This window comes from Streptomyces sp. V2I9 (assembly GCF_030817475.1).
In the GTDB taxonomy this organism is placed as follows: Bacteria; Actinomycetota; Actinomycetes; order Streptomycetales; family Streptomycetaceae; genus Streptomyces.
In genome coordinates this window covers 6,553,236-6,608,450 of the sequence record NZ_JAUSZJ010000002.1, presented here as the reverse complement: position 1 = coordinate 6,608,450, position 55,215 = coordinate 6,553,236, and the positions used below count along the sequence as shown (strand labels likewise).

Genomic DNA, 55,215 nt, shown 5'->3' with positions numbered 1-55,215 from the left:
GTCCGCGCCGATGCCGTCCAGCCAGGCGACCTGGCCGTCGTCCTTCCAGTGGCTCGTCTCCTCGTCCCGGTGGGCGAGGACGGCCCCGGTCTCCAGGGGCCCCTGCACCGCGCCGCTCAGCCCCGGAACCCGCCGGGCGTCCGCCCGCGCGACGACGGGGCGCAGGAGCGCCTTGCTCGGCATGCACGCCCAGTAGGAGCATTCGCCCCCGACCAGTTCCGACTCCACGACCGCCGTGGTGAGCCCGGCGGCGCGGGCCCGGTCCGCCACGTTCTCCCCGACCGGGCCGGCCCCGACGACCACGACGTCGTACACCGGGTCCGCGCCCGCCTCCCCCGCACCAGCCTCGAAATCCGTCATGGAAACAGTGTCCTCGCCGGTGTGCGCCCCGGCCACATGGGCAGGCGGAATAGCTCCAGTGCAGTCACCGTTGTGCCGGAAAGGACCGTCAGGCCCCCGGCAGAGGAAGAGGTACCCCGCATGAGCACCGTCGAGCTCACCAAGGAAAACTTCGATCAGGTCGTCACGGACAACGATTTCGTCCTGATCGACTTCTGGGCTTCCTGGTGCGGCCCCTGCCGGCAGTTCGCACCGGTCTACGACTCGGCGTCCGAGCGCCACCCGGACCTGGTCTTCGCCAAGGTCGACACCGAGGCGCAGCAGGAGCTGGCGGCGGCGTTCGAGATCCGCTCCATCCCGACGCTGATGATCGTCCGCGACAACGTGGCGGTGTTCTCGCAGCCCGGCGCGCTGCCCGAGGCGGCTCTGGAGGACGTCATCGGACAGGCTCGGAACCTGGACATGGACGAGGTCCGCAAGTCCGTCGAGGAGCAGAAGCGCGCGGCCGAGGCGGGCCAGGGGCAGCCGGAGACCCCGTAGCCGACCCGCGCGGAGCAACCCGGAGGCCCTGACCGGCGCCACGGGCACGGTGGACGACACCGTGGACCCGGTGCGTGGTCGGGGCCTTCGTTGATGTCCGGGTGCCGCCTGGCGGCCTTCGTCATGTCCAGGTGCCGCCCGGCGCGCGCCCCACGGCCTCCGCCTCCGTCGGTCCGTGCGGCGGGCGGCGGGGCCCGCCGCACGGAGTCAGCGTTCGCGGGCGGCGGGTCGTTCGCCGTCCGCTCCGGCGACCTGGACCGACATGCCGTAGTCCAGCTCCTCGCCGTCGATGAGCACGGCCTCCACCGTGCGGGTCGCCGGATCGACGTCCGCCTCCATGCCCCCGCCCGCGTACCGGGGGTACCCCGAAGCCCCGGTCTCGCCGGTGGCGGCGACGACCGCGGACCGGATCGGCCGGCCGGGGGCCCCGGACCGCGTCCGGCTGTGGTCGGGGATCAGGAGCAGCTCGTAACTCTGCGGATGGCTCATGCCTCCGACGCTAGACATCCGCACCGGGCGGCGCATGTCGTCGCACCGCGGGCGGTCAGCTGGACTCCCGGTGGACGGCGCTGGTGCGCAGCAGGTCGTGGTGGACCGGGGGCCCTCCGGGGTCCTGGACCATGCGGTCGATCGTCTCGGCCAGGGGCTGCGGCATGGCGAGCTCCATACGGACGGTGCTCAGCCGGGGGCGCAGCAGCTTCCCGATGAGGGAGTCGTCCGCACCGATCATCGCCGTATCGTCGGGCACGGCCACCCCCGCGTCCTGGAGGGCCCGCATCAGCAGCATGGCGTACTCGTCGTTGTACGCGAACACCGCGTCGAGCCCCAGCTCCGGCCAGCGGGCGGCCAGCCGCTGTGCGGACTCCTCCTCGTAGCGCAGCGGGAGCGGGCATACGCGGGCCCCCGCCGCTTCGGCGGCGCGGCGCGCACCGGCGAGGCGGGTCCGGGAGAAGTTCTCCCGGCACGCTTGTTCGGGCATGACCACGCCGATGTGGCGGCGGCCGCGGGCCAGCAGGTGTTCCACCGCGCTGCTCCCGACCCGGCGTTGGTCCATGACCAGGCCGTGCGCACCCGCCACCGGGTCGGGGCCCAGGGTGATCACCGCCTTGGCTCCGGAACGGGTCAGGATGCCCGTGCCGTGCGGGGTGAGGGCGATGTCCGGCGGTACGACGACGGCGACGGGCCGCAGTTCGGCCCAGGCCGTGGCCGCTTCGTCGGCGGTGAGGCCCACGCTGCCGTACTGGACGACGGTGTAGTCCAGTCGGCGCAACCCCGACTGGAGTTCCTCGAAGAAGTACTGGTGCGGTGGCCCCGCCGGTATCTGACCGGAGGGCAGCAGGACCATGCGGCTGTGTCCGGCGCGCAGGCTGCGGGCCGCGGCGTGCGGCACGTAACCGAGCTGGAGGGCGGCCTCCCTGACCCGGCGTCGGGTGGGATCGCTGATCCGGACGGTGGCGTTGTTGTTCAGCACGTACGACACGGTGGCCCTGGAGACTCCGGCGAGCCGCGCGACATCGGCGCTGGTCGGAACGGACACTTCGGTGGGCTGCTTGGGTAACTGGCTCATGGCTCGGGGCAGTCTTCCAGACCCGTGGGAGCGGGTTTCGGCCCGGGTGCGGCAGCTCCGGTCACGGTGGCCGGAACGCCGCCCCGCCGGCCCGGTCCGACGCCCCCCTCCCGGAGTCGGACGGCCGGGGTTCTACGGTGTTGCGATGACGTTCCACGACAGCGCCTACCGATCCGACAACCCCTTTGACGTGCCCGGAAGCAGCGGCCCGACCGCCACGGCGCAGGCCGATCCCGACGACGTGGGTTCCGTGCGCACGTCCTACGCCCCCGATCGCGACGGCGATCCCGACCCCGGTGAGATCGTCTGGACCTGGGTGCCCTACGAGGAGAACGACGGGCGCGGGAAGGACCGGCCGGTGCTCGTCGTGGCCCGCGAGGAGACGGGCACACTGCTCGCCGTCCAGCTCTCCAGCAGGCAGCACGACGAGGACCACGAGTGGGTGGCGCTGGGCGCCGGTCCCTGGGACAGCTCGGGGCGGCCGTCCTGGGTCGACCTGGACCGGATCCTGCGGGTCCACGAGGCCGGGATGCGCCGGGAGGCGTGCGCACTGGACCGGGAGCGTTTCGAGCGGGTCTCCGGACGGCTGCGCGAACGGTACGGCTGGAGCTGAGCACGAGCCGGCCGATCCCGGCTACGGCTACGGCTACGGCTACGGCTACGGCTACGGCTACGGCTACGGCTACGGCTACGGCTACGGCTACGGCTACGGCTACGGCTACGGCTACGGCTACGGCTACGGCTACGGCAGGAACGGCCTGGCGCGGGCGCGGGCACGCGATTCCGGCGCCCTTCTCCGATTCAGGCGAAGAGCCGGGTGAAGGCGGCCCGGACGGGCGAGTCGGGGTCGCGGTCCAGGATGCCGAAGACGATCTGCTCGAAGTGGCCGCCGAACCGGCCGCCCTCCCCGAGGAGCCCGTGGAAGGCCTCCGCCACCCGCGCCGGGTCGTTCCGGAAGACTCCGCAGCCCCAGGCCCCCAGGACGAGCCTGCGGTAGCCGCGTACGGCCGCGACCTCCAGCACCCGTTCGGCGCGGGTGGCCAGGACCGCCGGGACGCGGTGGGCCTCCTCGGGTGTCTGCCGCTGGATCACCCCGGCGTTGGGCGCGGGCGAGGTGAGGAACCCGACGGTGTACGGGGAGTCCAGGAAGTCGCCCCGGTCGTCGCGGAAGACCGGCACCGCCGGCGAGTGGATCACCCGGTCGGTGTAGAAGGCGCTGCGTTCGGCACGGTGGTGCGCGTAGAACCCGGGGGCGCGCAGCAGGGTCGCGTGGAGGGCCGAGCCCCGGCACAGGGCTTCTTCCTGGGCCTGCGCGCCGTTGAGGTAGCGGCCGCCGGGGTTGCGGGCCGAGGCGAAGGTGAGGACGGCGATCCGGCCGGGGGCCTCACCGGCCATCCGGCGGGCGGCGGCCAGGCTGCTCTCACCGGTGACCTCGAAGCGCGGGACGCGGTCGGTGTCCACGGCGGCGACCGGCACCGGGGCCGGGCCGTAGAGCCTGGTTCCGGACAGGGCGGCGGCCACGGCGCGCTCGATCGACACGTCCTGACCTGCCGCGTTGCGATACCGTCCGGCCGCGACGACCGCTTCCGTCCCGCGCGCGATGCCCCGCAGTCGCGCGCTCACGTGCGCTCCCCCGTGTGCTGCATACGGGGCATGCTCCGGGGGTACCCGGCCTCGGCGCAACCGCATTCTCGTGGCTCGGGGGCACCCTTGTGCGATCTCCGGGTACGGGTTTCGCTGGTAGGCAAGCAGCTGCGAAGGAGGCCCTGATGGCCGTGGACCATCCCGGCGCGACCGGCTCGCGCCCGGACGCCGCCCCCCTCGACGAGAGCGGGGCCGAGGATTTACTGCGCGGCATATGTTTCAAGACGGGTCCCCCTCGGACGGTCGGGGTGGAACTCGAATGGCTCATCCACGACCGGGAGCGTCCTGAGCTGCCGGTCGGGCGGGAGCGGCTGGACAGCGCCGTCGCGGCGGTACGGGCGCTGCCGCTGAGCGCGGCGCTGACGTTCGAGCCGGGCGGGCAGCTGGAGCTCAGTTCGCAGCCGGCCGGCTCGCTCATGGAATGCGTCGGGACCACCGCGGCCGATCTGGCGGCGGTCCGGGCCACGCTCGGCGCGGCCGGGCTCGCACCGGTCGGCCTCGGCGTGGACCCGTGGCGGCCACCGCGCCGGCTGCTGCGGGAGCGCCGCTACGACGCGATGGAGGCCGCGCTGGACCGCGTGGGACCGGCCGGCCGGGCGATGATGTGCACCTCCGCTTCGGTCCAGGTCTGTCTGGACGCGGGCGAGGAGGAGCCGGGGCCGCTGGGTCACGGGCGACGCTGGCAGCTCGTGCACCTCCTGGGCGCGGTGCTGGTGGCGGCGTTCGCGAACTCGCCGTACCAACGGGGCCGCCGCACCGGCTGGCGTTCCACCCGGCAGTCGCTCTGGGCCGATCTCGATCCGGGCCGTACCCTCGCGCCCCGCCCCGGCCGCACGCCCCGCGAGGAGTGGGCCGCGCATGTCCTGGACACGACCGTGCTCTGCGTCCGGCGCGACGACGGCCCGTGGGACGTCCCCGAAGGGCTCACCTTCCGCCGGTGGATCCGCACCGGGGCGCCCCGGCCTCCGACGCGGGCCGATCTCGACTACCACCTCACCACGCTGTTCCCTCCGGTCCGGCCGCGTGGCCATCTCGAACTGCGCATGATCGACGCCCAGCGCGGGCCCGACGGGTGGCTGGTGCCGCTCGCGGTCGCCACCGCTCTGTTCGACGACCCGGAGGCCGCCGAGGCCGTGTACCGCACCGTGAAACCGCTGGCGGAGACGGCGGGCTCGGCTGCCGCCCCGCGCAATCCGCTCTGGACGACGGCCGCCCGCGAGGGCCTCGCCGACCCGGAGTTGCGGGCTGCGGCCACCGCCTGCTTCGGGGCGGCGCTGCCGGCGCTGGAGCGGATGGGCGCGAGCGACGCCGTGCTCGGCACGGTGGCCGCCTTCACCGACCGCTATGTCGCGCGGGGCCGATGTCCGGCCGACGATCTGCCCGAGCCCGGCGCCCTCACCGACCCGGCCCTGCTGACCGAGCCGGCCCTGCTGAACGCACAGGTCCCGCCGCACCCCGGAAAGGCGGCCTCCGCATGACCGAGCACCGCGAGGACTCCGAGAGCCGTACGGCCACCGGACGCCGTGAGCGTTCCGACGGTTACGACCCGGCCCGCGCCGCCGCATCCGCGGGTTTCGCCGTCGCGCCGGGCATCGATCCGGAAGCCCTGAGACGGCGCGCCCTCGACGCGCTGGTGACGGCGCGGGAGCGCACCGCCCTGCTCACCGACAGCGTTGACGACAGTGAACTGACCGCCCAGCACTCCCCGTTGATGTCCCCACTGGTCTGGGACCTGGCGCACATCGGCAACCAGGAGGAGCAGTGGCTGCTGCGCGCGGTGGGCGGCCGAGAGGCGCTGCGCCCGGAGATCGACGGCCTGTACAACGCTTTCGAGCACGCGCGCGCCTCGCGCCCCTCCCTGCCGCTGCTGGCCCCCGCCGAGGCCCGGACGTACGCCTCGGACGTACGGGGCCGGGCGCTGGACCTGCTGGAGGCGGCGCCGCTCCACGAGGGGGGCCGCCCGCTGGAACGGGCCGGGTTCGCCTTCGGGATGATCGCCCAGCACGAACAGCAGCACGACGAAACCATGCTGATCACTCATCAGCTGCGTTCGGGGCCGGTCGCGCTGACCGCTCCCCCGCCGCCGGATCCCGTCGGCGCCGAACAGCTGCCCGACGAAGTCCTGATCCCCGGCGGCCCGTTCACCATGGGGACCTCCGCCGAACCGTGGGCCCTGGACAACGAACGCCCCGCGCACGTGCGTGAGGTGGCGGCCTTCCATCTGGACACCTCGCCGGTCACCTGTGGCGCGTACCTCCGCTTCATCGAGGACGGCGGATACCGGGACGAGCGCTGGTGGGCCGCCGAGGGCTGGGCCATGGTCCGCGAACACGACCTGGAAGCACCGCTGTTCTGGCGGCGCGAGGCGGGTCGGTGGCTGCGCCGACGGTTCGGGGTGACGGAGCCGGTGCCGGACGACGAGCCCGTGCTGCACGTCAGCTGGTACGAGGCCGACGCGTACGCCCGCTGGGCGGGGCGGCGGCTGCCCACGGAGAGCGAGTGGGAGAAGGCCGCCCGGCACGATCCGGTCTCCGGCCGGTCCCGGCGCTATCCGTGGGGCGACGAGGACCCGACGCCGGAGCACGCGAATCTGGGACAGCGCCATCTGCGTCCGGCACGGTCGGGGGCGTACCCGCAGGGCCGCTCGCCCTCGGGGGCGGGGCAGTTGATCGGTGACGTGTGGGAGTGGACCTCCAGCGACTTCCTCCCCTATCCGGGGTTCGTGGCGTTCCCCTACCGCGAGTACTCGGAAGTGTTCTTCGGGCCCGGACACAAGGTGCTGCGCGGTGGCTCCTTCGCCGTGGACCGGGTCGCGTGCCGGGGCACCTTCCGCAACTGGGACCTTCCCGTACGCCGCCAGATCTTCTCCGGCTTCCGCACCGCGCGGGTTGCCTGATGTGCCGTCACATCGCCTATGTGGGCGAGCCGGTCACGCTCGGCGAGGTTCTTTCGCTGCCCGAGCACGCGTTGGTGCGGCAGTCCTGGGAGCCGCGCCTGCAACGCCACGGCACGGTCAACGCGGACGGTTTCGGCGTGGGCTGGTACGCGGACGGCGACCCGGTGCCGGGGCGCTACCGCCGCCAGGGCCCCATCTGGGGCGACGAGACGTTCACCGATCTCGCCCGCGTGGTCCGCAGCCACGCGCTGCTCGCCGCCGTACGGGACGCCACCGAGGCGGGCGCGGACGGGGAGGCCGCGGCCGCGCCGTACGCCGCCGGGCGGCTGCTGTTCAGTCACAACGGGGCGGTGAGGGGCTGGCCAGGATCGCTCGCCGGTCCGGCTGCCGCCCTGCCCGCCGAGAGGCTCCTGTCCCTGGCGGCCCGCAACGACTCGGCGCTGATATGGGCGCTGATCCGCCACCGGACCGACGCCGGGGACGACGTACCGGACGCCGTCGCGGAGACCGTCCGCGAGGTCGCGGCCGCTGCGCCCGGCTCCCGGCTCAACCTCCTCGTCACCGACGGCGCCACGATCACGGCGACCGCCTGGGGCGACACCCTCTGGTACCGCACGACGCCGGGCCGCCGCACCGCGGTGGCCTCGGAGCCGTACGACGACGACCCGCTCTGGCGCGAGGTCCCCGACCGCACCCTGCTGGTCGCGACCCGCACGGACGTCCTGCTCACCCCGCTCAAGGAGCCCACCGCGTGAGTCCTTTCCTGCTGACCCGCACCCTGCCGGAGGACGCGACGGGCGCGGCGCTGCGCGCCGACGTCCTCACCGGCCTGACCCGGCACCCCAAGTCACTGCCGCCGAAGTGGTTCTACGACGCCCGCGGCAGCGAGCTGTTCGAGGAGATCACCCGGTTGCCGGAGTACTACCCGACCCGCGCGGAGCGGGAGATCCTGGAGACCCGCGCCGGGGAGATCGCCGCGGCTTCGGGGGCCCGGACCGTGATCGAGCTGGGCTCGGGGTCCTCGGAGAAGACCCGTCATCTGCTGGACGCGCTCCCCGAACTGCACAGCTACGTACCGGTGGACGTGAGCGAGAGCGCGCTGACGGGGGCGGCGGAGTCGCTGCTCGCCGAGCGTCCCGAGCTGTCGGTCCACGCGTTGATCGCCGACTTCACGGGCGGCCTGGCCCTGCCGGGCACGCCGGGGCCCCGGCTGGTGGTCTTCCTGGGCGGCACGATCGGCAATCTGCTGCCGGAGGAGCGGGCGGCGTTCCTGCGGTCGGTGCGCGCCCTGCTCTCCCCCGGCGACGCGCTGCTCCTCGGTACGGACCTGGTGAAGGACGAGGAGACGCTGGTGGCCGCGTACGACGACGCGGCCGGGGTGACGGCGGCGTTCAACAAGAACGTGCTGACCGTCGTCAACCGCGAGTTGGGGGCTGATTTCCCGCTCGCCGACTTCGATCACCGCGCGGTGTGGAATCCGGAGGACCGGTGGATCGAGATGCGGCTGCGGGCCCGGCGCGCGCTGAACGTCAAGATCCGGGAGCTGGACCTCGTGGTGCCGTTCGAGGCCGGTGAGGAACTGCGTACGGAGGTGTCGGCGAAGTTCCGGCAGGAGGACGTCCGCGCGGAGCTGGAAGCAGCCGGTATGCGGGCGGCTCGGTGGTGGACGGATGCGGCCGGCCGGTTCGCCCTGTCGCTGGCCACGGCGGTCTGAGGGGGCCGGGGGGTGTCGGGCCCCGATCCGCCGGACCTCCCCCGAAGGGGCCGCCGGGTTCGGGGACGGCCGCCCGCACTCGGTGGGCCAGGGCGCGCCGGTCCGCCTCCCGGCTCGCGGAGATCGGCGCGAGGACGTCCAGGCGGGCGGTGAGTCCGGCCGCCCGCACCACCCGCCAGAGGGAGGCGGGGAGCGGATCGGCCCCGACGAACGCGACGGCCCCGGCAGCCGGTCCTGAGGCGTCCGGCCCGGTGCGGTAGGCGATGCGGACGGGCCGGACCGTGGCGTCGGCGTCGATCGCCGCCTGGAACACGGCGGGCCGGAACGGGCCGCCGCCCCGGCCGCACCAGGTGCTCCCCTCGGGGAAGACCACGACCCGCGAGCCGGAGCGCAGGGCGGTGGCGATGTCCCGTACGGCGCCGGGCAGGGCGCGCAGCCGGTCACGGTCGATGAACAGGGTGCCGCCGAGCGCGGCGAGCGGGCCGAGCAGGGGCCAGCGCCGGACCTCGCTCTTGGCGACCATCCGGCCGGGCAGCACGGAGGCGACCAGCGGGACGTCGAGCCAGGAGATGTGGTTGGCGACGACGAGTTCGCCGCCCGTGACCGGGCCCGGCGCGTGGTGCCGGACCGTGACGCGTACGCCGAACGCGCGGGGGACGGCGCGCGCCCAGCGCCGGGTGAGCCGGCCGCGCGTACCGGCCGCGAGCAGCCGGACCAGGGGGAAGCAGGCCACCCCGAGTAGGACGAGCCCGCATCCGGACAGCAGACGGAGGGCGGCGGGCAGCGGGGCGCGGACGGCGCCGTCATGGCGGGCGCAGTGTTCCGGGGTGCACGGGGCGACGGGCAGCCAGACGCTCATCGCAGCGGGGCCAGCGAGAGGAAGTGGCGCAGGTAGCGCGGGTCGGTGCGGCGCATCGAGAGCAGCACGTAGAGGTCGGCGACGTTGAAGTCGGGGTCGTACGCGGGGGCTCCGCAGACCTGGGCGCCGAGCCGCAGGTAGCCGCGCAGCAAGGGCGGGAGGGCGGTCCGGGAGCCGGTCTCCGTACCGTGCGCGGAGGAGTCCCACAGGCGGTGCGGGGTGACCCAGTGCTCCGGGGGCGCGAGGTGGGACGCGCGTACGGTGTTCCAGGCGCGGGCGGCCGACGCGCCGCCGTCGGCCAGCGGCAGGGAGCAGCAGCCCGCGAGCCAGGTGTGGCCGGTGCGCTCCATGTAGCGGGCGAGTCCGGCCCAGATCAGGGCGATGACCGCGCCGTCCCGGTGTGCGGGGTGGACGCAGGAGCGGCCGACCTCGACGAGGTCGTCGCGGATCGGGGCCAGCCGGGTCAGGTCGAACTCACCCTCCGCGTAGAGGCGGCCGGCGATCCGGGCCCGGTCCGGAGGCAGCAGCCGGTAGGTGGCCACGACCTCCCCGGTGGCGGTCTCCCGGACCAGGAGGTGGTCGCAGTAGGCGTCGAACGCGTCGCTGTCCAGGCCGGGTTCGGGGCCCTCCAGCCGGGCGCCGAGCTCTCCGGCGAAGACGAGGTGGCGCAGGCGCTGGGCCGCGCGTACGTCCTCCTGGCCGGTGGCGAGGGCGACCCGGTAGGAGGGTTCGGGGGCGAGGGAGCGGTCGGGAGCGGGGGCCTGGGCGGAGGCAGGGGCGGGGACGCTGGAGGGAGCCGGGCTCGGGGCGACGGGCAGCACGGTCATGGCGGTCTCCGGTGGTGGAAGCGGTCAGGGGCCGGAGGCCGCGGGTAGCGACGTACCGGCCCCTCACTTCTTCCGTCACCGGCTGGATTCGACGTGACCGCCGCGGGGAGCGGGGATGTGCGAAGGCTGAATCATGGGAACGCGGGCCGGGGAAACGCGAGCCCGGCGGGGTCACGCGCCTCCGGAACTCCGTCTCCCCCGCGGCCGCCGTGCACGACGGGGCGATCGTGCGTCATGGATCGGCCGGACTCGATGCGACAACCGTGCGTGGTGCGGCGGCCGGGCCCGGTGCGCCCGCCGGTTGCGACGGGTCAGCCGCTGCCGGTGAGCAGGGCGGTGATGCGTTCCGATGCGGCCTTGGCCTCGCGGGCCGGGTCGCCGCCCTCGAGCACGGCCGTCATGTAGGGCTTGATCGGGTTCTCCGCCTCGACCCTCGCCCACTGGGACGAGTTCGGGGTGGCACGGCCACGGGTGGCGCCTTCGGCCATCGCCGCGGTGCCCTCGTCGCCCTCGATGACGTGGGCGAGGCTGGGCTTGTTGGGCACGTAGCTCATGCTCCGGGCCAGCTCGGTCTGCCACTTCTCGCTCGCCAGCGCCTTGACGACGGCGATGCCCGCGCTGCGTTCGTCGGCGTTCTTCGGGACGATGAGGTCGGACCCGCCGGTGAACACCGAGCCGGGAGCCTTGGCGGTCTTGCCGGGAATGGGGAAGTAGCCCAGCTTTCCCTTGAGCTCGGGATTCTTCTGCTCGATGAGCGCGGCGCTGCCCGGCACCGAGATGATCTGGGCGACATCTCCCCGCGCGAACACGTCGGTCTGCGGGGGCTTCTCCTCGTCGGCGTCGGTCGGCCCGTCGCCGAGCGCCTGGAGCTTCTGGTAGAACTCCATGCCGGCCAGGGCCTCGGGGGTGTCCAGGGCTCCCTGCCAGTCGCCGCCGTTCTCGTCGGCGAGTTCGCCGCCCTCGTCCCAGATGAACCCGGCGAGCACGTACCAGTTCTGGCCGGCCAGGTAGATTCCCTGGCTGCCTGCGCTGTTGAGCTTCTCGGTGTCGGCGATCCACTCGGCGCGCGTCTTCGGCACGGAGTCGATGCCCGCCCTCTCGAAGATGTCCTTGTTGTAGATCACCACCCGGTTGGCCGCGTACCAGGGGATGCCGTACTGCACGCCGTTGATGCTGCCGGGCTGGGCGAGGCCGGGCAGCCAGTCCTCGCTGCCGAGGTCGCGCATCGACTCGAGGGTCAGGTCGCGCAGGCCGCCGCTCTCCGCGTACTGGGCGACCTGGGTGTTCCCGACCTCGATCACGTCGGGGGCGTCGTCGCCCTCCAGGGCGGAGATGACCTTGGGTCCGATGCCGCTCCACTCCTGGATCTTGAACTCCAGCTCGACCGAGGGATTCTCCTCCTCGTACGAGCGGGTGAACTTGTCCAGGAAGCCGGGCGAGACGCTGTCCTTCATCAGCCAGACCGTCACCGTGCGGTCGCCGCTGCCCGAGTCCGATATATAGCCGCATCCGCCGAGCGCGACGGATGAGACAAGCGCGATGGCGCCGGCCAGTATGCGGTTCTTCACGTGGTCACCTTCTGCGAAACGGCACTACGGAATCAGGACCCGGTGTGGGGGATTGCGGGCGTCGCTCGCACGGGTGGTTGGCCGAATTTTGGTATGGACCATTCCGGAGGTCAAGGCGCGCATTCGCCCCGATCCATCCGATCCCGGCCTCGCGGGAGACCACGCATTGATGCAACGTGGCCACAGGAGAGGAGACAAAACATGGCGAACCACACCTATCGCGTCACCGAGATCGTAGGAACCTCCCAGGAGGGCATCGACGAGGCGATCCGGAACGGCGTCGCAAGAGCCGCGGAAACGTTGCACAATCTCGATTGGTTCGAAATCAACCAAGTGCGGGGGCATATCGAGGATGGCCGAATCGCGCACTATCAGGTCGGGCTGAAGGTGGGCTTCCGGCTCGACGAGAACTCCTGATCACGCCGCGAAATCACCTGCTCAGGTACGGCCTTCCCGTTCCTGGGCATCCTTCAACGCGGCCGAGGGATCGGCCCACCGGGCCCGTACCACGGCGAATCCAGCCACCTCGGCCGCGTCGCAGACGAGTTCGTCGTCGTCCACGAGCACGCGCACCCGGCCCGACCGCCCCAACCGTTTCAGGACGTCCAGCTTCGTCCGGCGCGCGGGGCGGCGGTCGTCGTTGCGCCGCATGAACAGCTCACCCTCGGGCAGTCCGTGCCGGCCCAGCCAGCGCACGGTGTCGCGTCGGCACCGCTCGGGGCGTCCGGTCAGATAGACGATCGCGCACTCCTCGGCGCTCGCGAGCACCATCCGCACACCCTCCGGGAGGGGCGGGTCGTCCGGGGCCGCGGCGAAGAACCCGGCCCAGTCGCGCCGGGGCCCCTCCAGGAAGTGCTGCCGGTGGGCGGTGTCCGCGAGCGTGCCGTCCAGATCGAATACGGCCAGCGGCCGCGCGTCGTTGTCCACTCCCCCACCTTAGGAAGCCCGCCGGCCGGAGGCATCACTCCGGTCCACCGCGCGACGGGCGGGAATCCCGGGCGGGTGGCGGTGTTGAAGAAGGTGTGAGCACACCGATCGCCTCGACCCGTTTCTCCGTCCTGGACCGTTCCCGTACGCGTGAGGGGCACTCCACCGCCGGCGCACTGCGGGACACCGTGGACCTGGCCCGCGAGGCGGAGGCGCTCGGCTTCCACCGCTTCTGGGTCTCCGAGCACCACGGCGTACCGGGGGTCGCGGGCTCGGCGCCGACCGTGCTGGCCGCCGCCGTCGCCGCCGCGACCTCCGCCATCCGGGTCGGCACCGGTGGGGTGATGCTGCCCAACCACCGGCCGCTGGTCGTGGCCGAGCAGTTCGGGGTGCTCGCCTCCCTCTTTCCCGGCCGGATCGACATGGGGCTCGGCCGCTCGGTGGGGTTCACCGACGGAGTCCGCCGGGCGCTCGCCCGCGGCAAGGAGGACGCCGAGGACTTCCCCGGACACCTGTCCGAACTGCTCGGCTGGATCGACGGGACCCAGCAGGCCCACCCACGGGTGCACGCCCGCCCCGCGGAGGGGCTGGACATCCCCGCGTACGTCCTGGCGGTCGGGGAGGGGGCGTCGGTCGCCGCGGCGGCCGGGCTGCCCCTCGTCATCGGCGACCTGCGCGGCCGCGACAAGGTGCTGCGGGCCATCGAGGTCTACCGCCGCGACTTCCGCCCCTCCGCCCGCGCCGAGCGGCCCGAGGTGATCGTCGCCGGCACGGTGGCGGTCGCGGACACCGAGGAAGCGGCCCGCCGCCTGCTCGTACCGGAGGCGTGGGCCATGGCGTACTCCCGTACGCACGGGGAGTTCCCACCGCTGGCACCGGCCGAGCGGGTCGAGGCCCTCACCATGACGGCCAAGGAGCGGGCGCTGTACGAGCGGGGGCTCCACGGGCACATCCACGGCACCGAGGAGCAGGTGGCCGCGCAGCTGGAGCGGGCGATCGAGGTGACGGGGGCGGACGAAGTGCTCGTCACCACCAGTACGTACGACCGCGAGGCCCTGGTGGCCTCGCTGCGCGGACTCGCCCGGATCGCCCGCTTGCGGGACCGCTCCGCGGGGCCGGCCCCGCGTCCTCGCGCCGAGGTCCGGTAGAGGCAGGACCCGGCGGCCGAGCGCCGGTCGCGGCTCGCCCCCGCACGGCCGCCACCGGCACCGACGCCTAGAATCGAACTGTTTGTCCCTCCAGGCGTCACCCACCTGTACGGAGCCGAGCCCATGCACTCCCCCCACGATCCGTACGTCCGGGTGCGCGGCGCCCGCGAGCACAACCTCAAGGACGTGCGGGTCGACATCCCGCGCGACACCCTGACCGTCTTCACGGGCGTGTCGGGATCCGGGAAGTCCTCGCTGGCCTTCGGAACCATCTACGCGGAGGCGCAGCGGCGCTACTTCGAGTCCGTCGCCCCCTACGCACGACGGCTGATCCACCAGGTGGGCGCACCCGCCGTCGGGGAGATCACCGGGCTTCCGCCCGCCGTCTCACTGGAGCAGCGGCGCTCCGCGCCGGGTGCCCGCTCGTCGGTGGGGACGGTGACCACCCTCTCCAACTCCCTGCGCATGCTCTTCTCCCGTGCGGGCGACTATCCGCCGGGGGCCGAGCGGCTGGACTCCGACTCCTTCTCCCCCAACACGGCGGTCGGGGCGTGTCCGGAGTGCCACGGGCTGGGGCGGATCCACCGGACGGACGAAGCGCTGCTCGTCCCCGACCCCTCCCTGTCGATCCGGGAAGGGGCGATCGCCGCCTGGCCGGGCGCCTGGCAGGGCAAGAATCTGCGGGACGTGCTGGACGCACTCGGGTACGACGTCGACCGGCCGTGGCGCGAGCTGGACGCGAAGGACCGGGAGTGGATCCTGTTCACCGATGAGCAGCCGGTGGTCACGGTGCATCCGGTGCGGGAGGCCGGACGGATCCAACGCCCCTACCAGGGCACGTACATGAGCGCCCGGCGCTATGTACTGCACACCTTCGCCGACACCAGGAGCCGCTCCCTGCGGGCGAAGGCGGAAAGCTTCCTGACCAGTGCCCCGTGCCCGGTCTGCGAGGGGAGCCGGCTGCGGCCGGAGGCGATGGCGGTGACGTTCGCCGGGCGGACCATCGCGGAGCTGGCCGGAATGCCTCTGTCGGCGTTGGCCGAGGTGCTGGCGGGGGCGGGGGGCGAGGAGACGGCCCGCGTGCTGACCGGTGATCTGCTGGCGCGGATCGGGACGGTGACGGAACTGGGGCTCGGCTATCTGAGCCTGGACCGCACCGCTCCGACGCTCTCCTCGGGCGAGCTGCAACGGCTGCGGATGGCCACCCAGTTGCGGTCGGGCCTGTTCGGTGTCGTCTACGTCCTGGACGAGCCCTCCGCCGGTCTGCACCCGGCGGACACCGAGGCGCTGCTCGGTGTGCTGGGCCGGCTGAAGGAGGCCGGGAACTCGGTCTTCGTGGTGGAGCACCAGATGGACGTGGTGCGGCGGGCGGACTGGCTGGTGGACGTGGGCCCGCTGGCCGGGGAGCACGGGGGGCGGGTGCTGCACAGCGGGCCGCCCGAGGGGCTGGCCCTGGTGCCGGAGTCGGCGACGCGCCGCTTCCTCTTCCCCGAGGTGGAGCCGGACCCGCCGGTACGGGAGAAGCGGACGCCGTCCGGGTGGATCCGGCTCACCGGGGTGGAGCGGCACAATGTGCGGGGCGTCGACGCGGCGTTCCCGCTCGGCGTGTTCACGGCGGTGACCGGTGTCTCCGGGTCGGGCAAGTCGACGCTGGTGGGCCAGGTACTCGCCGGCGTGCTGGCGGACCGGCAGGCGGGCGAGGAGTCCACGGCGGGCGACCTGTCCTGCGCGACGGCCACCGGGCTGGAGGCGGTGGACCGGCTGGTCCAGGTGGACCAGAAGCCCATCGGGCGGACGCCCCGGTCCAATCTGGCCACGTACACCGGTCTGTTCGACACCGTGCGCAAGCTCTTCGCGCGGACGGGGACGGCGCGGGAGCGGGGGTACACGGCGGGGCGGTTCTCGTTCAACGTGAGCGGCGGGCGGTGCGAGACCTGTCAGGGCGAGGGATTCGTCTCGGTGGAGCTGCTGTTCCTGCCCAGTACGTACGCGCCCTGCCCGGACTGCCACGGCGCGCGTTACAACCCCCAGACACTGGAGGTCACCCTGGAGGGACTGACGATCGCTCAGGTCCTGGATCTGACCGTGGAGTCGGCGGCGGGGTTCTTCTCCGGTACGCCTGCCGCCGAGCGTCCGCTGCGGACCCTGCTGGACGTGGGGCTCGGCTACCTGCGGCTCGGGCAGCCGGCCACGGAGCTGTCCGGCGGTGAGGCGCAGCGCATCAAGCTGGCGGCGGAGCTCCAGCGCACCCGGCGCGGGCACACGCTGTATCTGCTGGACGAGCCGACGACGGGGCTGCATCCGGCCGATGTGGAGGTGCTGATGCGGCAGTTGCACTCCCTGGTCGACGCCGGGAACACCGTGGTGGTCGTGGAGCACGACATGGCCGTGGTGGCGGGCGCGGACCATGTCGTCGACATGGGCCCCGAGGGCGGGGACCGGGGCGGGCGGATCGTCGCGGCCGGCACGCCGGAGGAGGTGGCCCGCGCCGCCGGAAGCCGTACGGCCCCGTTCCTGGCGAAGGCGCTGCGCCGCTGAGCGGGCACGTCCCCGGACTCGGCGCGCCCCGGGGGACGTACCCGGATCACCTGCCGCTTCAGCGGCGGACCTTACGGGTCGCGCGCAGCCACTCCTTGTTCATCGCGGCGATCGACGGCAGCGGGATGCCCTTGGGGCAGGCGGTCGCGCACTCGCCGGCCAGGGTGCACCCGCCGAACCCCTCCTCGTCCATCTGCGCCACCATGTCCAGCACGCGGGTCTCGCGCTCGGGCGCGCCCTGCGGCAGGACGCCCAGGTGGTTGACCTTCGCCGAGGTGAACAGCATCGCCGAGCCGTTGGGGCAGGCGGCGACGCAGGCTCCGCAGCCGATGCACTCGGCGTGCTCGAAGGCGAAGTCGGCGTCGGGCTTGGGCACCGGGGTGGCGTGGGCGTCCGGGGCGGTGCCGGTCGGGGCGGAGATGTAGCCGCCGGACTGGATGATCCGGTCGAACGACGAACGGTCCACGACCAGGTCCTTGACGACCGGGAAGGCGGAGGCCCGCCAGGGTTCGATGTCGATCGTGTCGCCGTCGGAGAACGACCGCATGTGGAGCTGGCAGGTGGTGGTGCGCTCCGGGCCGTGGGCGTCGCCGTTGATGACGAGGCTGCACGCGCCGCAGATGCCCTCACGGCAGTCGTGGTCGAAGGCGACGGGTTCGTCCCCGGCGAGGATGAGTTCTTCGTTGAGGGTGTCGAGCATCTCCAGGAACGACATGTCGGCGGAGATGCCGTCGACTTCGTAGGTGGCCATGGCGCCGGGCGTCGCGGCGTCCTTCTGGCGCCAGACGCGCAGGGTGAGCTTCATGCGTAGCTCCGCTGGGTGGGGTGGACGTACTCGAAGACGAGGTCTTCCTTGTGCAGGACGGGGGCCTCACCGGTGGCGGTGAACTCCCAGGCGGCGGCGTAGGAGAACTCCTCGTCGCGGCGTTCGGCCTCGCCCTCCGGGGTCTGGGACTCCTCGCGGAAGTGGCCCCCGCAGGATTCGGCGCGGTGCAGGGCGTCGAGGCACATCAGCTCGGCGAGCTCCAGGTAGTCCACGATGCGATTGGCCTTCTCCAGCGACTGGTTGAACTGTTCGCCGGTGCCGGGGACCTTGATGCGGCGCCAGAACTCCTCGCGGATCTCGGGGATTCGCTCGAGGGCACCGCGCAGGCCATCCTCGGTGCGGGCCATCCCGCAGTGCTCCCACATGAGTTCACCGATCTCGCGGTGGAAGGAGTCGGGGGTGCGGTCGCCGTCGACGGAGAGCAGCAGGTGGAGCCGGTCCTCGGTCTCCGCCACCGCCTCGGCGACGGCGGGGTGTTCGGCGTCGGCGTTCCCGGTGTGCGGGTTGCGGGCGAGGTAGTCGTTGATGGTGGACGGCAGGACGAAGTAGCCGTCGGCGAGGCCCTGCATCAGGGCGGACGCGCCGAGCCGGTTGGCCCCGTGGTCGGAGAAGTTGGCCTCCCCGATGGCGAAGAGGCCGGGGATGGTGGTCTGGAGGTCGTAGTCGACCCAGAGGCCGCCCATCGTGTAGTGCACGGCGGGGTAGATCCGCATCGGGACCGTGTACGGGTCCTCGTCGGTGATCCGCTGGTACATCTCGAAGAGATTGCCGTACCCGGCCTCCACCGCCTTGCGGCCCATCCGGCCGATGGCCTCGGTGAAGTCCAGGTAGACGCCCTGCCCGCCGGGGCCGACGCCGCGTCCCTCGTCGCAGACGTTCTTGGCGGCGCGGGAGGCGATGTCGCGGGGCACCAGGTTGCCGAAGGCGGGGTAGACGCGCTCCAGGTAGTAGTCGCGCTCGTCCTCGGGGATCCGGTCCGCCGGGCGGGTGTCGCCCTTGGCCTTGGGGACCCAGATGCGGCCGTCGTTGCGGAGCGACTCGCTCATCAGGGTGAGCTTGGACTGGTGGTCGCCGGTGCGCGGGATGCAGGTGGGGTGGATCTGGGTGAAGCAGGGGTTGGCGAAGTAGGCGCCGCGCCGGTGGGCGCGCCAGATCGCGGTGGCGTTGGAGTTCATGGCGTTGGTGGACAGGTGGAAGACGTTGCCGTAGCCGCCGGTGGCGAGGACGACCGCGTCGGCGAAGTAGGTGTCGATCTTCCCGGTGACGAGGTCGCGGGCGACGATGCCGCGCGCCCTTCCGTCGATCACGATCAGGTCCAGCATCTCGGTGCGGGCGTGGAGTTCGACGCCGCCGGCGGCGATCTGCCGGGACAGCGCCTGGTACGCGCCGAGGAGGAGCTGCTGTCCGGTCTGGCCGCGCGCGTAGAACGTACGGGAGACCTGGACGCCGCCGAAGGAGCGGTTGTCGAGGAGGCCGCCGTACTCGCGGGCGAAGGGGACGCCCTGGGCGACGCACTGGTCGATGATCTCGACGGAGATCTGGGCGAGCCGGTGGACGTTGGACTCGCGGGCGCGGAAGTCACCGCCCTTGACGGTGTCGTAGAAGAGCCGGTGGATGGAGTCGCCGTCGTTGCGGTAGTTCTTCGCGGCGTTGATACCGCCCTGGGCGGCCACCGAGTGGGCACGCCGGGGCGAGTCCTGGAAACAGAACTGGACGACGTGGTAGCCCTGTTCGGCGAGGGTGGCTCCGGCCGCGCCGCCGGCCAGCCCGGTGCCGACGACGATCACGGTGTGTTTGCGCCGGTTGGCGGGGTTCACGAGCTTGGCCTGGAAGCGGCGGGTGTCCCAGCGCTCGTGGACAGGGCCCTCGGGGGCTTTCGTGTCGACGACGGGCTCGCCCGTGCGGTACTGCGGGTAGTCGGGCATGTCAGCTCACCACTCCGGTCATGACGGCGACGGGTACGGAGACGAAGCCCACCGTCAGCACCGCCGCGAGGAGGTGGGCGAGGGTCTTCAGGATGCGGTCGCGGGTCGCGTTGCCGACGCCCAGGGTCTGGGCGGCGCTCCAGAATCCGTGCCGGACGTGCAGGCCCATGGCGAGCACCGCGACGATGTAGATGACGTTGCCGTACCAGGTCGAGAAGGTGTCGACGACGTTCCGGTACGGGTGCCCGGCCTCGAAGCCCGCGTGCACGGTGCCGGTCGTCAGGTCGAGGATGTGCCAGACGATGAAGAGCGCCAGAATGACGCCGCCCCAGCGCATGGTGCGGGTGGCGTAGCTCGCGCGGGGCCTCTTGTGGACGTACGCGGTCGGGCGTGCCCGGATGTCGCGCCGGCTGAGCTGGTACGCCGAGACGCCGTGCAGCACGACGGCGGCGACGAGCCCCACCCGGACGATCCAGAGCGCCCACGCGTGGTGCAGGACGGGTGCGCCCATGGTGCGCAGCCAGTGGGCGTACCCGTCGAACTCGCCGGGCCCGAAGAAGATCTTCAGGTTGCCCGCCATGTGGGCGACCAGGTATCCGAGCATGACCAGACCGGTCACGGCCATGATCGTCTTCTTGCCGACGGTCGAGTGCCAGAGCGTCCGCGTCATCGACGGCCGTCGGTCCGTCCGCGTTGCCAATGCCATGCACACGACCGTAGGGGCGGGACAGCCGATCAGTCCAAGACATGGTCCGGCTTATCTTCATAGGTAAAGGCTATCGACTTGCGCTATCGTCGGCTGGTGCACTTCCAGCAGCTCACCTATTTCGTGGCCGTCGCCGAGACCCGGCACTTCACCCGTGCCGCCGAAGCGGTGCATGTGTCGCAGCCCTCGCTCTCCCAGCAGATCCGGGCACTGGAAACGGAGTTGGGCGCGGACCTCTTCAGCCGCGCGCGGGGGAACATCACGCTCACAGACGCGGGCGAGGCGCTGCTGCCGCTGGCCCGGCGCATCCTCGCGGATGCGGAGACGGCGCGCCAGGAGGTCCAGGAGGTGGTGTCGCTGCGCACGGGCCGGGTGCGGCTGGGGGCCACGCCCAGCCTCTGCACCGGGCTTCTGCCGGACGTGCTGCGCGCCTTCCACGACCGGCATCCGGGGGTGCGGCTGCTGCTGGAGGAGGGCGGCTCGCACGACCTGGTGCGTCAGCTGGCGCGGGGCGCGCTCGATCTGGCGCTGGTGGTGCTGCCGTTGCCGGCCGCCTCCCCCGCGCTGACCACGGTGGAGCTGCTGCGGGAGGACCTGGTGGTGGTGTCCTCGACGGCGGAGCCGGCTCCGGGCCGGGGCGGATCGATCCGGATCGCGGACCTGGAGGGGGCGCCGCTGGTGATGTTCCGGCACGGGTACAACCTGCGGGAGCTGACCCTCGCCGCGTGCCGCGCGGAGGGGTTCGAGCCCTCGTTCACGGTCGAGGGCGGCGAGATGGACGCGGTGCTCGGTTTCGTCCGTGCGGGGCTCGGCATCGCGGTGGTGCCGAGCATGGCCGCCGCGCGGGCCGGCCACGATCTGCGCAGGACCCGGCTGGCGGGTGACGGACTGCGGCGCACGATCGCGCTGGCGCACCGCAGCGACGTGGACCCGCCCCGGGCGGCGCGCGAGCTCCAGCGGATGCTGCTGGAGCACCGGCCCGCCCCCGGCTGACGGCGCGCACCGGGCCGCCGCCGCCCCGTCCGGGCCCCGTGGAACGGAGCCCGGACGGTGGCTCAGACGGCGTCCGCCAGCAGCAGGGAGTGGATGCGGTCCGGGGCGCCGGGGCGGGCGTAGTACCAGCCCTGGGCGGTGTCGCAGCCCAGGGCGCGCAACTGCTCGGCCTGGGCCCCCGTCTCCACGCCCTCCACCGTGACGGCCAGCTCCAGGCTGTGGGCCAGCGACACGATCCCCTCGACGATCTTCAGATCGACCGGGTCCGCCGGATGCTGCTGCATGCCCCGCGTGAACGAACGGTCCAGCTTGAGCACGCTCACCGGCAGCCTGCGCAGGTTGGCCAGGTTCGAGTACCCGGTGCCGAAGTCGTCGAGCGCGATGTCGACGCCCATCTCCGCGAGCTGGCACAGCGGCTTGAGGAGATCGTCGTCGGCTCCGATGAGGGCCGACTCGGTCACCTCCAGGCAGAGCGCGCCCGGTTCGAGACCGGACCGTTCCAGCACGTCGACCGTCTCCGCGACCAGCCGGGGGTGGTGCAGCTGGGTCGGCGACAGGTTGACGTTGATCCGCAACGGGCCTCCGTCGCTGTGCCGCTCCTGCCAGAAGTTCGCCTGGCGGACGGACTCCTCCAGCACCCAGCGGCCGAGCGGCACGATGAGCCCGGTGTGTTCGGCGAGCGGGATGAACCGGTCGGGGCCGAGCACGCCGTGCTGCGGGTGGCACCACCGTACGAGTGCCTCGGCGCCGTGCACCGTGCCGTCGCCGAGGTGGACGAGCGGCTGGTACTCGATGAAGAACTCGCCCCGGTCCAGGGCGGCGGGAAGCGCGGTGGTCAGCCCGTGCCGGGTGATGGCGCGGGCGTCGGCCTCCGCGTCGGCGAGCTGGAAGCGGTTGCCGCCCGCCGCCTTGGCCCGGTACATCGTGATGTCGGCGCTGCGCAGCACCTCGGCGGCGCCGCGCTCCCCGGAGGGCCCCTCCACGATGCCGATCGAGCCGCGGACGGTGAGTTCGCGGCCGTCGATGCGGATGGGGGTGGCGAGCGCGTTCAGGATGCGGCCCGCCAGTTCGTGCACCTCCTCGGCGGTGCCCGGACCGGTGGTCAGGGCGACGAACTCGTCGCCACCGAGCCGGGCGACCATCTCGCCGGGGGCGGTGGCGCAGCTCTGGAGCCGGTCCGCGACCTCGACCAGCAGGCGGTCGCCCGCGGCGTGGCCGAGGCTGTCGTTGATCGCCTTGAAGCCGTCGAGGTCCAGGTAGCAGAGGCCGAAGCGGGTGCTCTCCCGCGCGGTGAGCGCCTTCTCCAGACGTTCGAAGAACAGGGTCCGGTTGGGCAGGCCGGTGAGCGCGTCGTGCGTGGCCTCGTACCGCAGCCGCAGATTGAGCAACCGCCGCTCGGTCGTGTCCTCCATCAGCGCGAGCTGGTACTCGGGGCGGCCCTCGGAGTCCCGCAGCAGCGAGACGGTGAGGTTGGTCCACAGAACGGTGCCGTCGTTGCGGTAGTACGCCTTCTCGACCCGGTAGTGCTCGCGTTCGCCGCGTACCAGTTCGTCGTAGTACCGCCATACCTGCGGCGAGTCCTCGGGGTGGACCCATTCGTTCAGCTTGTGGCTGCGGACGTGGTGTTCGAGGCCGCCGAACATCTTGGTGAGCGTGTCGTTGATCTCCAGGATGTTGCCGTCCAGGTCGGCGATGCCGATGCCGATGGCCGCCCCCTCGAAGACCGCGCGGAACCGTGCCTGGGTGGCGTGCAGGACCTGCTCGGCGTGCGAGCGGGCGGTCAGCGCCGAACGGGCGATGGCCTCCTGCTCGGCGAGGGTGCGTTCGCGCAGGGCCCCGGTGAAACCGGCGGCGAGGGTGTGCTGGATCCGGGCGCAGCGGGCCCGGCCGTCCTCGGTGGACAGCGCGCCGGGTCCGTTTCCGCCGCAGTACAGGACGAGGTAGGAGTCGACGACGCCGAGCGTGGAACTGAGGGCGTCCGGGTCGGTGCAGTGCACCTCGACGAGGGCCGCGCCGACGCGTTGCGCGGGCGAGGCGTCGAAGGGATGGGCGTGCAGGATGCCGTTCAGCTCGCGTGCCAGCGGCAGCAGATGCTGTTCGAACTCGGGGCGGGTGAGGGAGGTGGCCGTCAGGGGGAAGATGGCGCGGCTCCAGATCCTGGCGAATCTCCGGAGCCGGCCCTCCGGACCGTCGGGTTCCGCGTCCGGCTCTCCGGACGTCTGGGCCGGAATGCTCACGCCTTGCGCCCGACCCCTGCGAAGCCCGAGAACGCGTACGGGTCTTCCTGCTCCGGCGACTGCGGGGTGTCGGGCCGCCATTCGGGCATCGACACGAGCCCCGGCTCGACCATCTCGTAGCCCTCGAAGAACTGACCGATCTCCTCGCGCGAGCGCATGATCAGCGGGTTGCGGATGTTCTTGTAGACGCCGACCGTGCCGGCCGCCTCCTCCTTGGGGAGCGGGATGCCGTCGTACGCGGCGTGGGTCAGGACGATCAGGCTGCCGGGGGCCAGCGCCTCGCGCAGTTCGGCGACCGCGGCGCGCGGCTCGTCGGCGTCCTCGATGAAGTGGAGCACCGCGACCAGCAGCAGGGCGACCGGGCGGTCCAGGTCGAGCAGTCCGGTGATCTCCGGGTGCGCCAGGATCTCCCGGGGACGACGCAGATCGGCGGCGGCGATGACGGCCCGCTCGTCGCCCTCCAGCACGGCCTGGCTGTGGGCGACGGCGACCGGGTCGTGATCGACGTAGGCGACCCTTGCCTTCGGGTCGGCGGCGCGGGCGACCTCGTGGACGTTGCCGAACGTCGGGATGCCGGAGCCTATGTCCAGGAACTGGTCGATGCCCGAGTCGACGGCATAGCGGACGGCCCGGCGCATAAAGGCGCGATTGGCCTGCATGATCTTGGGAAGGCCGGGGAGGAACTCCATGGCCTTGCGCGCGGCTTCCCGGTCCACCTCGAAATTGTGCGATCCGCCCAGATAGAAGTCGTACATGCGAGACACGCTCGGCACCGAAATATCTATGCCCGGCGGTGCCCAGGCGGGACGCTCCATCGATGTCTCCAACAAGTCGCCACGGCGATCCGGCCATGTTCATGGTCAGTGTTGACCAGAGGCTACTGATCGACCGCCAGGAGAGCGAGTGGAAACGGAAATTCGCGATCCGTTATTGGTCACACTCCGGTGGCTTCTCCCGCCGGTCCGTCGCCGTACGTATACGGACAGCAACGGACCGGCACTCCGGATGCCGTTTCCCGGTGGTTCGGGGCCACTTGGGCTCCTGAGTGGCAATGTGCCGGAGTCGTGGCTACTTCGGGGCGCGGACGAGTTTCGCTTCCGGGGAAACGGCGTACCAGGTTCCGCCGACGCCCTGCCCGTTGGTGTCACCGGGCTTCTTGTCGCCCGCGAAGGTGTAGAGGGGCCGGCAGTCGATGGTCTGCTGCTCGATTCCGTCGGGACGGCCGAAGGTGACGAATCCCTTCTTCGTCACTCCGTCCACCGTATTTTTGGCCACAGGGGGCACTACCGGCCACTTCTTGAGGCAGTCTCCCGTGCACGCGGTCTTCATCGGCCAGGCGGAGTCCTTGGTGAAGCGGTAAACCGTCATGCTCCTGCCGTCCACCACGATGTCGCCGAGTTCCGGGTCCCGGCGGACCGAAAGCCCGGCGGGACCGGCCGGTTCGGCCACCGCGGCGCTGTCGGCGTTCCTGGCGGCCTTCTTCCCGTCCGGGGCGGCGGCGAACCAGGTGCCGCCGACGCCCTGCCCGTTGATCTGGCCCGGCGCGGTGTCCTTGGCATACCGGTACATCGGCCATCCGCCGACGGTCAGTTGGCTGGTTCCGTCGGCGCGGGTGACCTCGCCGAGCAGGGCCGCGTCGGTGCCGGCCGCGGCGGTGGTGTCGTCCGCGGCCACCACCGGCCAGGTCTCCGCGCACGCGTCCTCGCAGGTCGCCTCGGGCGGATTCGCACGGTCCCTGTCGAAGCGGTAGAGCGTGAAGCCCTCGCTGTCGGTGAGCACCCTTCCGAGCTTCTCGCCGTCCCGGACGGCGAGTTGACCGGCTCCCTTCGGCTCGGCCGCCTTCGCTTCCGCCCCGGAGCCGGATCCCCCGCCGGCCGATCCGTAGCCGCTGTCGGCGGGCTGCCGGGCCGGGGCGGCGTTGCCCACCGCCTGGCCGTTGGGCGATGCGTCACCCTTCTCCTGCCCGCACGCCGTCGTGAGCGTCAGCAGGGCTGCGGCGGTGACTGCCGGCGAGGCGTTGCGCCAGGTGTTCATGTCCGCTCCCGTGGTGCTTCGTCGTAGCGCTTCCGGTACCGACGCGGGGCCGCGTCGTACGTGGCCCTGGGTACGGGCGGTCAACGGGTTCGCGTTCAGTCGTGCACCGAGGAAGTCCGGGAAGATGCGGGGACGCCGAGGTCGCCGCGTCAACACGAACGGCCCAATATCCGCACGATCAGGCGAATCACCCACGTGGACGGCGTGTCCACCGACATCAGGGATCATGCTCCCCCTCGTGCACGGATCACGCATCGCGCGGCTCTCGACGGTCGCCGCACTCCTCTGGCTGACAGCCGTACCGCTGCCGGCGACCGCCGACAGCTGCGCGGTGGCCACGATCGGGCAGGGCGACGGCAGTACGGCGGTCGCGGTGGCGGGGGACGGCGACTGTGGCGAGGTTCCCGAACCACCGCCACCTCCACCACCCCCACCGCCTCCACCACCCCCGTCTCCGCCCCCGCCTCCGCCCCCGCCTCCGCCCCCGCCTCCGCCTCCGCCTCCGAAACCCGCACCGCCGGCTCCTCCCCCACCACCGCCGGCGCCCCCGCCGGTGGTCACTGAACCGCCACAGCCTGCGCCGACCCAGCCACCCCCGCCGCCTCCGTCACCTCCGGCTCCGGCACCCGCACCCGCACCCGCACCGAAGCCCTCGCCCGCACCGAAGCCGCCGGTGCGAACCGAGCCGCCGACGCCGCGGGCCGTCGCCCTGCCGACGTACCGCAAAGCCGCCCGCAAGCAGCCGCGGAGCGGGCCGTCGCTGGTGTCCCTGACGCTGCTCATCACCGCCCCTGCGGTGTTCGCCGTCGCCGTGCTGCGCCCGCGATCATCCCGCTGACCTGGAGAGACGCATGTCCGAATGGCTCGTGCTGAGCATTGCCATGGCGTCCGCCTGCGCGGTCGTCCTCACCATCGCCGTCCTGAACAACCGGCGGGTCGGGGACGACGACGATCCGTCCGAGACGCCTGACGTCATCGAGTACATGACGATGATGATCGGCGTGGTCTACGCGATCGTCCTGGGACTCGCCATCGCCGGCGTCTGGGAGGGCCGGAGCTCCGCCCAGGAGTCCGTACGCATCGAGGCGCAGGCGCTGCACGAGGTGCGGGAGCGGTCCTCGGTCTACCCGGCGGAGGTCCGCGACCGCATCCGGGCGGACGTGGACGCCTATGTGAGCCATGTGGTCCACGACGAGTGGAAGGTGATGTCCGAGCGGCACGCGCTCACCGGGCGCGGCACCGAACTGCTGAACAGGGTGCGGGCGGACGTGACGGACTACGTGCCGAGGAACGACCACGAGGGACAGGCGTACCAGCCGCTGGTCGACCAGGTGGCCGCGGCGGACGACGCCCGCAGCACACGCGGCCAGAACGCCGGGGCGACGATGCCCGGTGTGGTCTGGTTCGGGCTGATCGCCGGAGCGATGGTGACGGTGGGACTGATCTTCACCCTGCAGATCCGCAGGACCTTCCGCGAACTGCTCCTGGCCGGCCTGTTCAGCGCGCTGATCGCCTTCCTGCTCTTCCTCATCTGGGACTTCGACGCGCCCTTCGGCCGGGGCATCTCGGCCACCGCCGAGCCGTTCCTCGACATGTTCCCGGAGGCCACCGGGTAAGGCGCGGTCACCGGGGAGGCCGGGCCCTGGCGAGTGGGTCCGGTCGGGGGACCCGCTGACCCATTCGCCGGACCCCGATCGCGGGCCGGGGCGACCCCTCCTAGCGTGTCGGTCATCGAGGTGCATTTTTCCTGCTATGTGGAAATTCGTTCCGCAGCTGCCCCTCGGGGAACCCGGAGGATCCACCATGCGCGCGATACGTGTCGCACCGCTCGCCCTGCTCGGCGCCGGCGCCCTGACGCTGATCGCCCCGTCCGCCGCCTTCGCCGCGCCGGACGGGGCGTCCAGCACGTTCAACCCGACCATCACCCCCTCGGTCATCGCGCCGGGCGGCCGGGTGACCCTCGGTTCCGGAGGGTGCACGGGCGAGACGACGGTCAGCTCGGGCGTCTTCGACACGACCGTGATCCCGAGCGGCAGCACGACGGGAACCGCCACCGTCGACACCGACGCCCGCCGGGGCGCCATCTACGCCGTGACGTTCTCGTGCGGCTCCACCGGCACCTCCCGGAACGTCAACCTCACGATCACGGGCGGTGCCACGAGGACCCCCACCCCGACACCCACCACCGTGCCGACCGCCAGCTCGACGGCGCTCGTACCGGGCGGCGTGCGCGGCGGCCTCGGCGGCAGCGCCGGCTCCACCGACACGGTGGAGGTCGCCGCCGGAGCGGCCCTGGTGGTCGCGGCGGCCTCGGGCGCCCTCTACTTCGCGCGTCGCCGCACCGCCGACCGACGCCACTGATCGCGCTCGTGCGGCGCACGACAGTCGCCCCGGGTCCTGATCCAGGACTCGGGGCGACGGGCGTATCGGGCCGGGCGGGAGGTTCGACGCCCTAGAACGCCGCATGGCTCGTCCGACGGCGACGGACGAGGAAGACCGCGCCGCCGACCGCCGCGGCGGCCACCAGACCGCCGCCGACCTGCATCTCGACGGAGCTCGGGCCCATCGAGCCGCCCAGCCCGCCCTGCGCGCCGTTGCCGGCGAGCACGGTGAACTTGTGCGTCTCGATCCGGTTGTTGTCATGGCACTTCACCGAGAGGTTGTAGTGCCCCGGAGTGGTGTTGTGACGGATGTGCGCCGTCGCGTACCCCGTGCCGCCCGCGGAGAGCTCGGTCGTCGGGAACGCGTTCGACCAGACCTTGCCGCCGTGCCCGCAGCCCTGTGCGGTGACCTTCATGGTCGCGCCCTGGTGGACCGAGTACGGGTTGACGGTGATGTTGCTCGGACCGTTGGTGGCGGCGGCCATGGGGGCCGCGAGCCCGACGGCCGCGAATGCGGTCGCGGTGACCGCGAGAGCGCGTGAAGCACGCATCGTGTGAACCTCCAGCGGGAAACGCCTCCGGGGGCTGCTCCCCCGGAGATGGATCGACGTGAACGCCTCCCATGACGAACACTCACCAGTCGACCGATGAGTCGCACTTCGGCGTTCCGCCACCCCGGTGACGCGACACGCCGCGCGAGCGCCCCGGACCTGACGGATCCGCAGGTCACAGACCGTCAGAACTTTTATCCGCTCATTACTCCGATGGGCAGCACCCGGCACGGGCGCCGACGGGCGCGACCACCCGTTCGCCCCGCTCTGATCGCCGCCCCCGCACGCCGCCCCTAACGTTCACAGCGTCGACGAAGGGAGAACCATGGGCCGGGACCACGCCGATGGCGAGCGGGCCAGACGTATGCCATGGGGCGCGATCGCCCTGGTGCTGCTCAGCGGCCTCGCCCTCATGCGCAACGGCACGGAGTTCGGCGACGCGGGCCCGCCCCAGCCCGCCGCGGCCGCCTCGCTCGACCTGGACAAGGACGCCGCAGGACCGCCGGTGGAGGGAGAGCCGGTGCAGCCGCTGCCGTACGCCCCGGCCTCCCGCGTGAAGATCTCCTCCATCGACGTGGATGCCCCGATCATCGACGTCAACCTGGATGCCAACGGCTGGATCGACGCCCCGCCCGCCGAGGACCCGAACCTCGCAGGCTGGTACCAGAACGGCATCGCCCCCGGTCAGCGCGGTACCGCCGTCGTCGTCGGCCATGTCGACAACAAGGCGGGGCCCGCCGTCTTCTACGGCCTCGGATCGCTGCGGAAGGGGCACCGGGTGGAGGTCACCCGGTACGACGGCCGGGTCGGGGTCTTCGAGGTGTACGGGGTGGAGGTCTTCTCCAAGTACGACTTCCCCGGCCCGCGGGTCTACGGCGACACCGGCCACGCGGAGCTGCGCGTCATCACCTGCGGCGGGGGTTACACGAAGGCGGACGGCTACGACGGCAACGTGGTGGTCTTCGCCCGGCTCGTCGACACCCGCTGAGCCGTTTCCGCCGGGTGTGACGCGCCCCGCACGACCGCGCCCCCGACGAGCACTTCGGTTCCGGTGCCGTCGGGGGCGCGGTCGTGCGCACACCACGCCCGGTCCGCTCAGACGCGGTGCGGCACGGTGACGCGGTAGCCGCTCGCCAGCAGCCGGGGCAGGTAGCGGCGCAGGGCCGCGACGCTCTGCGAGCGGTCACCGCCCGCGTCGTGGGAGAGGACGACGACGCCGGGCGCCGCGCCGTCCAGCACCCGCCGCACGATCGTGTCCGTACCCGGTGTCCTCCAGTCGAGCGTGTCCACGGTCCAGGCCATGGGCTCCATGCCCAACTCGGCGCCGATCTCGAAGGAGTTGCGGTTCCACGCTCCGTAGGGGGCGCGGTACCACAGCGGCGGGACGCCGAGCGTCCGGTCCACCGCCTCACTGGTACGCCCCAGCTCGTCGCGGATCGCGGCGCGGGAGAGCTTCGGGATCAGCGGGTGGGACCAGGAGTGGTTGCCCACCACATGCCCGTCGTCGGCCATCTCGCGCAGCAGATCCGGGTTGCCTGCGGCCATCTCGCCGCAGACGAAGAACATGGCGCGGACCCGGTGCTCGCGCAGGGTGGCCAGGATGTGCGGGGTGTAGAGGGGGTCCGGGCCGTCGTCGAAGCTGAGGACCATGGAGTGCCCGAGGCCGGGCAGGTGCTCGAAGGGCCGGGTCCGCACGGGCGGCCGGCCCGGTCTGAACCGGGGCGGGGCGTTGCCGGTCATGGGTTCGAGACGGTACGGGGAGGGGCGGCCCCGGACGGTGGCCGGGGGCCCTGCGGCCGCCGGGGGCGGGGTTCCGGCGGTGCGTGCGGGGCGCGTGGGCGTCGACGCCGGGTCGGCGGCGATCAGGTGGACGGCGGCGGCGGTCGAGAGGCCGAGCGCGATCCTCAGCAGCGTGCGCCGCTCGGGTCGGGAGTGATCACTTCTCATGGCCAACTGCTCGCACGGCCGGACGCTCCGCCCGGCCGCCGACACCGAACCGCGACCGTTTTGCACCCGTTCGTCCCAGTATGCTGATCATCCCGGACCCGGCGTCCCGTCCCGGATTCCCGACCCCCGGGCGAGCCGATAGCCTCGGAGCCGTGACAGAGCGGCAGCCTCATCCTCATCGGTTCGAACGCGGGACGGACGGCCCCAAGGTGATCGTCGCGGGGCTGGACGGCTCCGATTCGTCGATGCGCGCGGCGGCCTACGCCGCCGGGCTCGCCCGTCGGCAGAACGCCCTGCTGGCCCTCGTGTACGTCCAGCCCGTCATCACGGCGGGCGCGGCGCTGGGCGTACCGGTGGAGGACACGACGACCGAGGTCGCGGAGGGCCTGGTCTCCGAGATCAGAGAGGCCGCCGAGCGTTTCCGGGACGCGTGGAACGTGCGCTGGGAGTTCCACACCTTCCGGGGCGACCCCTACAACGGGCTGGTGACGGCGGCCGACGACCTGAATGCGGACGCGGTGGTGGTCGGGGCGTCGGAATCGGCCGGGCACCGCTTCATCGGCTCGGTGGCCGTACGCCTGGTGAAGGCGGGGCGCTGGCCCGTCACCGTGGTGCCGTAGCCGCCACCGTCGGCCCTACTCGCCCATGCGGAGCCCGTCGTCCGCCGCACCCCGGCTGAGGACGACGGCACGGATACGGTCGCGGACCTCGCGCAGGTGCCCGGCCCCGTCGCCGATCGAGGCATTGAGGTTCACGGCCCGGCCGGTGACGGTGTCGTACCACTGCGGGACGAACTCGGCCCTCGTCACGGTCCAGCGTCCACCGGGCTTCGCGGGCGGCGCGAAGGTGAAGCGCCCCATCGAACTCTGGTTGCCGCGCGGGTCCTGCACCCCCTCGTGGTTGATCATCGCCCCGGCGATCTGGTCGCCCATGCCGTAGACGACCCAGGTCCCGTTGACCTTCTCGTACGCCTGGGGCACGTGGGCGTGCGTGCCGATCACCGCGTCGATGTCGGGGCGGCCCCGGTCGGTGGAGGCGGTGAGCCGCCGCGCCAGTTCCCGTTGACGTCCGTCCGGCTCGTCCTGCCACTCGGTACCCCAGTGGATGGAGAGCACGACGACGTCGGCGCCCGCCCGGCGCGCGGCCCTGGCCTCCTCGATGATCCTGCGCTCATCGGTCACGTCGACCGTCCAGGGCCGGCCGGCGGGGAGCGGGACGTCGTTGGTCCCGTAGGTGTACGCGAGGTGCGCGACCCTGGCCGCGTGCTTGCCCGGTCCGGCGGACAGGATCGTCGGCCGGGCGGCCTCGGCGGCGGTACGGGCGGAGCCCGCGTGCCGGATGCCCGCGCGGTCCAGGGCGTCAAGGGTGCGCCGGACGCCTTCGGCCCCGTCGTCGAGCGTGTGGTTGGAGGCGGTGGAACAGGAGTCGAATCCGGTGGTGCGCAGGGCCGCGGCGATCTCGGGCGGCGACGTGAAGGTGGGGTAGCCGGTGTAGGGGCCGCCCTTCTTCCCGTACACCGTCTCCATATGGCAGAACGCCAGGTCCGCAGCGGAGACGACCGGGGCGACGCCCGCCAGCATCGGGGCGAAGTCGTAGCCCGCGCCGCCCGCGTCGGCGGCGGCCCGGTCGATCACGGAGGAGTGCGGCAGGATGTCGCCCGCGGCGAGCAGCGTGAACGGGCGGGGCCCGTCGACCTGCCGGGCGGCCGAACCCCGGGCCGCGGCGGGGGGCCCGCTCGGGGCGGGGGACGTGGACTGCTGCCCGGTGCAACCGGTGGCCGCGGCGAGCAGCAGGGCGAGGGCGGCCACGGTGCCCGGTCGGATGCGCTGGGTCATCTGCTCGACTCCATGTTCGGATGATTGTGACCATCCGACTACACAGATCTTCATATCGGATAAGCAAGGAGCATTGCCGCATACCTAGCTGAACTGGTCGTACCGGCAGACCCCGACGGCCCCTCGACCGTTCACCGCACCATTCGCCGCACTGAGCGACCGCTCGTCGCACGCCTCCGCGCACCGCCTGTTCCCGCGCCGCCGGATGCGTTCGGATACGCCAGTCGGCACCGAAGCCGTCAGGGGCCACGACGGGAGAGGACGTTCATGACGACCACCACGACGACCGATGAGCGGACCCTGGCGGCGTTGCAGCGGGACCACGGCCCCGCCCTGTTCCACTTCCTGCTCGGCCTGACCTTCGGGGACCGGCAGCGGGCCGAGGACCTGGTGCAGGAGACCCTCGTACGCGCCTGGCAGCACCCCGAGGCGTTCGACGCCCCCTACGACTCGATGCGGCCGTGGCTGTTCACCGTCGGCCGCCGCCTCGCCATCGACGCGCGGCGCTCCCGGCAGGCCCGGCCGGTCGAGGTCAGCGACACGGTCCTGGAGACCACCCCGGACGCCCATGACACCGCGGACAGCGCGGTGTGCGCCCTCGACGTCCGCGAGGCGGTCCGCACCCTCAGCCCCGAGCACCGTGCGGTGCTGGTGCAGATCTACTTCCGCGGGCTGAGCGTCGGCGAGACCGCCGAGGTGCTCGGCATCCCCGCCGGGACCGTCAAGTCCCGTTCGTACTACGCCCTGCGGGTCCTCGCGCGCACGCTGCCCGGCTACTCCCGCAGGTCCTCCGTCCGGACCAGTGCCAGCAGAGCGGACGCCTCGGCCACCTCCATGTAGAGGCGGGCGCATCCGTCGCAGCCCTGGAGGTGCCGGGCGACGCGGCACGCCTCCTCCGCATCCAGGGCGTCCAGGACGTACGCGCCGAGCAGCAGGCGCACATGCGGGTCGACGCCGGGGTCGGCACTCATTCGCAGCCTCGTATCTCCTGGGCGATCTTCCCTTCTGCCCACGCGGGGCGGCCGCCCCCGGTTCAATGCTGCGGGAAGCCCGGCACCGGGCAAGGAAGGAGGCGAGACGGGATGCGTCCCGAGGATACGGACGGGACCGGAGAAAACGGGCTCCGGGTGCCGATGGCCGGGCTGACCACCGAGTACATCGCCGACGAGCTGCTGCGCACCGGCGATCTGATGGAGCCGACCACGCCGGAGTTCCGGGCGGGGCGCGACGCGCTCGCGCTGACGATGTCCCCGTGCGCGCGGCCCGGGGAGGCGCCGGCCCCCTCGGCCCTGCCCGGACCGCGCGTCGACGAACTGCGCGTGCTCACGGCGTACGAATGCGCCTGGCGCGGCTGGGTCTGCGAGCGGCTGGCGGCGGCGGAACGGAGCACGGCCTCCGGGGACCCCGATCTGGCGCTGGCGCGGGCGGCCTGGCGCCGGCCGGAGGAGACCGAGCTGCTCGCGGCGGACCTGGACCCGATCGGTCCCGCGCCCCTGGCGGCGGAGGGCGACCGGGAGGTCCGGATCTGGACGCCCGCCTGGCAGGTGGGGCTCCCTCTCGGACACCTGGCCGTCCACCTGCGCCGAGGGCCCGGCACACCCGGACCGCACCGGCTCCGGGCTCAGGAACCGTGCACTCCGGCGCGGTACTTGGGCAGCCGCAGCGTGATCTTCATGCCGGCCCCGACCCCGGTCTCGATGACGAGACCGTAGTCGTCGCCGTAGACCTGGCGCAGCCGCTCGTCCACGTTGAGCAGTCCGATGCCGGAGGAGGCGCCGCCTTCGCCGCGCAGGATCCGACGCAGCCGTTCGGGGTCCATGCCGGTCCCGTCGTCCTCGATGACCACTTCGGCCTCCGAGCCGGCGTCCAGCGCGCTGATGGTGATCCGGCTGCGGGTGACCGCCCCTTCGAGCCCGTGCTTGACGGCGTTCTCCACCAGCGGCTGGAGGCACAGGAACGGCAGTGCGACCGGGAGCACCTCGGGGGCGACCTGGAGGGTGACGGCGAGTCGCTCTCCGAAGCGGGCCCGGACGAGTGCCAAGTACTGGTCGATGGAGTGCAGTTCGTCCGCCAGCGTGGTGAACTCGCCGTGCCGCCGGAACGAGTAACGGGTGAAATCGGCGAATTCCAGCAGCAGTTCACGGGCCTGTTCGGGGTCGGTCCGGACGAACGAGGCGATCGCGGCCAGCGAGTTGAAGATGAAGTGCGGGGAGATCTGCGCCCGCAGGGCCTTGATCTCGGCCTCGATGAGCTGGGTACGGGAGCGGTCCAGCTCGGCCAGTTCGAGCTGGACGCAGACCCAGCGCGCCACCTCCCCCGCCGCTCGGGCCAGCACCGCCGACTCGCGGGGGGCGTAGGCGACGAGTGCGCCCAGGACGCGGTTCTCGACGGTGAGCGGTACGGCGACGGCCCAGCGCAGCGGGCAGTCGAGGTCGGCGCAGCCGCTGTCGAAGGCGGTGCCGCGGCCGTTGTCGAGCGGCACCTTCAGGTGCTCCATCACGTCCTTGCCGTGGTGCTGCCCTGCCCCGTCCCAGACCAGCACCCGGTCCCGGTCGGTGAGACAGAGGGCGTCCGTCCCGAGCAGGGAGCGCAGCCTGCGGGCGGCACGCCGGGCGCTCTCCTCGGTGAGCCCGGCCCGCAGCGGCGGGGCGGCCAGCGACGCGGTGTGCAGGGTCTCGAAGGTGGCGTGCTCGACGGGGGTGCCGACGTCGCTGGGGCGCACCGGGCGGGCGGTGCGACGGCCGAGCAGATGACCGGCCCCGAACAGCAGCACGGCCAGGACGACGAGGACAGCGGCCCCGGCCCCGCTCATCGTTCCCTCCCGGCGGCCCGCGCCGAGGTGAGGGTTTCGGGGAGGTGGAAGCGGGTCATGGCGGCGTTGGTGCCCCGGGGTACGCGGCCGGGGGTGGCGAGCGAGACGAGGATCATCGCGAGAAAGCCCACGGGGACGGACCAGACGGCGGGCCAGGCGAGCAGGGCGTGCGGCCAGCCCGGCGGGCGTACCGCTCCGCCGACCGTGATGGCCGCGGCGAGCAGCGCGGACCCGCCGCCGAGCAGGAGACCGGCCGCCGCGCCCGGCGGGGTGAGCCTCCGCCACCAGATGCCGAGGACGAGCAGGGGGCAGAACGAGGAGGCGGAGACGGCGAAGGCCATGCCCACCGCGTCGGCCACCGGCACCCGGCTGACCAGCAGCGAGATCAGCAGCGGCACGGCGATGGCGAGGACGGTGGCCAGGCGGAAGTGGCGTACCCCGCGCGAGGGCAGCACGTCCTGGGTGATCACGCCGGCGACGGCCATGGTGAGCCCGGAGGCGGTGGACAGGAACGCGGCGAACGCCCCACCGGCGATCAGCGCCCCGAGGAGGTCGCCGCCGACGCCGCCGATCACCCGCGCGGGCAGCAGCAGGACGGCGGCGTCCGCGTCTCCCCCGTACCGCAGTTCGGGGGTGTAGAGGCGGCCGAGCGCACCGTAGACGGGGGGCAGCAGATAGAAGAGGCCGACCAGGGCGAGGACGGCGACGGTGGTACGGCGGGCGTCGCGGCCGTTGGGGCTGGTGTAGAAGCGGACGACGACGTGGGGCAGGCCCATGGTGCCGAGGAAGGTCGCCACGATCAGCCCGTAGGTGGCGTAGAGCGGGTGGTCGGCGCGGAAGACGGCGAGCTGGTCGTCGAGGCCGATCCGGGGCCGGCCGTCGCCCTGCCAGGCGAGGACCAGGAAGAGGGCGGGGACCAGGAGCGCGGTGAGCTTCAGCCAGTACTGGAAGACCTGGACGAAGGTGATGGAGCGCATCCCGCCCGCGGCGACGGCGGCGGTCACGACGGCCGCGACGAGCACGTCGCCGAGCCAGCCGGGGGCGCCGGTGAGGATCTTGAGGGTGAGTCCTGCGCCCTGGAGCTGCGGGACGAGGTAGAGCCAGCCGGCCCCGACGACCAGGGCGCTGACCAGCCGTCGGACCCGCCGTGATTCGAGGCGGCCCTCGGCGAAGTCGGGCAGGGTGTACGCGCCGGAGCGGCGCAGCGGTGCGGCGACGAAGACGAGGAGCACCAGGTATCCGGCCGTGTAGCCGACCGGGTACCAGAGCATGTCGGGGCCGTGGACGAGGACGAGGCCGGCGACGCCGAGGAAGGAGGCGGCCGAGAGGTACTCGCCACTGATCGCGGCGGCGTTGAGGCGGGGCCGCACGGTGCGGGAGGCCACGTAGAAGTCGGAGGTCGTACGGGAGATGCGCAGGCCGAACCCGCCGACGAGGACGGTGGCGAGGACGACGAGGACGACCGCCACCCAGGACGCCATGTGGTCGGGGGTGCTCACGGGGCGGGGCGGCCCTCCACCAGCCGGGCGAAGTCGCGTTCGTTGCGCTCGGCCCGGCGGACGTACCACCAGGCGGCGAGGGTGAGCGGCGGATAGGCGGCGAAGCCGAGCACCCCCCAGACCAGGGCGGGGCTGTTCAGCGCGGCGAACAGCGGCGGCAGGGTGCCCGTCACGAGGGCGAGCACGCCGAAGACGGTGAGTCCGGCGCGCAGTTGGCCGCGCATCAGCGAGCGCACATAGGCGCCGCCGAGGGCGGTCTGCTCGTCGATCTCCGCCTGGGTGCGGTAGCGGGGCAGCGGGCGTACCCGGCGCGGCTCCCCCGTCACCACTTCGCGCCGGGGGGTGGGCTCTGCGGACATGGGCTCGGAGTGTAGGCGTCGGCGGGCCTCAGTGGGAAGGGAACGCTGAAGGTCCCCCCAGGTCAGCGGCGGCACCGTAGCTCCTCGCACGGCCCGGCCGGTGTGCTCGCGCGGTGCCTGACCGTCCCTCCTCGCGCGCTCTCGCGGAGACGGCCTCGGGCAGCCGGTCAGCGGCCGCCCTGCCGCATCAGGAGGTCGCGCAGCGCGCGGGTGTGGCGGCGGCTGACGGCGAGCTCGGCCTCCCCGATGCGTACGCTCATGCTGCCTGCGTCCAGGCGCAGTTCGTCGATCCGGCCGAGGGCCACGAGGTGACGGCGGTGGATGCGGACGAAGCCGCGGGAGCGCCAGCGCTCCTCCAGGGTGGTGAGCGGAATGCGGACGAGGTGACTGCCGTTGGTGGTGTGCAGCCGCGCGTAGTCGCCCTGTGCCTCGGCGTACGCGATCTCGTCGATGGGGACGAAGCGGATGACGCCGCCGAGTTCGACCGGGATCTGGTCGCCCGCACCGTCGTGGACCGGGGCGGACCGGTCGCCCACCTGCTCGGCGACGCGGCGGACGGCTTCGGCGAGGCGTTCCCGGCGGACCGGTTTGAGGACGTAGTCGACGGCCTTGAGGTCGAACGCCTGGAGCGCGAAGCCCTCGTGCGCGGTCACGAAGACGATGAGCGGGGGCGCGGCGAATCCGGCGAGGAGCTGGGCGACGTCGAGACCGGTGAGACCGGCCATGTGGATGTCGAGGAAGACCACGTCGATCGCGGACGGGCCGTCGGGTGCCGCGTCCACCGCGCCGCCGATGCGCCGCAGTGCCTCGGTCGCGCTGGTCGCGCCCTCGGCACTGCGGACACGGGGGTCGGCGCGCAGGAGGTAGAGGAGTTCCTCCAGGGCGGGTGGTTCGTCGTCGACGGCGAGTACGCGCAGCATGAGGCCGGAGTTTAGGTGCTCTCCGGGCCGATGGCCCGAGCGTTGCGCGGCTTGTTCCCGTAGCGCGGTACCCGCGGACTGCCGTGCCTCGTATCCGGGCGAGGGCCTGGGTCACGGGCGGCTCGGGAGCGCCGACACGTTCCGCTTGCAGGGCCGTCCGGGGAGCCGCTCCGGATGTGCCGCGGGCGGGTCCGCGGGTTCGCCGGGGCACGGGCGGGGCCGGCGGCGACGGGGCCGCCGGGCCGTCACTTCAGGAACTTCGAGAGCCTCCGGTCCGCCAGCGGCTTGCCTCCGGTCTGGCAGGTGGGGCAGTACTGGAGCGAGGAGTCGCTGAAGGAGACCTCCAGGATGGTGTTCCCGCAGACCGGGCAGGCTTCGCCGGCCCGCCCGTGGACCCGCATCCCGGTCTTCTTCTCGGCCTTGAGCTTCCCCGCCTCCACCCCGCTGGAGCGGTCCACGGCGTCCTTGAGCGTGGTGCGCAGCGCGCTGTACAGCCGGGTGACGTCGTCCTCGCGGAGGTCGGCGGTGCGTTTGAACGGGGACATCCGCGCGACGTGCAGGATCTCGTCGCTGTAGGCGTTGCCGATGCCCGCGATCAGCGACTGGTCGCGCAGCGCGCCCTTGATCTGGCGGCGCTCCCCGGCGAGCAGCGCGGCGAACGCGTCGCGGTCGAAGGCGTCGGCCAGCGGGTCCGGGCCGAGGCGGGCGATACCGGGGACGTCCCGGGGGTCGTGGACGAGGTGGACGGAGAGGCGCTTCTTGGTGCCCATCTCGGTCAGGTCGAAGCCGTCGCCGTCGGTGGTGACCAGGCGCAGGGCGAGCGGCCCCTTGCCGGGGCGGGGAGGGGCGGCGGGAAAGGAGTCCTTCCAGCGGAGCCAGCCGGCGCGGGCGAGGTGGGTGCAGAGGTGGAGGCCGCCCGCCTCGATGTCGAGGAACTTGCCGTACCGGGAGACCGCGGTGACGGCCGCGCCGTCCAGGGCGGTCAGCGGCGGGTCGTACGTCTTCAGGACGCTGATCGCCAGCGGCAGGACGCGGGCGATCCCCTTGCCGGTCAGGTGGTCGTCGAGGAAGACCCGCAGGGCTTCGACTTCGGGCAGTTCGGGCATGGTTCCAGACTGCCGCAGCCGCCGCCCGGCTGCCTGTCAGGAGACCGGTGCGCGGTCCGTGCCGGTGACGAGGGCGTACAGCTCCGTGAACTCCTCCCCGACCGCCGCGGCGAGCCGGTCGAGGTCGGGCAGCGCCTTGCCGTCCGCCACCAGGCCCACGTGCACCCGCCCGCCGTAGGTGGTCAGGGCGACCGCCAGGGACTGGCCCCGCGCCAGCGGTGCCATGGGGTGGAGGGCCGTGAGCGGGCAGCCGCCCAGGGAGAGCGCGGAGCGGGGCAGCGGCACGCTGGTGACCAGGACGTCGAAGAGCACGCGGGCGGCGTTGGCGGCCAGGGGTGCGCCGAACCGGTGCGCCAGCGGGGGCAGTTGGTCGGCGAGTACGGCGACGGCTCCGGCGCCCCTGAGCGGCCCGGCCGCCTTGTTCCGGTCCATCGCCCGCCGGACCGCACGGAGCCGTGCGCGCGGGTCGGCCTCGGTGACCGGCAGCCCGAGCAGGTACGCGGAGAGCCGGTTGCCGGTGGCGGGCCCGCCGGGGCGGCGCCGGGAGACGGGGACCAGGGCGCGCGGGTCGGCCGTGGGCAGGGTTTCGCCGCGTCCGGCCATCCAGCGGCGCAGCGCCCCGGCGACGACGGCGAGGAGGATGTCGTTGGCGGTGCCGCCCTCGGTGCGCCGCATCCGCTGGAGGTCCCCGGCGTCGAGGTCGGCGGTGGCCAGGCGCCGGGTGCCGCTGGAGGGGGCGGTGAAGGCGGAGGGACTCCACAGGCCGAGGCGGCCGGCGCGGACGACGGAGGCCCCCACGCCGAGTGCCCGGCCGACCTCGCCGATCCGTCCGAGTGCCATCCCCGCCATCTCCTGCGGGTCCGGCAGCCACGACCGGGGCGGGACGGGCGGCAGGCTCCGGGAGGCGGCGCGGGCGCTGGTGACGGCGGCGATCTCGTCGAAGATCCCGGCCCCGATGGCGACCGCCCGCAGGCCGTCGGCCAGGGCGTGGTGCAGCTTGACCAGGACGGCGAAGGGGGCTCCGTCCGCACCGCAGAGGAGGTACATCCGCCAGGGCGGCAGCCCGCGCCCGAGCGGTCGCTCCATCAGTTCGCCGGCCAGCCGGGTGGCCTCCGCCATGAAGTCGCCGTCGCCCACGGGAACGTGTTCGACGTGCCGGCGCACGTCGAAGTCCTTGTCCACGGCCCATGCCGCGCCGCCGACCGGCAGCAGGACGTCCCGTACGCGCATACGCAGCCGGGGGATGGCGGCGGCGCGGTCGGCGAGAAGGCCGAGGATGCGCCGCGGACCGGTGCCGGGTGTCGGGGCGAAGACGGCGAGCGCGCCCAGGTGCATCGGGTGGGCGTCCGATTCGAGGTGCCAGAAGGCGAGATCGAGCGGGGCGAGGAGCTCGGTACTCAACGGGGGCCTCATGTCGTCGAAGATGGCGTCGAGGGCAGCGGAGCCGGGGGCGGGAGGGCCGGGCAAGTCTCCGATCCTCCGCAGTCAATCCTTGCGGTCGGTCACGGTCGAGCACGGACATGTTACGTAATGTCACGTCGCAGTGCCGGTCACGTTCGGCCGGGACGGGACGGTCCGGGGTTCAGCGGTCCGGGGTCGAGCGGGCCGGGATGAGGAACTCGCACCACACGCATTTGCCGCTGCCGCGCGACTCCACCCCCCAGACGTCGGCCAGCCGGTCCACCAGCATCAGGCCGCGTCCCGACACCCCGTCCTCCCCCGCTTCGCGGCGCCGGGGCAGGGCGCTGGAACGGTCCTCGACATCGACGCGCAGTCGGCGTTCGGACCCGGTGAGCACCCGGATCGTGACGATCGCGCCGCCGTCGGTGTGCATGAGGGCGTTGGTGATCAGCTCGTCGGCGGCGAGTTCGATCTCGTCGGCCCTCTCCCCGGCCCCCCAGGCCCGGACCGCGGCCCGGATCATGTGCCGGGCCGAGCTCAGCGCCTCGGGGTCGTTCTGCGCGACGTGCTGCTGGAGCCGGCCGCCCGACTGGGGGGCGTGGGCGGCACGGCGGCGCAGCAGCAGGACCGCGACGTCGTCCTGGCCGCCGCGGCCGTCGACGGCGTCGCAGAGCCGGTCGGCCAGCTCCTGGAGGTCCCGGGGGCCGTTCGTGACGAGTGCGGTGAGCCGCTGCATGCCTTCGTCGAGGTCGGAGCCCGGCAGCTCGACGAGCCCGTCGGTGAAGAGGATCATCGTCTGGCCGGGGTCGAGTTCGACCGTGCCGACGGGATACTCCAGTCGGCCGAACTCCGCCGAGAGTCCGAGCGGGAGCCCGCCCTCGGACACCACTCTGCGGCAGCTGCCGTCCACGTCCCGCACCACCGGGTCCACGTGCCCCGCGCGGACCAGCTGCACGACCCCGGTGGTGAGGTCGGCCTCGGCGTAGGTGCAGGTGGCGAAGCGGTCGGTGTCCAGTTCGTGGAGGAAGACGGAGGCACGGGCCATCACCGTGGCGGGGCTGTGCCCCTCGGCCGCGTACGCGCGCAGGACGATCCGGAGCTGCCCCATGACGGCGGCGGCGTGCGTGTCGTGCCCCTGTACGTCCCCGATGACGGCGCCGACCCGGCCGCCGGGCAGCGGGATCAGGTCGTACCAGTCGCCGCCGATGTCCCGGCCGAGCCGGGCCGAACGGTAGCGGACGGCCACCTGCGCGCCGGGCACGGCGGGGATCCGGCGCGGCAGCATCGCCTGCTGGAGCCCTTCGGCGAGGTCGTGCTCCTGTTCGTAGAGCATCGCGCGCTGGAGGCTCTGAGCGATGGAGGTCCCGAGCGCCATCAGGAGGTTGCGCTCGTCGGCGGTGAAGCCGGCCTTGCCGCTGTAGAGGAGACCGAGGGCGCCGATCGGACGGGCCTGGGCGATCAGCGGCATGTAGGCGGCGGAGGTGATCCCGAGGCGGCTGATGCCGGGCCACAGGATCGGGTAGGAGGCGGCGAAGTCCTCGGCGGACTCGATGAAGCGCGGGGCCAGCGTGCGGACCACTTCGCTCATCGGGTACTGCTCGTCCACGCGGGTGTACCGGGTGCCGGGGACGTGCGCGCCTTCCGGGCCGTCGGCCACGAGGTGGATGCGGCCGGACTCCAGCAGACCCATGACGAGGCTGGTGGCACCGAGGTGGGCGAGCCCCTCGGAGTTCTTGAGGACGGCGATGACGTCCTTGACGGTACGGGCGTGGGCCAGCGCGGCGGTGGTGCCCTCGACCAGGCTGGTGCGCCTGCGGCGTTCCTCGTCCAGTTCGTGCCGGGCGGTGGAGTCGGCCAGTTCCTGGGTGGCGTCGCGGACGATCCCGATGATGCGGCGCGGACGGCCGTTCTCGTCCCGGCGGACGAAACCCTGGGTGTGGGTCCAGCGCAGGGTGCCGTCGCGGCGCTGGACGCGGAAGTACGCGCCGTAGTTGACGCGGCCGCTCTTGAGGGCTTGCGAGACCAGCCCGTCGAGGCGCTGGGCCTCGTCCGTCGGCACGCGGGGCGCGAGGGAGGCCGGCCGGCCGTCGTACTCGTCCGCGGTCAGGTCGAACACGTCGAGAGCCGGCTGGTCCATGTGCATGAGGCCGGTGTCGAGGTCCCAGTCGAAGCTGCCCATACGGTTCAGGGCGAGGCTGAGGTCCGGGTGGGCGGGCCAGTCTTCGGGGAACGACAGGGCACCCGCTACCCGATCATCCATATCGGCCACTCTGCCACCATTTGTCAGATTCTTCTCGTCCGATGCCGCCTGCTTCTGCCGCTCCCTTCCCGCCCGGTGCCGCCTCCCCCGAGTCGGCCGGCCGTGCGGTCCGGCCGGGGCGCCGGACCGCACGGCCGGGTCAGCCGGTGAGGGCGTCGCCGAGGCCCGCTTCCATGGGCTCCTCCTCGGGCGGGGCGGGCTCGTCCGGCTCGGCGGGGAAGACCTGGGTCGGCTCGGGCGCCACGTCCGGTTCACCCTCCTCGTACTCCCACGGCCCTTCGGGCGGCGGGTCCCCGGAATCGCCGGACGGCTCTCCGGGACCGGGGTCCGTCTCCTCCGGCACGGAGGGGACCGGGTCGGACGGCGCGGACTCCGGGGGCGCCGATGCGGTGGGGCGGCCCGGCGACGGGAAGAGCAGGTCGGCGTCGGGCTCGAAGGGCGGCGGGTCGTCCGGGGTGCGGTCGCGGCCGCCGCTGTCGCCCATGGCCCGCTGGATCCAGGTGTTGTCGTCGGTGTCGACGATGATCAGACTGGTCGCCGCCCTGGCTCCGGGTTCGACGACGGCGAGGCGCGCGGGGTCGTAGCCGGGCCAGCGCTCGCCCCGGTGGGCGGCTTTCCCGTCCGCGATCTCGGGCGGCCCCAGCGGATTGCCGCAGGCGCACCGGACGCGGGGCATCCCCCGGCTGTCGACGAGGACGGCGGTGCCCGCCTGGAGCACGGCCTGGAAGGCGGTGGCCGATCCGGCGCCGTAGCCGTGGTTGGTGACCTGGGTGTCGACGCTGAGGACGACCGGGGTGAGGGATTTCAGGTAGCCCGGAATCTGGACGGCCTCGATGTCGGACACGCCGGCGAACGCGCGCGCCTTGCCCGTGTCGCCGGTCAGCAGATCGGCCTGCCGCTCGACGTCGCAGGCGGCGACGGACCGGCTGCCGCCGTAGAGCCCCGGAGCGGTTCCGGAGACCCGGTGGACCGTACGGGTGGCGGCGGGCGGGGCGGAGTCCGGGGTGGCGGTGGCGGTCGGGGACGCCGGAGACCGCGCCGTGGACGCGGTGAACGGTCCGGGGCCGGGGGACGCAAGCGGCTGGAGGAGGACGTCTTCGGCCTCCGCCGTGCCCGTGGTGCCCTTCGCCGTCCGGTCGCCGCCCTCGGCACAGCCCGCGACGGCGAGCAGCACCCCGGCGGACAGCGCGGCGAGCGCGGTCCGCCGGAAATGTCTGGGTGAGCGCACAGAGCTCTCCTGCCTGTCCCTGGAGAACGAACGGGGTGTGACCATCTGTGCCGCACCGAGCACGGACCCGCAAGCGGACGTCCGGTCGCCCCCCTCGCCTTGAACACGTTCAAGAAAGCCTCTACGCTCGGCCTATGACTTGAACACGTTCACGTCGGGGAGTCGCGGGGCGTCGTGTTCGCATTGATCAACGCCGATGTCATGGTGGGCACGCTCGTGGTACCGGCGGAGCTCCGGCCGACCGAGCTGCGCGAGCTCGACCGGGTGCGCCGACTCCGGCCCCTGTTCGCCCCGCCGGGCGCGGTCGCCCTCCGGCTGCCGCGCGGCGCCCCGGCCACGGCCCTCGCCCGCTGTTACGCGCTGGGCGCCGTCCTGCCGGCGCTGCACGCCCCGCGCCCGGTCCACGGGCGAAACCTCGACCCCGCCGGGATCGCCCTGCTCACCGCACCGGTCACCCCGGCCGTCGCCGCGACCGCACTGGTGGGCGGGCGTTCGGGGGGCGAGGTGACCGGACTGCCCCACCCACCCTGACCCGGACGGCCGCCACCCACGGCCTCGGCAACGCGCTGGGCTTCGCGCTCTGCTCACTGCCGGCCTGGCGGCGCGTCCGCACCCACGCCCCCGTCCGAACCCCCAGCAGCGTCCACAACCACACCGAAGGCAGGACCGCATGAGCACCCTCACCTACCCGGAGGTCGGCGCGACCCGCCTCGGCCCGCTGCCCCGGAACTACCACCATCTCCACCACCGCACCCGCGTCGGCCACGGCGAGGCGGACTTCGCCGCCGCCGGCGCGGCGATCACCGAGTGGCGCATGCACCGCGCGTCGGGTGCCCGCGTCGAGGCTGCGGCCCGGCGCGCTGAGCCCGGCGGACACGTCCGGGTCTCCCTGGGCGCGGGCCCGCTGCGCCTCACCGCCCCGTGCGAGGTGATCTGGACGGCGTACGGGGAAGAGGGCCGCACCGGCTTCGGCTACGGCACCCTGCCCGGACATCCCGAGCGCGGCGAGGAGTGCTTCGTGGTGGACCTGGCGGACGACGGAACCGTGTGGTTCACCGTGCTGGCGTTCTCCCGTCCCGCCTCCTGGTACGCCCGGCTCGGCGGACCGCTGGTGCCGCGCGTACAGCTCTGGTACGCGCGTCGCCTCGGCCGCGCGCTGCGCCGGATCGTCGGCGGGGGCCGACCCGGCGCGGTCGCGCGGAGGGGCCCCCGGCCGGGCTCTCGCCGATACTGGCAGAGATGGAATGGTTCACCGCGGAGGGCTACTGGCTGAGCCGGCTGATCTTCCAGCGAGCTCTGGCCGTGGTCTATCTGGCCGCCTTCCTCTCCGCCGCCCTGCAGTTCCGGGCGCTGATCGGCGAGCGCGGCATGCTGCCCGTGCCCGAGCTGCTGCGGCGCACCCCCTGGCGGGCGGCTCCGGGGCTGTTCCGGCTGCGCTACTCGGACCGCCTCTTCGCCGCCGTCGCCTGGAGCGGCTGCGCCCTGTCCCTGGCCCTGCTCGCCGGGGTGGACGGCCTGTTGCCCTTGTGGGGCGGCATGCTGCTCTGGGCGCTGCCGTGGGTGCTGTATCTGTCGATCGTCCAGGTGGGGCAGGTCTGGTACGGATTCGGCTGGGAGTCGCTGCTGCTGGAGACGGGGTTCCTGGCGGTCTTCCTGGGCACCGGGGACACGGGCGCGCCGGTCCTGGTCCTGTGGCTGATGCGGTGGCTGCTGTTCAGGGTGGAGTTCGGCGCGGGACTGATCAAGGTCCGCGGTGACGCGTGCTGGCGCAGGCTGACGTGTCTCGACTTCCACCACGAGACCCAGCCGATGCCGGGGCCGCTCAGCTGGTTCTTCCACCACCTCCCCCGGCCGGTCCACCGGGTGGAGGCGGCAGCCAACCACGTCACGCAGCTGCTGGTGCCCTTCCTGCTGTTCACCCCGCAGCCGGTGGCGAGCGCGGCGGCCGGACTGATGGTCCTCACCCAGCTCTGGCTGGTCCTGTCGGGGAACTTCGCCTGGCTGAACTGGCTCACCATCGCCCTCGCGCTCTCCGCGATCGACTGGACGTTCCTGGCCGGGCCCCCGCCGGCGCAGACCGATCCGCCCCTCTGGTACGCGGTGGTGGTCCTCACCGTCACCGCCCTGGTCCTGGTGCTCAGCTACCGCCCGGCGCGCAACCTGTTGTCGCGGCGACAGGCGATGAACCGGTCCTACGACCCCCTGCACCTGGTCAACACCTACGGGGCGTTCGGCTCCATCAGCCGCATGCGGCTGGAGGTCGTGGTCGAGGGCAGCGCCGATCCGCCGGGCCGGGACGACGCCGAGTGGCGGGAGTACGGCTTCCGGGGCAAGCCGGGTGATCCGCGGCGGCTGCCGCGCCCGGTCGCCCCGTACCATCTGCGGCTCGACTGGATGATGTGGTTCGCGGCGCTCTCCCCCGCCTACGCCCGCCCCTGGTTCGGGCCGTTCGCCGAGCGGCTGCTGGCGGGCGACCGGGACACGCTCCGCCTGCTCGGGCACAACCCGTTCCCCGACGAGCCGCCCCGGCAGGTACGTGCGCGGGTGTTCCACTACCGGTTCACCGGGCTTGAGGAGCTGCGGTCCACCGGCTGCTGGTGGCACCGTACGTACGTCCGGGAATTCCTGCGGCCCGTCACCCGGCCGCTGCCGCCGGAGCGGGAGGGCGGGGAGACGGGCCGCGGGAAATGCTGACCGTTCGGCCGGGGCTGTGGAGCCTCGGTCCTGCGGCTCAGTCGATGCCGGGCAGGATGTGCGGCTCGGCGAGGTCGTCCTCGTATCCGGCCAGCCGGATCGGGGCGGACCTCGCCCAGACCTCGATGTTCCGCAGCTTCTCGGGGCGGCCGGGCCGTCCGTGGGTCCGTTCGGCGGGGCGCATCTCGCGCTCGGTCAGTTCCGGTGTCGTCACCGCGCACTCCTCTGTGTCGCGTCACTCGGGGCGTCGTCGGCGCTCCGGCACCGATGCCGGAGCGCGACCGCCCCGAGCGGGGCAGGGATGGTGAGATATCGGTCGCGGTGGCGCCGGTTCGGGGCGGGACAGCGGCCGGGTTACCCGCCGTGTCCCAGGACGGTCGAGGAACCTTCGTGGGCCCCTCGATGACGTCCGTTCGCCTCAGCGTAACCAAATGAGCGCCGCCATGCTCGATGGAACGTGTGCGGTAGGTCACTTTCGGCCACTGAGCACAGCGAAAACCCGGCCCGGACATCATCCGGACCGGGCCTGCTGGTTGCCGCACGGAGAACGACGGGCGGTCAAGCCCGTTCGGGCTACCAGTTCGCGGGGGCGTAGTCCTTGAGGAAACAGCCGTACAGGGCCTCGCCACTCTCGCCGCGCACGATCGGGTCGTAGACGCGGGCCGCGCCGTCGACCAGGTCGAGGGGTGCGTGGAAACCCTCCTCGGCGAGACGCATCTTGTCCGGGTGCGGGCGCTCGTCGGTGATCCAGCCCGTGTCCACGGCTGTCATCAGGATGCCGTCCTTCTCGAACATCTCCTGGGCGCTGGTGCGCGTCAGCATGTTGAGCGCGGCCTTGGCCATGTTGGTGTGCGGGTGGCCCGCCCCCTTGTAGCCGCGGCTGAAGACGCCCTCCATCGCGGAGACGTTGACGACGTACGCGTGCTTCGCGGCGGTCCTGGCCATGGCGGGACGCAGCCGGCTGATGAGGATGAACGGCGCGGTGGAGTTGCAGAGCTGGACCTCCAGCAACTCGATGGGCTCGACCTCGTCGACCGTCTGGATCCAGCTGTTGGTGTCGTGGAGGTCGGGGACGAGGCCGCCCGCGTCGATCGCGGTACCCGCGGCGATCCGGGCCGGCGAGGCGGAGCCGGTGACCAGGGCCAGGTCCGTGACCTCCTGGGCGCTCAGCCCTTCCTTGCGGGCGCTGGGCAGCGCGGCGACCCGGTCGACCGTGCCGCTGTTGAAGGTGCCGATGACCTCGGCGGCGGGCAGCTCGCCCGCCGGGAGCGGAGCCGACTCGGCGTTGACCAGTTCGCTGTAGGCCCCCGGCGAGCGGCGCACGGTCTGGGCGGCGTTGTTGATCAGGATGTCGAGCGGCCCCTCGGCGGCGACCGAATCGGCGAGCGCGACGACCTGGGCCGGGTCACGCAGGTCGATGCCGACGATCTTCAGCCGGTGGATCCACTCGTCACTGTCCTCCATCGCCTTGAAGCGGCGGATCGCGTCGTTCGGGAAGCGGGTGGTGATCGTGGTGTGCGCGCCGTCGCGCAGCAGCCGCAGCGCGATGTACATGCCGATCTTCGCCCGGCCGCCGGTGAGCAGCGCGCGGCGTCCGGTCAGGTCGGTGCGGGCGTCGCGCCGGGCGCGGTTCTCCGCGGCGCACGGCTGACAGAGCTGGTGGTAGAACGCGTCGACCTCGACGTACCGGGTCTTGCAGATGTAGCAGGACCGGGGACGCTGGAGGATGCCCGCGATCTCGCCCAGGGCGGAGGAGGAGGGCAGCACGCCCTGCGTCTCGTCGTCGATGCGCTCGGCCGAGCCGGTCGCCGTGGCCTCGGTGACGGCCCGGTCGTGGGCGGTCTTCGCGGCGCGGCGCTCCTGGCGTCGGCGCTGCTTCACGGTGCGGTAGATCCCGGCGGTGGCCCGGCGGACGAGAATGGCATCCGGGTGGTCCACCTCGATCCGGTCGAGCTCGTCGAGCACGCTCAGGCAGACGGCCAGCCGCTCCGGGTCGATCCCGGGACCGAACTCCTCGACGCCCGGAGCGACCTCCGGGCTGTCCTCTGTCACCGTCATTGCCGTTCCTCTGCCGTCTTCTCGCCGCGGGTCGTGGTTCACCGCAGGCCGAAACACCCCGATCAAGTCTGCCATGCGCGGGCCACTGCTCCGTTCGAGCGGTGTACGAGGCCCATCCGCCCCACCCCGGTGACCGCCTGCGCCGCGCCGTCGGGTCGCCGGAGTCACCGGAGAAGGGGGCGTGGAAAAAGAACGGAGAAAAAGCGAAGAAGACAGGAATGACTTCGCGATCAGGGGGCAGGCGACGGTCCGACACATTGAGCAGTAGGAGGGTGACACCATGACGGCGATGTCAGTGCGGGCCGCCGGGACGACGACGCCGCTGCGCGACGACCGGCCCGGTGCGCGGACGGCGGACGTCACCGGAGAGCTTCCCCGGGTCGAGGACGCCGGGAAGATCGCCCCCCAGGACGCGCGGGCCCTGTCGAAGATCTTCTTCGACCGGCTCCAGGTCCTGGAGGAGGGCACCCACGAGCACCAGTACGCGCGCAACACCCTGATCGAGATGAACCTCTCCCTGGTGCGGTTCGCGGCATCCAGGTTCCGCAACCGGGGCGGCGACGACACCGAGGACATCATCCAGGTCGGCACGATCGGCCTGATCAAGGCGATCGACCGGTTCGACCTGTCGCGCGAGGTGGAGTTCGCCACGTTCGCCGTGCCGTACATCGTCGGCGAGATCAAGCGGTTCTTCCGCGACACCACCTGGTCGGTGCATGTGCCGCGGCGCCTCCAGGAGCTGCGCGTGGATCTCGCCAAGGCGAAGGAGCTGCTGTCCGCGAAGCTCGACCGCGACCCCACCGTCAAGGAGCTCGCCGCCCACCTCGACCTCCCGGAGGAGGAGATCATCGAGGGCCTGGTGGCCGCCAACGGCTACTCCGCCGGTTCGCTCGACACCCCCTCCGCCGACAGCGACTCGGGCCAGGAGCAGCGTGCGTACGCCGACATCCTGGGCGAGACCGACCCGGGCATGGAGGCCGTCGAGAACCTGCACGCCCTGGCGCCGCTGCTGGAACAGCTCGACGACCGGGAGCGCCGGATCGTGCAGATGCGGTTCGGGGCGGAGATGACGCAGTCGCAGATCGGCGCGGAGCTGGGCGTGTCCCAGATGCACGTGTCGCGGCTGCTCAGCAGGATCGTCCAGCAGTTGCGCAAGGGGATGTGCGTAGAGGCGTGAGACCGGACGAACCCCACGGGTTCGGCCCGGACTCCAGCCGCCCGCCCTTCGGGGCAGGCGGCTTCGTGCCGTCTGCCCACCTTCCCGTCCACGACGGGGTGTTTCGCTCGCATATGCTTCCCGAAGATCAGGCCGGACACTCCGCGCCGTCGCACGAAGAGGGTGGAGGGTTGACCGAGTCGCCCGTGGGCACATCACCGATTCCTGTGGGCATCCCCGGCATCCCCGACCAGCAGGTCGGCATCCCGCACCACCCCGATGCCCCGCTGTGGAATCTCGACGCGTCGATCCTGCTGGTGGAGGACGACGCGGGTGACGCCGTGCTCGTCGAGGAGATGCTGGCCGACAGCGAGCTGGACTCGGCCCTCACCTGGTGCAAGACCCTGGCCGAGGCCCGCGCCTTCCTGCGCACCTCCGCCACACCGGTGTGCGTGCTCCTCGACCTCCACCTCCCCGACGTCCACGGGCTGGACGCCGTACGCCAGATCCTGGAATCGGACAGCGAGGCCGCGATCGTCGTCCTCACCGGCCTGGAGGAGTCCGGCACCGGGCTCCGCGCCGTCGCCGGAGGCGCCCAGGACTACCTGGTCAAGGGCCGGCTGGGCCCCGAGGTCCTCTCGCGCGCGATCCGCTACGCACTCCAGCGCAAGGAAGTGGAACGGGCCGCCGCGGCCCTGCGCGCCAACCGGTTGATCGCCCAGGAGAACGCCCGGCTGGAGCGCGGGCTGCTACCGGTCCCCCTGCTGCGGGACAACCGGTTCCAGGCCCGTGCACGGTACGAGCCGGGGCGGGTCCACGGCCTCCTCAGCGGGGACTTCTACGACGTCGTGCAGACCTCGGACGGCACCGTGCACGCGGTGATCGGCGACGTCTCCGGGCACGGCGCCGCCGAGGCCGCGCTCGGCGTGTGCCTGCGCGTGGCCTGGCGTACCGCCGTCCTGTGCGGCACGTCACACGTGGAGCAGATAGCGCTGCTGGAGGAGATCCTCGTGGCCGAGCGCTCGGACGCGCACGTGTTCGCCACCGTCACCTCCCTGGTGTTCCCGCCCGACCAGCGGCATGCCCAGATCCTGCGGGCGGGCCACCCCGGACTGCTGCTGCGTCAGGACGGCGACGTGTCCTGGGTCGAGCCCGAGGGCGGCATGGCACTCGGGCTGCTGCCCGGTACGGGCAGCTGGCCGACCGTGGACGTCCCGCTGCCGCCCGGCGCCGGCGTGGTGCTCTTCACGGACGGGCTGTTCGAGGGACGCGACGGGCCCGACAGCCGCCTCGGCGAGGAGGGGCTCCTCGCCATGGCACAGGACAACGGACATCTACCGGCCCACGCGTTCGTCGACGCCCTGGTGGCGGGAGCCTCCGAGGGGGCGGCCCCCTACGGCGGGCTCGCGGACGATGTGGCCGTACTGCACCTGGGTTGGGGATCGGAACACGATGAGCACTGACAGCACGAAGGCCATACCGGAGCAGGACCCCTCCGCCCGGCTCTCGGTGCAGTCCTGGGTCCACCTGATCCTCGGCGGGTTCGTCGTGGTCGTCTGCGGCTGCCTGGTGATCGGTGGCCTGGTGCTCTCCCGGATGTCGCAGCGCACCGACGAACTGGTGGACCGAATCCAGCCGGCCCGGTCGGTCTCCTTCGAACTGCAGAACGCCCTGCTCGACCAGGAGACGGGCGTCCGGGGATTCGCCCTGACCGGCGACAAGTCCTTCCTGGAGCCGTACCGGAACGGCGGGAAGGCCGAGCGGGAGCGGCTGGCCCGTGCTCGCGCGCTGGTCGGCGACGACGAGCGGCTGGCGGCCGACCTGGACGCCGTCGAGTCCGCCGCGCGGCGGTGGCGGCAGAGCAAGGCCGAGCCGTTGATCGCGGCGGTCCGGGAGAGCGGTCCCAGCCACTCCGGCACCACCGCGCAGCTCCAGAGCAGCAAGACGGAGTTCGACAGCCTGCGGCGCGCCTACACCGTGCAGCAGGAGCACCTGGCCGAGGCGCGTGACCGGGCGCGGGCCGATCTGGACGCGTCGCGTACCACCCGCGACTGGGTGGTGGGCATCCTGCTCGCCGTTCTCGTGCTGACGATCGTGGCGCTCAGCACGCTGCTCCACCGGGTGGTGGGGGTGCCGCTGAACCGGCTGCGGGCCGCCTCCGACGCGGTGCGCTCGGGCACGGTCGACCGCCGGATCGAGATCAAGGGCCCGTCCGACGTGCAGGCCGTGGCCGGAGCGGTGGAGGACATGCGCCGTCGGCTGTCCGACGAGCTGGCCGACGCGCAGCAGCGCGAGGAGCTGCTCGCGGGCCAGACCGAGGAGCTGCGCCGTTCCAACTCCGAGCTGGAGCAGTTCGCGTACGTCGCCTCGCACGACCTCCAGGAGCCGCTGCGCAAGGTCGCCTCGTTCTGCCAGCTCCTGGAGAAGCGGTACGGCACCGAGCTGGACGACCGGGGCAAGCAGTACATCGCGTTCGCGGTGGACGGCGCCAAGCGCATGCAGGTGCTCATCAACGACCTGCTGACCTTTTCGCGCGTGGGCCGGGTCCACGACGGCTGGAAGCCGGTCGACCTGGGCCGGTCGTTCGACCGCGCCCTGGGCAACCTGTCCGCCGCGATCGAGGAGTCGGGCGCGGGCATCGAGCGGCCCGACGAGCTGCCGGAGCTGCTCGGGGACTCCACCGCGCTCACCATGGTCTGGCAGAACCTCATCGGCAACGCGGTGAAGTTCCGCCATCCGGACCGTGCGCCCCGGATCACCGTCGGCTGCGTGCGCGAGGACGACCACTGGCACCTGACGGTGTCGGACAACGGGATCGGCATCGCCCCCGAGTTCGCGGACAAGGTGTTCGTGATCTTCCAGCGGCTGCACGCCCGTGACGAGTACGACGGCACCGGCATCGGCCTCGCCCTCTGCCGGAAGATCGTCGAGTTCCACGGTGGCCGGATCTGGCTGGAGCCGGAACCGGACGAAGGCACCCGTATCCACTTCACCCTGCCCGTGGCGCCCGAGGCGCCGACCCACACCCCGGCGGAACTGCTCGCCCCCGCCGTACTCACCAGCCAGTCGGGAGACTCTTCGTGAACGCGCCAGTCCAACCCATCGAGGTCCTGCTCGTCGAGGACGATCCCGGCGACGAGCTGATGACCCGTGAGGCCTTCGAGGACAACAAGATCCGCAACACCCTGCATGTCGTGCGCGACGGGCAGGAGGCGCTGGACTTCCTCTACCGGCGCGGCGAGTACGGCGACGCTCCCCGCCCCGACCTGGTGCTCCTGGACCTGAACCTGCCCAAGTACGACGGGCGGCAGGTGCTGGAGCAGATCAAGGGCGACCCCGAGCTCTCGCTCATCCCGGTGGTCGTGCTCACCACGTCCTCGGCCGAGGAGGACATCCTGCGCAGCTACAAGCTCCACGCCAACGCGTACGTGACGAAGCCGGTGGACCTCGACCAGTTCATCGCGGCGGTGCGCCAGATCGACGAGTTCTTCGTGACCGTGGTGCGGCTGCCCGGGCGTAAGTAGGATCTGGGAGGTTCCTTGGACTGGGACTCGTCACCTCGGGTAGACGAATGGCGGAAAAGGTTTCCGACCTCACTGCAGCGCCTTGGCTGGAGCACATGAACGAACAGGTCACCTCCCCACCGGAAGATCCGGGTCAGGGGCTGGCTTCCGCCGAGGTACTGCTCAGCGCAGAGGTCTTCGACGGCGAGCCGGGGTGCATCGCGATGGCCCGTACGCTCGCCGACAGCTTCCTCACGCGGCTCGTGGAGGAGTGCGGCGCTCCGATCGGGGAACACACGCGCAGCGATCTGATGCTGGCCGTGAGCGAGCTGGTCACCAACGCGGACCGCTACAGCCACGGCCCCTACCTCCTGGAGCTGGAGGGCAACGCGCGGCTCATCAGCGTCACGGTGTACGACAGCAGCACCGCGATGCCCGTCCTGTACGCCCCTGACCCGTCCCGGCTCGGCGGGCACGGCATGGAGATCGTGGTGGCCCTGTGCGACCGGCTCACGGCCGAGCGGGTGCCGGTGGGCAAGCGGATCCGGGCGGAGTTCCAGCTCAGCACCTGAGCCCGCCGACGCCGCTCCGGGCCTCGTATCACGGTGGCCGCGTCGACCACGGCGGTGGCCTCGGCCCCGACCGGAGAGCCGGGTCCCGGCCGCCCGCGACGTGACCGGCCGGCGCTCGCCCCGTTCTCAGCCCTCCTGCCTGCCGTACCAGTCCAGGCAGAGGACCAGCGCGTCGTCGGGCGTTTCCTTCCTCCGGTACTCCGCCAGTTCGGCGAGCAGGGCGCGCGGGACGGTGGCGGCCGGGAGGAGCCTGGTGGACTGGATGGCGCGCGCCAGCATCCGGTCCCCGTACACCTCGCCCTGCGGGGACACCGTGTCGTAGACGCCGTCGCTGAACAGCAGCAGGCGGTCGCCGGGCTCCACGTGGAACTCCTGGACCGCGTACTGCGACTCCTCGAACATGCCGAGCGGCAACTGGGCCTCCAGCTCGACCCGGTGGACCGCACGGCCGCGCTGCATCCACAGCTGGGGCGACCCCGCGTCGACGACGCCGACCCGCCCGGTCGCCAGCTCGAAACGGAGCAGCAGGGTGGAGACGTGGGAAGCGCCCCGGTGCTGGTCGTAGATGGCCTGGTCGGCGAGGGCCGCCTGGTCCGCGATGCCGACGCCGGCCCGGCGGGCGTTGCGCAGGGCGTTGACGGCGAGGTTGGTGAGCAGGGATGCCTGTATGCCCTCGCCCATGCCGTTGGTCACCGCGAGGGTCAGCTCGTCGGCGTCGGCGGCCCAGTCGAAGTTGTCGCCGTGGATGGCGTACGCGGGCTCCAGCTGCGCCCCGATCGCGAACTCGGCGGCGGTGCAGGCGCGGGCGGGCAGCAGCTGCCACTGCATCTCGGCGGCGAGGGTGAGGCGCGTGGTGCGCCGGGCGCGCTGGTACAGGTCGGTGTCCCGCTCGGCGACCAGGATCTCGTGGCCCAGCAGGTCGGCCAGGCGGGCCAGTTCGCCGACCAGCTCCGGGGTGGACAGCGCCTGGGGCAGCCGGACCGTGAGGATGCCGAGCCGTTCGCCCCGGACGGTCACGGGCAGGTGGTGGTCCACGGCGTCGTCGTGCCGGACCTGCTGCTCGCGGGGCTCCTGGCTGCCGAAGGCCCTGCCCTCGGGACTGTTGTGAAGGGACAGCGGCTCGTTCTCGTCGGGCCGGTCCAGGGGTGTGAGGACCCGAAGGCCGTAATCGGCGAGGTGCAGATCCACCGCGAGGGCCCCGTAGGCGCTGATGATCTCGGTGCGCAAGGTGGCCAGCAGGGCGTGCGGCGCGGCCGCCCTCACGGCGGCCTCGATGTCCGTTCTTCTCTTCACGGTCTCTCGCACATTCTTCGTCCTGCGACGCTGTAGGGGCCGAGGCCGGGCTGACAAGGAGGCCCGGCGGGTGACACAGTGGGTGGATGCCCCACCGAGGATTCCGCCCGAGCAGCCGCCAACAGGCGTCCGCCGACGCTGTCGCCGCCTCGGAACTGCTGGAAGTGCTCTGGGGCCGGGGTCAGGAATCCGCCGCCTCGGGAACCGTGTCGCCGTCGCAGCTCCGGGCGCTGCTCGTCATCGAGAAGCACGAAGGGACGAACCTGCGGGCGCTGGGTGAGGCCCTGGGTTCGCGCGCCCCGTCCGTCAGCAGGCTCTGCGACCGGATGGAGGCGATGGGACTCGTCAAGCG

General features: G+C 72.5%; 51 protein-coding genes and 4 pseudogenes (2 of these 55 running past the window's edge). 26 read left to right on the top strand and 29 right to left on the bottom strand.

What is annotated here, in order from left to right; translation table 11 throughout:
• Window positions 1–360: the beginning of an NAD(P)/FAD-dependent oxidoreductase gene (locus QFZ71_RS28660; RefSeq protein WP_307671051.1), read on the bottom strand. Its footprint begins 1,140 nt before the window's first position; the window shows 360 of its 1,500 coding nt (coding positions 1–360); its start codon is at window positions 358–360; its stop codon lies off the left edge, out of view.
• 120 nt (window positions 361–480) lie between these two features.
• On the opposite strand from QFZ71_RS28660, the gene trxA reads away from it, so the two are divergent.
• The gene (gene trxA / locus QFZ71_RS28655) at window positions 481–879 is read left to right on the top strand and encodes a thioredoxin (protein ID WP_073770740.1); all 399 of its coding nucleotides are present in this window, start codon (window positions 481–483) and stop codon (window positions 877–879) included.
• A gap of 207 nt (window positions 880–1,086) precedes the next feature.
• Here trxA and QFZ71_RS28650 read toward each other — a convergent pair whose 3' ends face one another.
• Both QFZ71_RS28650 and QFZ71_RS28645 read right to left on the bottom strand, forming a co-directional pair.
• On the bottom strand, window positions 1,087–1,368 hold the full coding sequence (locus tag QFZ71_RS28650) for a hypothetical protein (protein ID WP_307671050.1): 282 nt from the start codon (window positions 1,366–1,368) through the stop codon (window positions 1,087–1,089).
• 55 nt (window positions 1,369–1,423) lie between these two features.
• Window positions 1,424–2,446: a LacI family DNA-binding transcriptional regulator gene (locus QFZ71_RS28645; protein WP_307671049.1), complete on the bottom strand. Its 1,023-nt coding sequence runs from the start codon at window positions 2,444–2,446 to the stop codon at window positions 1,424–1,426.
• Between the two features lie 145 nt (window positions 2,447–2,591).
• On the opposite strand from QFZ71_RS28645, the gene QFZ71_RS28640 reads away from it, so the two are divergent.
• Window positions 2,592–3,059, top strand: coding sequence for a type II toxin-antitoxin system PemK/MazF family toxin (locus QFZ71_RS28640; RefSeq protein WP_307671048.1), 468 nt, complete (start codon window positions 2,592–2,594; stop codon window positions 3,057–3,059).
• Between the two features lie 188 nt (window positions 3,060–3,247).
• Here the strand turns inward: QFZ71_RS28640 and QFZ71_RS28635 are convergent, their stop codons facing one another.
• Window positions 3,248–4,069: a TIGR02452 family protein gene (locus QFZ71_RS28635; RefSeq protein ID WP_307671047.1), complete on the bottom strand. Its 822-nt coding sequence runs from the start codon at window positions 4,067–4,069 to the stop codon at window positions 3,248–3,250.
• Between the two features lie 146 nt (window positions 4,070–4,215).
• On the opposite strand from QFZ71_RS28635, the gene egtA reads away from it, so the two are divergent.
• The 4 genes from egtA to egtD are packed head-to-tail and all read left to right on the top strand — an operon-like array spanning window position 4,216 to window position 8,700.
• Window positions 4,216–5,568 (top strand): ergothioneine biosynthesis glutamate--cysteine ligase EgtA, encoded by a 1,353-nt coding sequence (gene egtA, locus QFZ71_RS28630; RefSeq protein WP_307671046.1) that lies wholly within the window; start codon window positions 4,216–4,218, stop codon window positions 5,566–5,568.
• A complete protein-coding gene (gene egtB / locus QFZ71_RS28625; protein WP_307671045.1) occupies window positions 5,565–6,986 on the top strand; it encodes an ergothioneine biosynthesis protein EgtB in 1,422 nt (473 codons plus the stop codon). The genes egtA and egtB overlap by 4 nt, the downstream gene beginning before the upstream one ends.
• The gene (gene egtC, locus QFZ71_RS28620; RefSeq protein ID WP_307671044.1) at window positions 6,986–7,741 is read left to right on the top strand and encodes an ergothioneine biosynthesis protein EgtC; all 756 of its coding nucleotides are present in this window, start codon (window positions 6,986–6,988) and stop codon (window positions 7,739–7,741) included. The genes egtB and egtC overlap by 1 nt, the downstream gene beginning before the upstream one ends.
• The gene (gene egtD / locus QFZ71_RS28615) at window positions 7,738–8,700 is read left to right on the top strand and encodes an L-histidine N(alpha)-methyltransferase (protein ID WP_307671043.1); all 963 of its coding nucleotides are present in this window, start codon (window positions 7,738–7,740) and stop codon (window positions 8,698–8,700) included. Before egtC ends, egtD begins: the two co-directional genes overlap by 4 nt.
• On the opposite strand, the pseudogene QFZ71_RS28610 reads toward egtD, so the two are convergent.
• From QFZ71_RS28610 to QFZ71_RS28600, 3 genes and pseudogenes are all read right to left on the bottom strand, one after another.
• Window positions 8,646–9,559, bottom strand: a pseudogene (locus QFZ71_RS28610) (lysophospholipid acyltransferase family protein); the annotation flags it as partial. The gene egtD and the pseudogene QFZ71_RS28610 overlap by 55 nt on opposite strands.
• Complete coding sequence (locus QFZ71_RS28605) at window positions 9,556–10,386, bottom strand: GNAT family N-acetyltransferase (protein WP_307671042.1); 831 nt, start codon at window positions 10,384–10,386, stop codon at window positions 9,556–9,558. The pseudogene QFZ71_RS28610 and the gene QFZ71_RS28605, both read right to left, overlap by 4 nt.
• Window positions 10,387–10,697: 311 nt before the next feature.
• Complete coding sequence (locus tag QFZ71_RS28600) at window positions 10,698–11,954, bottom strand: extracellular solute-binding protein (protein ID WP_307671041.1); 1,257 nt, start codon at window positions 11,952–11,954, stop codon at window positions 10,698–10,700.
• Window positions 11,955–12,155: 201 nt separating this feature from the next.
• Between QFZ71_RS28600 and QFZ71_RS28595 the strand changes: the two genes are divergently transcribed.
• A complete protein-coding gene (locus QFZ71_RS28595; protein ID WP_307671040.1) occupies window positions 12,156–12,371 on the top strand; it encodes a dodecin in 216 nt (71 codons plus the stop codon).
• Window positions 12,372–12,392: 21 nt separating this feature from the next.
• Here QFZ71_RS28595 and QFZ71_RS28590 read toward each other — a convergent pair whose 3' ends face one another.
• Entirely contained in the window at window positions 12,393–12,881 is a 489-nt protein-coding gene (locus tag QFZ71_RS28590; protein WP_307671039.1) for a hypothetical protein, read from the bottom strand.
• A 95-nt stretch (window positions 12,882–12,976) separates the two neighbouring features.
• Between QFZ71_RS28590 and QFZ71_RS28585 the strand changes: the two genes are divergently transcribed.
• Complete coding sequence (locus tag QFZ71_RS28585; RefSeq protein ID WP_307671038.1) at window positions 12,977–14,029, top strand: MsnO8 family LLM class oxidoreductase; 1,053 nt, start codon at window positions 12,977–12,979, stop codon at window positions 14,027–14,029.
• A gap of 123 nt (window positions 14,030–14,152) precedes the next feature.
• Window positions 14,153–16,567, top strand: a complete 2,415-nt coding sequence (gene uvrA / locus QFZ71_RS28580) for an excinuclease ABC subunit UvrA (RefSeq protein ID WP_307671037.1) — start codon at window positions 14,153–14,155, stop codon at window positions 16,565–16,567.
• A 58-nt stretch (window positions 16,568–16,625) separates the two neighbouring features.
• Here the strand turns inward: uvrA and QFZ71_RS28575 are convergent, their stop codons facing one another.
• The 3 genes from QFZ71_RS28575 to QFZ71_RS28565 are packed head-to-tail and all read right to left on the bottom strand — an operon-like array spanning window position 16,626 to window position 19,988.
• Entirely contained in the window at window positions 16,626–17,372 is a 747-nt protein-coding gene (locus QFZ71_RS28575; protein ID WP_307671036.1) for a succinate dehydrogenase/fumarate reductase iron-sulfur subunit, read from the bottom strand.
• On the bottom strand, window positions 17,369–19,318 hold the full coding sequence (locus QFZ71_RS28570; RefSeq protein ID WP_307671035.1) for a fumarate reductase/succinate dehydrogenase flavoprotein subunit: 1,950 nt from the start codon (window positions 19,316–19,318) through the stop codon (window positions 17,369–17,371). The genes QFZ71_RS28575 and QFZ71_RS28570 overlap by 4 nt, the downstream gene beginning before the upstream one ends.
• 1 nt (window position 19,319) lies before the next feature.
• Window positions 19,320–19,988, bottom strand: coding sequence for a succinate dehydrogenase cytochrome b subunit (locus tag QFZ71_RS28565; RefSeq protein ID WP_307671617.1), 669 nt, complete (start codon window positions 19,986–19,988; stop codon window positions 19,320–19,322).
• 132 nt (window positions 19,989–20,120) lie between these two features.
• On the opposite strand from QFZ71_RS28565, the gene QFZ71_RS28560 reads away from it, so the two are divergent.
• Window positions 20,121–21,017, top strand: coding sequence for a LysR family transcriptional regulator (locus tag QFZ71_RS28560; protein WP_307671616.1), 897 nt, complete (start codon window positions 20,121–20,123; stop codon window positions 21,015–21,017).
• 62 nt (window positions 21,018–21,079) lie between these two features.
• On the opposite strand, the gene QFZ71_RS28555 is transcribed toward QFZ71_RS28560, so the two are convergent.
• The 3 genes from QFZ71_RS28555 to QFZ71_RS28545 all read right to left on the bottom strand — a co-directional run bounded on the left by QFZ71_RS28555 (window position 21,080) and on the right by QFZ71_RS28545 (window position 25,288).
• Window positions 21,080–23,254, bottom strand: coding sequence for a bifunctional diguanylate cyclase/phosphodiesterase (locus QFZ71_RS28555; RefSeq protein ID WP_307671034.1), 2,175 nt, complete (start codon window positions 23,252–23,254; stop codon window positions 21,080–21,082).
• Window positions 23,251–24,069, bottom strand: coding sequence for an SAM-dependent methyltransferase (locus QFZ71_RS28550; RefSeq protein ID WP_307671033.1), 819 nt, complete (start codon window positions 24,067–24,069; stop codon window positions 23,251–23,253). Before QFZ71_RS28550 ends, QFZ71_RS28555 begins: the two co-directional genes overlap by 4 nt.
• Before the next feature lie 253 nt (window positions 24,070–24,322).
• Window positions 24,323–25,288, bottom strand: coding sequence for an SCO0930 family lipoprotein (locus tag QFZ71_RS28545; RefSeq protein ID WP_307671032.1), 966 nt, complete (start codon window positions 25,286–25,288; stop codon window positions 24,323–24,325).
• 673 nt (window positions 25,289–25,961) lie between these two features.
• On the opposite strand from QFZ71_RS28545, the gene QFZ71_RS28540 reads away from it, so the two are divergent.
• From QFZ71_RS28540 to QFZ71_RS28530, 3 genes are all read left to right on the top strand, one after another.
• Window positions 25,962–26,126: a hypothetical protein gene (locus tag QFZ71_RS28540; RefSeq protein WP_307671031.1), complete on the top strand. Its 165-nt coding sequence runs from the start codon at window positions 25,962–25,964 to the stop codon at window positions 26,124–26,126.
• 13 nt (window positions 26,127–26,139) lie between these two features.
• Window positions 26,140–26,904 (top strand): DUF4239 domain-containing protein, encoded by a 765-nt coding sequence (locus QFZ71_RS28535; protein ID WP_307671030.1) that lies wholly within the window; start codon window positions 26,140–26,142, stop codon window positions 26,902–26,904.
• A gap of 187 nt (window positions 26,905–27,091) precedes the next feature.
• Window positions 27,092–27,649: a hypothetical protein gene (locus tag QFZ71_RS28530; RefSeq protein ID WP_307671029.1), complete on the top strand. Its 558-nt coding sequence runs from the start codon at window positions 27,092–27,094 to the stop codon at window positions 27,647–27,649.
• A gap of 91 nt (window positions 27,650–27,740) precedes the next feature.
• On the opposite strand, the gene QFZ71_RS28525 is transcribed toward QFZ71_RS28530, so the two are convergent.
• Window positions 27,741–28,220, bottom strand: coding sequence for a hypothetical protein (locus tag QFZ71_RS28525; RefSeq protein ID WP_307671028.1), 480 nt, complete (start codon window positions 28,218–28,220; stop codon window positions 27,741–27,743).
• A gap of 325 nt (window positions 28,221–28,545) precedes the next feature.
• Here QFZ71_RS28525 and QFZ71_RS28520 point away from each other — a divergent pair, with 325 nt between their 5' ends.
• Window positions 28,546–29,208 carry a class F sortase gene (locus QFZ71_RS28520; RefSeq protein ID WP_307671027.1) on the top strand — a complete coding sequence of 221 codons (663 nt, stop codon included), beginning with the start codon at window positions 28,546–28,548 and terminating at the stop codon, window positions 29,206–29,208.
• A gap of 107 nt (window positions 29,209–29,315) precedes the next feature.
• On the opposite strand, the gene QFZ71_RS28515 is transcribed toward QFZ71_RS28520, so the two are convergent.
• Window positions 29,316–30,167: a polysaccharide deacetylase family protein gene (locus QFZ71_RS28515; RefSeq protein ID WP_307671026.1), complete on the bottom strand. Its 852-nt coding sequence runs from the start codon at window positions 30,165–30,167 to the stop codon at window positions 29,316–29,318.
• Between the two features lie 152 nt (window positions 30,168–30,319).
• On the opposite strand from QFZ71_RS28515, the gene QFZ71_RS28510 reads away from it, so the two are divergent.
• Entirely contained in the window at window positions 30,320–30,787 is a 468-nt protein-coding gene (locus tag QFZ71_RS28510) for a universal stress protein (protein WP_307671025.1), read from the top strand.
• 15 nt (window positions 30,788–30,802) lie between these two features.
• Here QFZ71_RS28510 and QFZ71_RS28505 read toward each other — a convergent pair whose 3' ends face one another.
• Window positions 30,803–32,002, bottom strand: coding sequence for a CapA family protein (locus tag QFZ71_RS28505; protein WP_307671024.1), 1,200 nt, complete (start codon window positions 32,000–32,002; stop codon window positions 30,803–30,805).
• A 267-nt stretch (window positions 32,003–32,269) separates the two neighbouring features.
• On the opposite strand from QFZ71_RS28505, the gene QFZ71_RS28500 reads away from it, so the two are divergent.
• Window positions 32,270–32,842, top strand: coding sequence for a sigma-70 family RNA polymerase sigma factor (locus QFZ71_RS28500; protein WP_307671023.1), 573 nt, complete (start codon window positions 32,270–32,272; stop codon window positions 32,840–32,842).
• Here QFZ71_RS28500 and QFZ71_RS28495 read toward each other — a convergent pair.
• Complete coding sequence (locus QFZ71_RS28495; RefSeq protein WP_307671022.1) at window positions 32,776–32,973, bottom strand: zf-HC2 domain-containing protein; 198 nt, start codon at window positions 32,971–32,973, stop codon at window positions 32,776–32,778. The genes QFZ71_RS28500 and QFZ71_RS28495 overlap by 67 nt on opposite strands.
• Before the next feature lie 111 nt (window positions 32,974–33,084).
• Between QFZ71_RS28495 and QFZ71_RS28490 the strand changes: the two are divergent.
• Window positions 33,085–33,582, top strand: a pseudogene (locus QFZ71_RS28490) (hypothetical protein); the annotation flags it as partial.
• Between the two features lie 41 nt (window positions 33,583–33,623).
• Here QFZ71_RS28490 and QFZ71_RS28485 read toward each other — a convergent pair.
• From QFZ71_RS28485 to QFZ71_RS28450, 8 genes are all read right to left on the bottom strand, one after another.
• Window positions 33,624–34,814 (bottom strand): sensor histidine kinase, encoded by a 1,191-nt coding sequence (locus QFZ71_RS28485; RefSeq protein WP_307671021.1) that lies wholly within the window; start codon window positions 34,812–34,814, stop codon window positions 33,624–33,626.
• A complete protein-coding gene (locus QFZ71_RS28480) occupies window positions 34,811–36,313 on the bottom strand; it encodes a cation acetate symporter (protein ID WP_307671020.1) in 1,503 nt (500 codons plus the stop codon). Before QFZ71_RS28480 ends, QFZ71_RS28485 begins: the two co-directional genes overlap by 4 nt.
• Window positions 36,310–36,672, bottom strand: coding sequence for a hypothetical protein (locus tag QFZ71_RS28475; protein ID WP_307671019.1), 363 nt, complete (start codon window positions 36,670–36,672; stop codon window positions 36,310–36,312). The genes QFZ71_RS28480 and QFZ71_RS28475 overlap by 4 nt, the downstream gene beginning before the upstream one ends.
• 167 nt (window positions 36,673–36,839) lie before the next feature.
• Complete coding sequence (locus QFZ71_RS28470) at window positions 36,840–37,592, bottom strand: LytTR family DNA-binding domain-containing protein (RefSeq protein WP_307671018.1); 753 nt, start codon at window positions 37,590–37,592, stop codon at window positions 36,840–36,842.
• Between the two features lie 245 nt (window positions 37,593–37,837).
• Entirely contained in the window at window positions 37,838–38,698 is an 861-nt protein-coding gene (locus tag QFZ71_RS28465; protein ID WP_307671017.1) for an Fpg/Nei family DNA glycosylase, read from the bottom strand.
• Between the two features lie 36 nt (window positions 38,699–38,734).
• A complete protein-coding gene (locus QFZ71_RS28460; RefSeq protein ID WP_307671615.1) occupies window positions 38,735–40,099 on the bottom strand; it encodes a wax ester/triacylglycerol synthase family O-acyltransferase in 1,365 nt (454 codons plus the stop codon).
• Window positions 40,100–40,280: 181 nt separating this feature from the next.
• Window positions 40,281–42,359, bottom strand: coding sequence for a SpoIIE family protein phosphatase (locus tag QFZ71_RS28455; protein ID WP_307671016.1), 2,079 nt, complete (start codon window positions 42,357–42,359; stop codon window positions 40,281–40,283).
• Between the two features lie 139 nt (window positions 42,360–42,498).
• Window positions 42,499–43,587 (bottom strand): DUF6777 domain-containing protein, encoded by a 1,089-nt coding sequence (locus QFZ71_RS28450; protein ID WP_307671015.1) that lies wholly within the window; start codon window positions 43,585–43,587, stop codon window positions 42,499–42,501.
• Window positions 43,588–43,761: 174 nt separating this feature from the next.
• Between QFZ71_RS28450 and QFZ71_RS28445 the strand changes: the two are divergent.
• From QFZ71_RS28445 to QFZ71_RS28435, 3 genes and pseudogenes are all read left to right on the top strand, one after another.
• Window positions 43,762–44,261: pseudogene (locus QFZ71_RS28445) on the top strand (YndJ family transporter).
• Window positions 44,258–44,767: pseudogene (locus tag QFZ71_RS28440) on the top strand (DUF1990 family protein); the annotation flags it as partial. The pseudogenes QFZ71_RS28445 and QFZ71_RS28440, both read left to right, overlap by 4 nt.
• A gap of 59 nt (window positions 44,768–44,826) precedes the next feature.
• On the top strand, window positions 44,827–46,281 hold the full coding sequence (locus QFZ71_RS28435; protein WP_307671014.1) for a lipase maturation factor family protein: 1,455 nt from the start codon (window positions 44,827–44,829) through the stop codon (window positions 46,279–46,281).
• 37 nt (window positions 46,282–46,318) lie between these two features.
• On the opposite strand, the gene QFZ71_RS28430 is transcribed toward QFZ71_RS28435, so the two are convergent.
• Both QFZ71_RS28430 and QFZ71_RS28425 read right to left on the bottom strand, forming a co-directional pair.
• The gene (locus QFZ71_RS28430; RefSeq protein WP_156095448.1) at window positions 46,319–46,495 is read right to left on the bottom strand and encodes a hypothetical protein; all 177 of its coding nucleotides are present in this window, start codon (window positions 46,493–46,495) and stop codon (window positions 46,319–46,321) included.
• Between the two features lie 359 nt (window positions 46,496–46,854).
• A complete protein-coding gene (locus QFZ71_RS28425) occupies window positions 46,855–48,339 on the bottom strand; it encodes an SDR family NAD(P)-dependent oxidoreductase (protein WP_307671013.1) in 1,485 nt (494 codons plus the stop codon).
• A gap of 280 nt (window positions 48,340–48,619) precedes the next feature.
• On the opposite strand from QFZ71_RS28425, the gene QFZ71_RS28420 reads away from it, so the two are divergent.
• From QFZ71_RS28420 to QFZ71_RS28400, 5 genes are all read left to right on the top strand, one after another.
• The gene (locus QFZ71_RS28420; protein ID WP_307671012.1) at window positions 48,620–49,516 is read left to right on the top strand and encodes an RNA polymerase sigma factor SigF; all 897 of its coding nucleotides are present in this window, start codon (window positions 48,620–48,622) and stop codon (window positions 49,514–49,516) included.
• Window positions 49,517–49,722: 206 nt separating this feature from the next.
• Entirely contained in the window at window positions 49,723–50,958 is a 1,236-nt protein-coding gene (locus QFZ71_RS28415) for a PP2C family protein-serine/threonine phosphatase (RefSeq protein ID WP_307671614.1), read from the top strand.
• Complete coding sequence (locus tag QFZ71_RS28410; RefSeq protein ID WP_307671011.1) at window positions 50,948–52,579, top strand: ATP-binding protein; 1,632 nt, start codon at window positions 50,948–50,950, stop codon at window positions 52,577–52,579. Before QFZ71_RS28415 ends, QFZ71_RS28410 begins: the two co-directional genes overlap by 11 nt.
• Entirely contained in the window at window positions 52,576–53,019 is a 444-nt protein-coding gene (locus QFZ71_RS28405) for a response regulator (RefSeq protein ID WP_307671010.1), read from the top strand. The genes QFZ71_RS28410 and QFZ71_RS28405 overlap by 4 nt, the downstream gene beginning before the upstream one ends.
• Before the next feature lie 95 nt (window positions 53,020–53,114).
• On the top strand, window positions 53,115–53,570 hold the full coding sequence (locus tag QFZ71_RS28400) for an ATP-binding protein (protein ID WP_307671009.1): 456 nt from the start codon (window positions 53,115–53,117) through the stop codon (window positions 53,568–53,570).
• A 126-nt stretch (window positions 53,571–53,696) separates the two neighbouring features.
• Here the strand turns inward: QFZ71_RS28400 and QFZ71_RS28395 are convergent, their stop codons facing one another.
• Window positions 53,697–54,863 carry a PP2C family protein-serine/threonine phosphatase gene (locus QFZ71_RS28395; protein ID WP_307671008.1) on the bottom strand — a complete coding sequence of 389 codons (1,167 nt, stop codon included), beginning with the start codon at window positions 54,861–54,863 and terminating at the stop codon, window positions 53,697–53,699.
• A gap of 86 nt (window positions 54,864–54,949) precedes the next feature.
• Here QFZ71_RS28395 and QFZ71_RS28390 point away from each other — a divergent pair, with 86 nt between their 5' ends.
• Window positions 54,950–55,215: the 5' portion of a MarR family winged helix-turn-helix transcriptional regulator gene (locus tag QFZ71_RS28390; protein ID WP_307671007.1), read on the top strand. Its footprint extends 250 nt past the window's final position; only the first 266 of its 516 coding nucleotides appear in the window; it begins with the start codon at window positions 54,950–54,952; its stop codon lies off the right edge, out of view.

Bases quoted from the DNA above. Each gene is read 5' to 3' on its own strand.
- trxA (WP_073770740.1), top strand. From the start codon at position 481: ATGAGCACCGTCGAGCTCACCAAGGAAAACTTCGATCAGGTCGTCACG.
- QFZ71_RS28650 (WP_307671050.1), bottom strand. From the start codon at position 1,368: ATGAGCCATCCGCAGAGTTACGAGCTGCTCCTGATCCCCGACCACAGC.
- QFZ71_RS28645 (WP_307671049.1), bottom strand. From the start codon at position 2,446: ATGAGCCAGTTACCCAAGCAGCCCACCGAAGTGTCCGTTCCGACCAGC.
- QFZ71_RS28640 (WP_307671048.1), top strand. From the start codon at position 2,592: ATGACGTTCCACGACAGCGCCTACCGATCCGACAACCCCTTTGACGTG.
- egtA (WP_307671046.1), top strand. From the start codon at position 4,216: ATGGCCGTGGACCATCCCGGCGCGACCGGCTCGCGCCCGGACGCCGCC.
- egtB (WP_307671045.1), top strand. From the start codon at position 5,565: ATGACCGAGCACCGCGAGGACTCCGAGAGCCGTACGGCCACCGGACGC.
- egtC (WP_307671044.1), top strand. From the start codon at position 6,986: ATGTGCCGTCACATCGCCTATGTGGGCGAGCCGGTCACGCTCGGCGAG.
- QFZ71_RS28605 (WP_307671042.1), bottom strand. From the start codon at position 10,386: ATGACCGTGCTGCCCGTCGCCCCGAGCCCGGCTCCCTCCAGCGTCCCC.
- QFZ71_RS28595 (WP_307671040.1), top strand. From the start codon at position 12,156: ATGGCGAACCACACCTATCGCGTCACCGAGATCGTAGGAACCTCCCAG.
- uvrA (WP_307671037.1), top strand. From the start codon at position 14,153: ATGCACTCCCCCCACGATCCGTACGTCCGGGTGCGCGGCGCCCGCGAG.
- QFZ71_RS28575 (WP_307671036.1), bottom strand. From the start codon at position 17,372: ATGAAGCTCACCCTGCGCGTCTGGCGCCAGAAGGACGCCGCGACGCCC.
- QFZ71_RS28570 (WP_307671035.1), bottom strand. From the start codon at position 19,318: ATGCCCGACTACCCGCAGTACCGCACGGGCGAGCCCGTCGTCGACACG.
- QFZ71_RS28565 (WP_307671617.1), bottom strand. From the start codon at position 19,988: ATGACGCGGACGCTCTGGCACTCGACCGTCGGCAAGAAGACGATCATG.
- QFZ71_RS28550 (WP_307671033.1), bottom strand. From the start codon at position 24,069: ATGGAGCGTCCCGCCTGGGCACCGCCGGGCATAGATATTTCGGTGCCG.
- QFZ71_RS28545 (WP_307671032.1), bottom strand. From the start codon at position 25,288: ATGAACACCTGGCGCAACGCCTCGCCGGCAGTCACCGCCGCAGCCCTG.
- QFZ71_RS28535 (WP_307671030.1), top strand. From the start codon at position 26,140: ATGTCCGAATGGCTCGTGCTGAGCATTGCCATGGCGTCCGCCTGCGCG.
- QFZ71_RS28530 (WP_307671029.1), top strand. From the start codon at position 27,092: ATGCGCGCGATACGTGTCGCACCGCTCGCCCTGCTCGGCGCCGGCGCC.
- QFZ71_RS28525 (WP_307671028.1), bottom strand. From the start codon at position 28,220: ATGCGTGCTTCACGCGCTCTCGCGGTCACCGCGACCGCATTCGCGGCC.
- QFZ71_RS28520 (WP_307671027.1), top strand. From the start codon at position 28,546: ATGGGCCGGGACCACGCCGATGGCGAGCGGGCCAGACGTATGCCATGG.
- QFZ71_RS28515 (WP_307671026.1), bottom strand. From the start codon at position 30,167: ATGAGAAGTGATCACTCCCGACCCGAGCGGCGCACGCTGCTGAGGATC.
- QFZ71_RS28505 (WP_307671024.1), bottom strand. From the start codon at position 32,002: ATGACCCAGCGCATCCGACCGGGCACCGTGGCCGCCCTCGCCCTGCTG.
- QFZ71_RS28500 (WP_307671023.1), top strand. From the start codon at position 32,270: ATGACGACCACCACGACGACCGATGAGCGGACCCTGGCGGCGTTGCAG.
- QFZ71_RS28495 (WP_307671022.1), bottom strand. From the start codon at position 32,973: ATGAGTGCCGACCCCGGCGTCGACCCGCATGTGCGCCTGCTGCTCGGC.
- QFZ71_RS28485 (WP_307671021.1), bottom strand. From the start codon at position 34,814: ATGAGCGGGGCCGGGGCCGCTGTCCTCGTCGTCCTGGCCGTGCTGCTG.
- QFZ71_RS28475 (WP_307671019.1), bottom strand. From the start codon at position 36,672: ATGTCCGCAGAGCCCACCCCCCGGCGCGAAGTGGTGACGGGGGAGCCG.
- QFZ71_RS28470 (WP_307671018.1), bottom strand. From the start codon at position 37,592: ATGCTGCGCGTACTCGCCGTCGACGACGAACCACCCGCCCTGGAGGAA.
- QFZ71_RS28465 (WP_307671017.1), bottom strand. From the start codon at position 38,698: ATGCCCGAACTGCCCGAAGTCGAAGCCCTGCGGGTCTTCCTCGACGAC.
- QFZ71_RS28455 (WP_307671016.1), bottom strand. From the start codon at position 42,359: ATGGATGATCGGGTAGCGGGTGCCCTGTCGTTCCCCGAAGACTGGCCC.
- QFZ71_RS28435 (WP_307671014.1), top strand. From the start codon at position 44,827: ATGGAATGGTTCACCGCGGAGGGCTACTGGCTGAGCCGGCTGATCTTC.
- QFZ71_RS28425 (WP_307671013.1), bottom strand. From the start codon at position 48,339: ATGACGGTGACAGAGGACAGCCCGGAGGTCGCTCCGGGCGTCGAGGAG.
- QFZ71_RS28420 (WP_307671012.1), top strand. From the start codon at position 48,620: ATGACGGCGATGTCAGTGCGGGCCGCCGGGACGACGACGCCGCTGCGC.
- QFZ71_RS28410 (WP_307671011.1), top strand. From the start codon at position 50,948: ATGAGCACTGACAGCACGAAGGCCATACCGGAGCAGGACCCCTCCGCC.
- QFZ71_RS28400 (WP_307671009.1), top strand. From the start codon at position 53,115: ATGAACGAACAGGTCACCTCCCCACCGGAAGATCCGGGTCAGGGGCTG.